Source organism: Pantoea sp. XAF26B01_ASV70, from assembly GCF_054512635.1.
In genome coordinates this window covers 1,196,744-1,253,890 of the sequence record NZ_CM137251.1, presented here as the reverse complement: position 1 = coordinate 1,253,890, position 57,147 = coordinate 1,196,744, and the positions used below count along the sequence as shown (strand labels likewise).

The window sequence follows — 57,147 nt, the reverse complement described above, 5'->3', positions numbered from 1 at the left end:
GCGCCAACAACGATTAATATCAGACGCAAATCCTGCATCATTGTATTCTCTGTTGTTCCAATACCTTGCCACCGCGGCAAACTTTATCCTCTAACTGTATTTGCCCTGCTACACAAGTGCAAGTCTGTGCACTATTTTCTGACAAATAAGATAGGCAACCCACGCTTTTTCGCTGTTTTTTTACCCAAACGGCACCTGGCCTGGAGAAAAAGCCAGGTTATAGTGGGCGCGCCTTAACATCTTCAGGAGAACTGGCTTTATGGCCATTGAGAATTCCGTCTCAAATTTTAACGGCATGCACTACTTTAGCCAGGGCTGGAAACTGGTACGTCTGCCTGGCATTCGCCGCTTTGTAGTGATGCCGTTGCTGATCAATATCGTGATGCTGGGTGGCGCTTTCATCTGGCTGTTCTATCGTCTCGGTGACTGGATCCCGCGGCTGATGGCCCATATTCCGGACTGGCTGCAGTGGCTGAGCTATCTGTTATGGCCGCTGTCGGTGATTGCGATTGTGCTGGTGTTTAGCTACTTCTTTTCGACCCTGGCAAACTTAATTGCCGCTCCGTTTTGCGGCCTGCTGGCCGAGCAGCTGGAAGGCCGCCTGACAGGCAAGCCTCTGCCGGACAGCGGCTGGGCTGGAATGATCAAGGATGTGCCGCGCATTATGAAGCGCGAGATGCAAAAACTGGGTTATTACCTGCCCCGCGCGCTGGGACTGCTGCTGCTCTACTTTATTCCTGGCTTTGGCCAGACCGTTGCGCCGGTGCTGTGGTTCCTGTTCAGCGCCTGGATGTTGTCCATCCAGTATTGCGACTATCCGTTCGATAACCACAAAGTGCCGTTTCAGCAGATGCGCAACGCCCTGCGTCAACACAAAACGGCCAATATGCAGTTTGGCGCGCTAATCAGTCTGTTCACCATGATCCCGGTTCTGAACCTGGTGATCATGCCGGTTGCCGTCTGCGGTGCCACCGCCATGTGGGTCGATCGCTACCGGTCAACGCTGGCACGTCATGAGTTGCGTTAAATTCATCAGCGCGCCTTATGCTCTTTTTAGCAGGGCTTATTGCCGGGCGACATATAGATATACGATTTCTTTCCTTCCGCCACCAGGCAGAAAAGGTATGCTCATAGGGTTCCCAATAATTCATACAGTTAAGGACAGGCTATGAGTAAGATCTATGAAGACAACTCTTTGACAATTGGTCATACGCCATTGGTTCGACTGAACCGCATCGGTAACGGCCGCATCCTTGCGAAAGTTGAATCCCGTAACCCGAGCTTCAGCGTAAAATGCCGTATCGGTGCCAATATGATTTGGGACGCAGAAAAACGCGGTATTCTGAAACCGGGTGTTGAACTGGTTGAACCGACCAGCGGCAACACCGGTATTGCTCTGGCCTATGTCGCCGCAGCGCGCGGTTATAAATTAACGCTGACGATGCCAGAAACCATGTCAGTGGAGCGCCGTAAGTTGCTGAAGGCGCTGGGCGCGACGCTGATACTGACCGAAGGCACCAAAGGCATGAAAGGTGCCATCAGCAAAGCTGAAGAGGTTGTTGCCAGCAATCCGGATAAATATGTGCTGCTGCAGCAGTTCAGCAACCCGGCCAACCCGGAAATCCATGAAAAGACCACCGGCCCGGAAATCTGGGAAGACACCGACGGCGAAGTGGATGTCTTTATTGCCGGTGTCGGCACCGGCGGTACGCTGACCGGCGTGAGCCGCTACATCAAAAACACCAAAGGCAAAAAAGATCTGATTACCGTTGCGGTTGAGCCGACCGATTCCCCGGTGATTGCTCAGGCGCTGGCGGGCGATGAGATCAAGCCCGGCCCACACAAAATTCAGGGTATCGGCGCAGGCTTTATCCCGGGCAACCTTGAGCTGAATCTGGTGGACCGCGTCGTGGCCATCACCAATGAAGAGGCGATCAGTACGGCGCGTCGGCTGATGGAAGAGGAAGGTATTCTGGCCGGTATCTCATCCGGTGCTGCCGTTGCCGCGGCGCTGAAGCTGCAGGAAGATGAAGCCTTCGCCAACAAAAATATTGTGGTGATCCTCCCCTCCTCCGGTGAACGCTATCTGAGTACCGCCTTGTTTGCCGATCTCTTCACTGAAAAAGAGCTTCAGTAGCAGAGGCCGATAGTCCGAAAATGGAGAAAAAAGCACCCAATCGGGTGCTTTTTTGTGGTGCAGATCTCACTTTCATCACCCGGCAGATTGATTTCAGTGACGCCGCTCTGGTATTTAGACTGCCAATTATTTCGATGCCTGAAATTAATCCGCGTTTGAAGTGGATCAAGCTGAATCGATTTACGGATTCAGTGAAACGGCGAATCACGGCATAATTAACCGGTGACGTGTAGAATCGGTTTTGAGACGCAACGGACTGTAGATTTGACGCATGCGCGTCTTTGGTCAGCATGAAGCTATACCCGCGCACCTACACAGGCTAAAGTAAAGGCTCCAGGCTAGACTTTAGATCCATAACACTCATCCTGATAACGTTGGGGAAATAGAATGTTCCAGCAAGAAGTTACCATTACTGCACCAAACGGTCTGCACACTCGCCCAGCTGCGCAATTCGTTAAAGAAGCCAAAGCTTTCCAGTCAGAAATTACCGTGACCTCTAACGGTAAATCAGCGAGCGCGAAGAGCCTGTTCAAGCTGCAGACACTGGGTTTAACCCAGGGAACGGTTGTGACCCTTTCCGCGGAAGGTGAAGACGAGCAGAAAGCAGTTGAGCATCTGGTCAAACTGATGGCTGAACTGGAGTAATCTCCGCTCAGCTCTCCAGCAAATCGACTCCTCTGCGCCATTGAGTGCAAACATCTTGATCGCGGACAACCTGTCCGCGTTATTGCTTTCGTAGAGTACGTGTCCCGCGACAATGGCACCGCACAGAGTCCCATCAGCCATCGTGATTAAAAGGTAGCGTTATGATTTCAGGCATTTTAGCATCACCAGGTATCGCTTTCGGCAAAGCACTGCTGCTGAAAGAAGACGAGATCGTCATCAACCGCAAGAAAATTTCTGATGACCAGGTTGAGCAGGAAGTTCAGCGCTTCCTCGATGGCCGCAGCAAAGCGGCATTACAACTGGAAGCGATTCGCGTCAAAGCGGGTGAAACCCTCGGTGAAGAGAAAGCAGCAATCTTCGAAGGCCACATTATGTTGCTGGAAGATGAAGAGCTGGAGCAGGAAATCATCGACCTGATCAAAAAAGATCACGCTTCTGCCGATGCTGCTGCTTACTCGGTCATCGATGGCCAGGCGAAAGCACTGGAGGAGTTAGATGACGAATATCTGAAAGAGCGTGCGGCTGACGTACGTGACATCGGTAAGCGTCTGCTGCAAAACATCCTCGGTCTGCATATCGTTGACCTGAGCGCTATTCCGGACGAATCCATTCTGGTGGCAAAAGATTTAACGCCGTCAGAAACCGCACAGCTGAACCTGAAGAAGGTGCTGGGCTTTATCACCGATCTGGGTGGCCGTACCTCACATACCTCAATCATGGCGCGCTCGCTGGAGATCCCAGCCATTGTCGGTACCGGCAATGTGACCGTCACGGTTAAAAATGGCGATTTCCTGATTCTGGATGGCGTTAACAATGCGATTCACGTCAATCCTTCAGAAGCGATTCAGGAAGAGCTGAAAGCCGTACAGAACCAGTATCTGTCGGAAAAACATGAATTAGCTAAGCTGAAAGATCTGCCAGCCGTTACGCTGGATGGTCATCAGGTTGAAGTCTGCGCCAACATCGGTACTGTGCGCGATATCGCCGGTGCTGAACGTAACGGCGCTGAAGGCGTGGGTCTCTACCGCACCGAATTCCTGTTTATGGATCGTGACTCACTGCCAAGCGAAGAAGAGCAGTTCCAGGCGTACAAAGCCGTCGCTGAAGCCATGGGTTCACAGGCCGTTATCGTGCGTACCATGGACATCGGCGGCGACAAAGATCTGCCTTACATGAACCTGCCAAAAGAAGAGAACCCGTTCCTCGGCTGGCGCGCTATCCGTATCGCCATGGACCGCAAAGAGATTCTGCATGCGCAGCTGCGTGCCATTCTGCGCGCCTCCTCTTTCGGTAAACTGCGCATCATGTTCCCGATGATTATTTCGGTTGAAGAAGTACGCAGCCTGAAAGCGGAGCTGGAACTGCTGAAAGCGCAGTTGCGTGAAGAAGGTAAAGCCTTTGATGAGAGCATCGAAGTCGGCATCATGGTGGAAACCCCGGCTTCAGCCGTGATTGCTCATCATCTGGCGAAGGAAGTCGACTTCTTCAGTATTGGGACAAACGATCTGACGCAGTATACTCTGGCGGTCGATCGTGGTAATGATTTGATCTCGCACCTGTACAACCCAATGGCGCCGTCTGTGCTTAACTTAATCAAGCAAGTCATTGATGCATCTCACGCTGAAGGTAAATGGACCGGCATGTGTGGTGAGCTGGCAGGTGATGAACGTGCTACACTACTGTTACTGGGAATGGGGCTGGACGAGTTCAGCATGAGTGCCATTTCTATCCCTGGCATCAAGAAAATCATTCGTAATACTAATTTTGAAGATGCGAAGGCATTGGCGGAGCAGGCACTGGCTCAACCGACAGCGGAAGATTTAATGAACCTGGTAAACAAGTTCATTAAGGAAAAAACGCTCTGCTAATCCGCATGATGCTGGCCCCAAATTACTGCTTAGGAGAAGATCATGGGTTTGTTTTCTAAACTTTTTGGCGAAAAAACGGATAGCGCTGGGACAATTGACATCGTAGCGCCTCTGTCAGGCGAAATCGTGAACATTGAAGACGTACCAGATGTGGTGTTTGCAGAAAAAATCGTGGGCGACGGTATTGCGATCAAGCCCAGCGGCAACAAAATGGTTGCTCCTGTTGATGGCACTATCGGTAAGATTTTTGAAACCAATCACGCTTTTTCGATCGAATCAGACAATGGCATTGAGCTGTTCGTCCACTTCGGTATCGATACGGTAGAACTGAAAGGTGAAGGCTTCAAACGCATCGCTGAAGAAGGCCAGAAGGTCAAAAAAGGCGACGTTGTTATCGAGTTTGACCTGCCGTTGCTGGAAGAGAAAGCGAAATCAACCCTGACACCGGTTGTCATCTCCAACATGGATGAAATCAAGGAATTGATTAAGCTGACTGGCCAGGTCACCGTCGGCGAAACGCCGGTGATTCGCATCAGAAAGTAAGCATTCGTTCATAACATAACGGCACCCGCGGGTGCCGTTATCGTTTCTGCTGTATGCCTGTTCAGGGCTGCCAGTGCGGCAGACGCAGCGTAAGTTCCAGTCCACCTTCTGGCCGGTTTCTTGCCTCAACCTCACCATGATGCGCCAGCACCACCTTGCGCACGATAGCCAGTCCCAGACCATAACCTTTGCCCATCAGCGGCGAATTCACCCGCACAAACGGGTCAAAGATGCTGGAGAGTTTATCCTCATCGACACCCGGCCCCTGATCGCGCACCTGAATCACCAGCCACTGCTGTTCTGCGCGCAGATGAACATCAATGCGCTGCCCTGGCTGAGAGAAGCGCAGCGCATTGCGTAATACATTCTCTGCTCCGCGCCGTATCAGCTCTGCATTGCCTCGCACGGTGTAATCAGCGCGATCGTCGACCTGCAACTCTACCTGCACGCCTGGGATCTGCGCTTCATAACGGACATCGGTAATAACCGCCTGCAGCAAGCCGGTCAGATCAAAATATTGCTCATCCGGGATGCTTTCATGCTCAGCCCGCGACAGTGTCAGCAGTTCACCGATCATCTTGTCCAGCCGACGCGCCTCTTCATCAATGCGATCAAGCGAACTGTTCACACTTTCTGGCGTCTGTCTGGCCAGCCCGGTCGCCAGCTGCAGTCGGGCCAGCGGTGAACGGAGCTCATGTGAGATATCATGCAACAGTTCTTCACGGGCGCGCACCAGGGTATCGAGCCGCTCGACCATGGCGTCAAAGGCTTCAGCGACGTTTGAGATCTCGTCGTGCCGCTTACGCATGATCGGAAACAGCCGCACGCTTAAATCGCCCTCAGCCACGCGGGAAAATCCTTCCCGCAGCTGACGCATAGGTCGCGTCAGATTCCAGGCCAGCAGCAGACTGAACAGCAATCCCACCGAGCCGGCGAAGACAAACATCGGCTCAGGAATATTCAGAAATTTTCGCGGCATCATGTTCAGCGTGCTGTCTTTACGCATGCCATCCAGGTCGTAGCGCAGCAGATAGGCTTTGCCATCTGCACCGCGAACCCAGCGCACCACCTCTTCAGGAAAGCGCCCTCTGATATCCAGGTTGCCACTGTTTTCTGATTGTGACGGTTTTGTCTGTTGGGTGACGTGGAAGAACTGCCGGTCGCTGTTATCCCAGTCCGAGAGCATCGCATTCAGCGCATCAGGCCCGCCCCGCTCCAGCACTGACGCGGCGGAGGTCATCTGCAGATCCACAATACGGCGGATAGCCACGAGTTCAGGCGGTTCATGCCGTTTACCGGAGAGCGTAAAGCCGAGCCAGATAAGCTGGCTCATGATGACAAAAACGATCCAGAAGCCGATAAAGATCTTCCAGAACATGCGTCCACGGTAACTCTGCTTCATCGAATACGATAACCGATGCTGCGAACGGTTTCGATGTTGATGCTGTCAGCGGTTAATGCACTGAGCTTCTGACGAATGTTACTGATATGCACATCGACGCTGCGGTCATAGGCTTCACGCGGACGACCGAGTCCCTTTTCGGAGAGCTCATCTTTTGACACCACTCTGTCCGGTGCACGCAGCAGCAGATCCAGCAGATTAAATTCCGACGCCGTCAGATCAAAGGTTTTACCCTGCCATTCGCTGATGCGGGTGGCGGGATTAAGCATCAGCTCTCCCCAGCGCAGCGGCTCTCTGGCGTCTGGCTGCGGCGCCTGCTCTTCGAAACGGCGTAATACGGCGCGCAGCCGCGCCACCAGCTCACGGGGATAGCAGGGCTTGGGCATATAGTCATCCGCGCCCATCTCCAGACCGATCACGCGATCAATATTATCGCCTTTGGCGGTCAGCATAATCACCGGTATCCGGCTGTTCTGGCGCACCTGACGCAACACATCAATGCCGCTCATGTCGGGCAGCATAATGTCCAGGATCATGGCGGTGAACTCTCCTGATAACGCGCCCTGCACGCCGGCGCTGCCGGTCAGAACCAGCTGAGCATCAAACCCTTCCCCGATCAGGTACTGGCTTAACATCGTGCCTAATTCAACATCATCATCAACAAGCAAAATTTTCATGGTTATCTCTCTGGAGAATTGCCGCTATTTTGTCCTGTGCTGAACATTCGCGCAGCCTGATTTACGCGATCCTTACAGATTCAGTCTGTCTGGCACCGAAAATTGGGGTTAAAAAAAAGGCCTGTGGGCAGTTAATGCGCGCACAGGCCTGATTCCGCATCGGCAGAGGTTACTGATGGTAGAGTCCGGTAGAGAGGTAACGATCACCGCGATCGCAGGCGATCGCCACCACCACACAGCCCGGATTGGCCTGCGCAATGCGCAGCGCACCCGCCACCGCGCCACCTGAACTGACGCCACAGAAAATGCCTTCACGGCGTGCCAGCGCGCGCATCGTCTCTTCCGCTTCCTTTTGCGTCATATCCATCACATCATCCACCAGATCGGGACGATAGATCCCCGGCAGATAGGCCAGCGGCCAGCGACGAATACCCGGAATACTGCTGCCTTCGCTGGGCTGCAAACCGATCACCTGCACGCCCGTGTTGAGCTCTTTCAGATATCGTCCTACGCCGGTAATGGTGCCGGTGGTGCCCATGCTGGAGACAAAATGGGTCATGCGCTGGTTCGACTGCTGCCACAATTCCGGGCCGGTGGTCTGATAGTGACCCAGCGGATTATCGGGATTATTAAACTGGTCCAGCACCCGGCCTTCACCGCGCGCCGCCATCGCCTGGGCCAGATCGCGTGCGCCCTCCATGCCCTGTTCACGTGGCACCAGGATTAACTCTGCGCCATAGGCGCGCATCGCGTCCTGCCGCTCCTGACTCATGTTGTCGGGCATCAGCAGGCGAAGTCGGTAGCCTTTCATCGCCGCGATCATCGCCAGCGCAATCCCGGTGTTGCCGCTGGTAGCTTCAATCAGCTGATCGCCAGGTGCAATATCACCACGCAGCTCTGCCTGATTGATCATCGACCAGGCCGCGCGATCTTTTACCGAACCTGCCGGATTATTGCCTTCCAGCTTGAGCCAGACCTCGCTGCCGTTGGCGGGCGTCAGGCGCTGCAACTTAATCAGCGGGGTATTGCCGATGGTATTTTCGAGAGTCGTCACGGTGCGGTTCCTGGCATCTTACAAACCAGATGCGAAAAAAAGGCGGGAGTGTCACTCCCGCCCGGTGTTGAAGAGAAAATATCAGGCGCTTTGTGCAAAGGCAACTGCGCGCAGTGGCGTATCGCCCTTATAGAGACGCGCCTGCTGCAAGCCAACAAACAGACGCTCGCCGCGAATCGGCGCTGTCTGCTCACCTTCAAACACCACCGAAACCGGCTCGCTTTGCCAGCCGGCAGGCTGGACGACCAGCTGCCAGAAGTGTCCACGCGGGCTCACTTCCAGTACCTGTACCGGCAGCGGGGTTTCCAGACTGCTGCGGCGTGATACGTCGATTTCCCACGGACGCAGGAACAGCTCAACCGCACCCTGATGTGCCGAGGTATAGCCCAGCGGCCAATGGTGCGCACCGACGTGGAACTGTGATCCCTGAATCTCGCCATCAAAGCGGTTCACTTCACCCAGGAATTCCAGCACAAAACGGGTCGCCGGATCGCGCCACACATCATCTGGCGTGCCGACCTGTTCAATGTTGCCCTGGCTCATCACCACCACGCGATCCGCCACTTCCATCGCCTCTTCCTGGTCGTGGGTGACAAACACGCTGGTGAATTTCAGCTCTTCATGCAGCTGACGCAGCCAGCGGCGCAGCTCTTTACGCACCTGAGCATCCAGCGCGCCAAAGGGTTCATCCAGCAGCAGAATCTGCGGTTCAACCGCTAACGCACGCGCCAGCGCCACACGCTGTTTCTGGCCGCCCGACAGCTGTGCCGGGAAGCGATTCGCCAGATGAGCCAGCTGCACCATCTCCAGCAGACGGGTAACACGCTGTTTGATCTCCGCCGTTGAAGGACGCTCACGACGTGGCAGCACGGTCAGGCCAAAGGCGATGTTGTCGAATACCGTCATATGACGGAACAGTGCGTAGTGCTGGAAGACAAAACCGACCTGACGATCGCGCGCATGCAGGCGGCTGACATCGTTGCCATGAAAACGGATGTGACCGCTGTTCTGATGCTCCAGCCCGGCAATGATGCGCAGCAGCGTGGTTTTACCCGAGCCTGATGGGCCAAGCAGCGCCACCATTTCACCCGAGGCAATATCCAGAGAGATATCGTTCAGCACCGATGTGCGACCAAAGGATTTGTTGATCTTGTTAATCTCAATGCTCATGATTTCCCTCCTGTTGCAGGCGTTTGTGCTGTTGCTCTAAACGCCACTGCACAATGCTTTTCAGAAACAGCGTCACAATTGCCATCAGGGTTAACAGGGCAGCCGCGGTAAACGCGCCAACGGTGTTGTAGTCCTGATGCAATAATTCAACCTGAAGCGGTAACGTGTAGGTCTCACCGCGAATCGATCCCGATACCACCGAGACCGCACCAAATTCACCAATCGCACGGGCGTTGGTCAGCACGATGCCATACAGCAGCGCCCAGCGAATGTTCGGCAGCGTTACGCGGCGGAACATCTGCCAGCCAGAGGCGCCCAGCAGCACCGCCGCTTCATCTTCGTGACTGCCCTGACTCAGCATCACCGGCACCAGTTCGCGCACCACAAACGGACAGGTCACAAACACCGTCGCCAGCACCATGCCAGGCCAGGCAAACATAATCTGGATGTTATGCGCATCCAGCCAGCCGCCTGCCGGGCCATTAACGCCCCAGAACAGCAGATACATCAGACCGGCCACGACCGGCGACACGGCAAAAGGAATATCGAACAGGGTCAGCAGCAACTGACGCCCCGGAAAGGTAAAGCGCGTCACCAGCCAAGCGAGCAGCGTGCCGAACACCAGGTTAACCGGTACGGTGATCAGCGCCACCATTACGGTCAGCCAGATGGCGTGCAGCATGTCCGGATCCGCCAGATTGCTGAGAGCGACAATGAGCCCCTGATTCAGCGCTTCCCAGAAGATGGAGGCCATCGGCACCACCAGCAGCAGAATCGAGATCAGCGCGCCGATACTAATCAGCAGCCACTTGCCCCAGTTCACTGGCTGACGTGCAGCGTGATTAATCTGTGAAACCTCAGCCATTAGTGACCTCCCAGACGACGGCCAAAGCGGCTCTGTAATGTGTTAATCGCAAATAACAGAATCAGCGATGCCGCCAGGATCACCGAGGCGATGGCGCTGGCCGCCGGATAGTCGAACTCCTGCAGCCGGACAAAAATCATCAGTGAGGTGACTTCCGTTTTCCAGGCGATGTTACCGGCAATAAAGATCACCGCACCAAATTCACCCAGGCTGCGGGTAAAGGAGAGCGCAGTCCCGGCCAGCAGCGCCGGTGCCACTTCCGGCAACACGACGCGGCGGAAGCTCTGCCACGGCGTGGCACCCAGCGTTTCGGCCGCCTCTTCATACTCCGGGCCTAACTCTTCCAGCACCGGCTGTACGGTACGCACCACAAACGGAATGCTGGTAAAGGCCATGGCGATGGCGATACCAATCCAGGTATAGGAAATTTTGATGTCGAACTGAGCGAACCACTGTCCATACCAGCCGTTGACCGAAAAGAGTCCGGCCAGGGTCAGACCCGCCACCGCCGTAGGCAGTGCAAACGGCAGATCCATCAGGCCATCCAGCAGCGTCCGCCCCGGAAAACGGTAACGGGTCAGGATCCATGCCATCAGCATGCCGAACACCGCATTAAACAGTGAGGCGACGCCTGCAGAGAGCAGCGTTACTTTATAGGCGGCAATCAGCTGCGGATTGGTCACCACATCCCAGTACTGTTGCAGCGTCATCTGCGACAGCTGCATGATCACTGCGCTGATAGGCAGCAGCAGAATCAGACAGGTAAAGAGCAGACTGGTGCCGAGGCTGAGACCAAAGCCGGGCAACACGCGTTTCTGGCTGGCTGCAAACATTATCCGCGCCCCGCCGCTAACAACTTATCAAGCTCACCGCCGCTGACGAAGTGCGTCTTCATCACCTTATCCCAGCCGCCAAACGCCTCTTCCACCCGGAACAGGCTGGTCTGCGGGAAGCGATCTTTCTGCTCCGCCATCAGCTGTGCATTGTTCACGCGATAGTAGTAGTGAGTAATAATATTCTGCGCTTCAGGTGTATAGAGATAGTTCAGATAAGCGCTGGCCGCATCAGCGGTTTTATTGGTGGCGACGTTTTTATCCACCCATGCCACCGGAAACTCCGCCAGAATGTTGGTTTTCGGCACCACCACTTCATACTCATCTTTGCCGTACTGGTTGCGGATGTTATTCACTTCGGACTCAAAGCTAATTAATACGTCGCCCAGACCACGCTCAGCAAAGGTCGTGGTCGCACCGCGACCGCCGGTGTCGAATACTTCAACGTTTTTCAGAAATTGCGTCATAAAGGCACGGGTTTTGGCCTGATCGCCCCCGTCCGCTTTCTCCGCTGCGCCCCAGGCGGCCAGATAGGTGTAGCGGCCATTACCTGAGGTTTTCGGATTCGGGAAAATCAGCTTCACATCACTGCGGGTCAAATCTGACCAGTCGTGAATCTGTTTTGGATTCCCTTTGCGCACCAGAAACGCCATGGTGGAGTAGAAAGGCGAGCTGTTATTCGGCAGACGGCTTTTCCAGTCTGCGGCAATCAGGTTGCCTTTATCGTGTAGCACCTGCACATCCGTAACCTGATTGTACGTGACGACATCCGCGCGCAGTCCCTGCAGGATAGCCAGCGCCTGCTTCGATGAACCGGCGTGCGACATCTTAATGGTCAGTGGATCGCTGGGATGACTGGCATCCCACTGTTTAACGAAGGGAGCATTCAGGGCGACAAACAGCTCCCGCGAAACATCGTAAGAGCTATTGAGGAGTTCAGTGGCATTGGCTGCGCCGGCCAGGCTCAGCGACAACGCGATACCGCTCACGATTTTTTTCATCGCTTGTAATGTCATTTGGCACCCTGAAAAAGTTTGATGCGGATCTCACCCGCTGAGGCACCAGTTTATTTATAACTCAGTGAAAACCAGTAACGGTTTTATATATCGTTTGATGATTTCAAAGTCGAAAAAAGCATAAGACGACGGCACTGTTTATGCAGAAATCAGCAAAAGCCGATAGGGAGGAGGAACCCCGTGCCGTGCGCGCCGTCAAAGGTTTCGGGAGGCTCAGCGGCCGCCTGACGGGCGGCGCGCTGAAGACGAGGGATTAACGCTGCCAGACAATCTTGCTGATTTTCCAGCTTTTCAGCGTATCGTCCGAGGGCATTAAGCCCTCCGGTCCATGCCAGTCACCATGATAAACATAGGTCAGATGCTGACTGCCAGGCGCACGGCATGCCACGTCACGCGCATCGGTGCCGCTGGCTAAGGTGCAGTTGTCGAAGGCTTTGCTGAACTTATTACTGAAGAGATCACCCACTTTGCTGCCATCGCTGCTGGCGATTGCGCTGTCCATGACCTCAATACGTTCGACCTGCGACTGCCCGTAAATCACCAGCTTAACGTTGCCATCATCCAGCGCCTGCCAGAAAGAGACCACCTGACCATTCTGGCTGCGCATGCCCTGACGCAGGCTATAGTCACCGTTCAGTCCGGCATTAATCGCGTCCTCTTTCATGGCGGTCGAGGCAGTTAACCCACCCACACCCTGTTCAGTCGCGGTCAGCGAGGAACCGAACCAGTTCCACGGCAGCGCCGAAGACCAGTGATACGTCAGCGGATTCCACCAGCTTGCCTGCTGGCTGCTGTCAGCGCCGGAACCCGAACTGGCACAGCCGCTCAGTACAACGGCGGCGATCAGTAGCGTGGAACGAACAGCTTTCATGAGAACTCCTGTAAATGCGATGCCGGAAAGGCGGAACTGATTGGAGTCGCAAAGCGACAAAAAGTTTAGTGAAGATGATGTTCGGGCAGAAAGCAGTCGCGACAGCGGCGGCTGGATTGCAGCCAGATCAACGCAAGCAGGTCAAACAACGTCAGCAGCAATGGCAGCGGTGAGGTGAGCAGATCGCCCTGCACAAACTGCATTCCCTGCCAGAGCAGATTCACCAGCAGCGACAGCGACAGCACGCTGCGCCAGTGCTGCCAGAGTCGTGGCAGGCGGGTGCGATAGCCGGTCAGCAGCAGGCCTGCCAGCGCCGGTAAACCCAGCGCAAGGCCGATCCAGAACGCCTGACGATCCGGATAGAACAGCGCCAGCAGATCGTTGCCCTGCTGCCGTGACGCCCCGGCCATTACCAGCAGCAGCCAGGTCCGTGCCTGGAGTAACAGGATCAGCCAAAAAAGAAACGGCAGCCGCAGCTGCCCTCTGGCGTCATACTCGTCCGGCAGATAGCCCGGTGACGGCTTAGTATTCACGATCTTCGATCAGACGTTTACCAAACAGCAGCGCATCGACCGGCTCATAATCGAGCTTCTCATAGAACGCCACCACCTGATCATTCTCTTCACGGATCATCAGATGCAGTTTCGGACAGCCGCGAGCGATAAGCTTCTTCTCCAGACGGTTCATCAACGCATTCGCAAAGCCGCGTCCCTGATAGTCGGGATGCACGGCCAGATAGTAAGCCGCGCCGCGATGGCCATCATAGCCGCCCATCAGTGTGCCAACGACTACGCCGCCCACTTCAGCGACCAGAAAGAGATCGGGGTCGTGATTCATTTTGCGTTCGATATCCAGCTCCGGATCGTTCCATGGCCGTAACAAATCGCAACGTTCCCATAAGGTGATCACTTCTTCAAAATCTTCCTGGCGGAAGGCGCGGATTTCCATCTTCTTTACCTGCAAATAAGCACAATTTGCTGATTATCACGCATTCTCTGCCGCACGCAACCCTCCATGACGGGCGACAAATAAAAAAGCGCAAATTTACTGTTCGCGACCTGCAATACAAAGTAATGCCCTGAAATGGTTCTGTGATCGCAGGCAGCAGTCCCTTAGGCTATAACACCGGCAAGATTCCTGTTACCGGACCCGCACATGCACCTGCTTAAACGTTTGATTCATCGCCGTCAGTTACTGCTTTCCGGGCTGGCTCTGGCCATTCTATCGCCGCGCGCGGTTCAGGCTAAAGAGCAGTCAGCCCTTACCGGTGCAAATCGTCACTCGCGCACTGCCCCGCCCGCAAAGAACGGTAAACGTATCGTGATGATCGACCCCGGTCACGGCGGCATCGACTCTGGTGCCGTTGGCGAAGAGGGTTCAGAAGAGAAACACATCGTGCTGGAGATTGCCGGCAACGTGCAGCGTCAGTTACAGAGCCATCCGCGCATAGAAGTGCGTCTGACCCGCGACAGCGACCACTTTATTCCGCTCTATCAGCGGGTGGAGATTGCCCACCAGCACGGCGCCGATCTCTTTATGTCGATTCATGCCGACGGTTTTACCAGTCCCGATGCCAGCGGTGCCTCGGTGTTTGCGCTCTCTAATCGCGGTGCCAGCAGCTCGATGGCGCGCTATCTGTCACAGCGGGAGAACGATGCGGACAAGCTGGGTGGCGTGAAAGCGCAGCAGCAGGATCACTATCTGCAGCAGATTCTGTTCGATCTGGTGCAGACGGACACCATCAAAAACAGCCTGACGCTGGGCAAGCATGTACTGGATCAGATCCGCCCGGTTCATCATCTTCACAGCCAGCACACCGAGCAGGCGGCCTTCGCAGTACTCAAGTCACCGTCGATCCCCTCGGTGCTGGTCGAGACCTCCTTTATTACTAATCCGCGTGAAGAGCAGCTGCTCGGCACCACCGCGTTTCGCCAGAAAATCGCCTCGGCTATTGCCAGCGGCATCGTCAATTACTTTGATGAGTTTGATCGGCGCAACGCCTGATGCGTGTCGCCGGTTCAGGCCGTGCGACTCGCCGCACTCATGCAAGCGGCGCGGTTTTGCGTATAATCGCGTCAGACTTTGACAAACCATAAGCGAAAAAATGGCTGATATTTCCCGCGTAAAAGCGTTCCTGCTCGCATTGCAGGATGAGATTTGTAACCAGCTGGCGGCTGAAGATGGCGGCGCAGCGTTTGCCGAAGATAGCTGGCAGCGTCCTGGCGGCGGCGGCGGTCAGAGCCGCGTCCTGCGCAACGGCGCGGTGTTTGAGCAGGCGGGCGTCAACTTTTCGCACGTGCATGGCGATCAGATGCCGGCATCCGCCACTGCACACCGGCCGGAGCTGGCGGGTCGCAGCTTTGAAGCAATGGGCGTGTCGCTGGTGATCCACCCGAACAACCCTTATGTACCTACCAGCCACGCCAACGTGCGCTTTTTTATCGCGGAAAAACCGGGTGCCGATCCCGTCTGGTGGTTTGGTGGCGGATTTGACCTGACCCCTTTTTATGGCTTCGAAGAAGATGCGCTGCACTGGCACCAGACCGCCGCTGACCTCTGCCAGCCTTTTGGCGAGGATGTCTATCCGCGCTATAAAAAGTGGTGTGATGACTATTTCTATCTGAAGCATCGTGATGAGCAGCGCGGCATTGGCGGCCTGTTTTTTGACGATCTCAATACGCCCGACTTTGAGCAGAGCTTCAGCTTTATGCAGGCGGTTGGCCGCGGCTTTATGGATGCCTATCGGCCGATTGTGGCGCGCCGTAAAGCGCACCCGTGGGGCGATCGTGAGCGCCAGTTCCAGCTCTATCGCCGTGGTCGCTATGTGGAGTTTAATCTGGTGTGGGACCGCGGCACGCTGTTTGGTCTGCAGACCGGCGGTCGCACTGAATCGATCCTGATGTCGATGCCACCGCTGGTCCGCTGGGAATATGATTATCAGCCCGATGCCGACTCACCTGAAGCCGCCCTCTATCGCGATTTCCTGCCGGTGAAGAACTGGCTGAATCTGCCAGTCTGATCGTTTCTGCCGCTGCAGCGCGCGTCTCAACCCGCGCTGCGCTTACCTCTCGCCTGATCGGCCTCTTCTTTTTTACAGGGCACAGATTGCTACAGTGTGGCCTGCGTCATTCCTCCTGACTGCTATGCTTATGGGTGGAATATGGCGCACCCCACGGTTAACACCGCATGACGGCTCCTTCGCACCGCCTCGCAGCGCAACAATCAGAGAAACCGCATGTTCATCAGAAACTCTCTGTTGCAATGTTATGGGTTCGCGTTCCCGGTAGCAGAACATGCCACAGACCGGCTGCGAGGCCTGAGGTGCCCCCTGTTCGCTTTCATTTTTCTTTTCAAGGAGTTTAGAGATGAACCAGCTAGAAGCCCTAAAACAGTTCACCACCGTGGTGGCGGACAGTGGTGATATCGAATCGATTCGTAATTACCATCCGGAAGACGCCACCACCAACCCCTCACTCATTCTGAAAGCGTCCGGTCTCGAAGGGTATAAGCACCTGATGGATGACGCGATTGAGTACGCCAAAAAACAGGGCGGCAGCAAAGAGACGCAGATTATCAACGCCAGCGACAAAGTGGCGATCAACCTTGGTATGGAAATCCTGAAAAGCATACCGGGCCGTGTTTCGACCGAAGTGGATGCGCGCCTCTCCTTCGATCGTGGCATGTGTGTGACCAAAGCAGAAAAACTGATTCGGATGTATGAAGAGCACGGTATCGATCGCTCACGCGTACTGATTAAGCTGGCCTCAACCTGGGAAGGCATCCGCGCAGCGGAAGAGCTGGAGAAAAACGGCATCCAGTGCAACCTGACACTGCTCTTCTCCTTTGCTCAGGCGCGTGCCTGTGCCGAAGCGGGCGTGTTCCTGATCTCCCCGTTCGTTGGCCGCATCTACGACTGGTATAACTCGCGCAAACCCATGGACCCCTACGTGGCAGATGAAGATCCGGGCGTGAAATCCGTGCGTCGCATCTACGATTACTACAAAAAGCACCGTTACAGCACCATCATCATGGGCGCCAGCTTCCGTAAAGTGGAGCAGATTATCGCGCTGGCAGGCTGCGACCGCCTGACCCTGTCACCTAACCTGCTGGAAGAGTTGCAGAACAGTGATGCGCCGCTTGAGCGCAAACTGGAGCCTTCAACTGAAGGTTTCCACCAGCCGTCGCCGCTCTCCGAGGCGGAGTTCCGTTGGGAACATAATCAGGATCCGATGGCAGTTGAAAAACTCTCTGACGGCATCCGCCAGTTCGCGGTTGACCAGCAGAAGCTGGAAGATGTGCTCGCCGCACGCCTGTAGTCTTTATTTTAGTCGGGCGGGACTTTCCCGCCCTGATGCATAACAAGGGAGAACTTTATGTCCTCACGCAGAGAGTTGGCAAACGCGATTCGTGCACTGAGCATGGATGCGGTACAGAAGGCAAATTCAGGCCACCCTGGTGCGCCAATGGGAATGGCCGATATCGCCGAAGTGTTGTGGCGCGACTTCCTCCAGCATAATCCGACCAATCCCGCCTGGCTTGATCGCGACCGCTTTATCCTCTCCAACGGCCACGGCTCGATGCTGCTCTATAGCCTGCTGCACCTGAGCGGTTATGACCTGCCGATTGAAGAATTGAAAAATTTCCGTCAGCTGCACTCTAAAACGCCAGGTCACCCGGAAATCGGCTACACCCCAGGCGTTGAAACTACCACCGGCCCGCTGGGTCAGGGACTGGCTAACGCCGTGGGCTTAGCCATTGCAGAACGCACGCTGGCCGCGCAGTTTAACCGTCCGGATCATGAGATTGTCGATCACCACACCTATGTGTTTATGGGCGATGGCTGTCTGATGGAAGGCATCTCGCACGAAGTCTGTTCACTGGCGGGGACCCTGGGTCTCGGCAAACTGATCGGCTTCTATGACCATAACGGTATCTCGATCGATGGCGAGACCGAAGGCTGGTTTACTGACGACACCCATAAACGCTTTGAGTCCTACAACTGGCATGTGATTGGCGACATCGACGGCCATGACGCTGATGCCATTCGTGAGGCGATCAAAGAGGCGCAGAGCGTCACCGATAAACCTTCACTGATTATCTGCCGCACCATTATCGGTTTCGGTTCGCCGAACAAAGCCGGTAAAGAGGAGTCGCACGGCGCGGCGCTGGGTGAGGCAGAAGTTGCCCTGACCCGCAAACAGCTCGGCTGGAACTATCCGGCGTTTGAGATCCCGGCTGAAATCTACCAGCAGTGGGATGCCAAAGCGGCGGGTGCTGAACGTGAAAAAGCCTGGGATGCAAAATTTGCGGCTTACAAAGAAGCCCATCCAGAGCTGGCGAAAGAGTATGAGCGCCGGATGAATGGCGAAATGCCCGCCAACTGGGAAACCGAAGCGACCCGTTTCATTCAGGAGTTGCAGGCTAACCCGCAGAAAATCGCCAGCCGTAAAGCGTCACAAAACTCGCTGGAAGCCTATGGCAAAATGCTGCCGGAGTTCCTCGGCGGTTCTGCTGACTTGGCACCGAGTAACCTCACCATCTGGTCTGGTTCTAAATCGATCAAAGAGGATCCGGCCGGTAACTATATTCACTACGGCGTGCGTGAATTTGGTATGACGGCGATTGGTAACGGTATCGCGCACCATGGCGGTTTCGTTCCCTACACCGCAACCTTCCTGATGTTTGTCGAATATGCGCGAAACGCCGCGCGTATGGCTGCGCTGATGAAGGCACGACAGATTCTGGTCTACACCCATGACTCCATCGGTCTGGGCGAAGATGGCCCGACGCACCAGCCGGTAGAGCAGATCGCCAGCCTGCGTCTGACACCAAACATGAGCGTATGGCGTCCTTGCGATCAGGTCGAAACCGCTGTAGCGTGGAAAGCCGCCGTCGAACGTCATCACGGCCCGACAGCGCTGATCCTCTCGCGTCAGAATCTGCTGCAGCCGGAACGTACCCCGGAGCAGATCGAAAACATCAAACGCGGCGGCTACGTGCTGAAGGATTGCGACGGCACACCAGAAGTGATTCTGATCGCAACCGGTTCAGAGATTGAGATCACCCTGGGTGCAGCGGATAAGCTCACTTCAGGCGGTCACAAGGTTCGGGTGGTTTCACTACCTTCTACTGACCTGTTTGATGCGCAGGATGCCGCTTACCGCGAATCCGTACTGCCGAGCGGCGTGAAAGCGCGTGTGGCGGTAGAAGCGGGTATTGCTGACTACTGGTTCAAGTATGTCGGTCTTGACGGTGCGATTGTCGGTATGACCACCTTTGGTGAATCGGCCCCGGCCAGTCAGCTGTTCCCGGAGTTTGGCTTCACGGTTGAGAATATCGTCAGCCACGCTGAAGCATTACTCAAGCCAGTTTAATGCTTATGCCCTTCCCGGCTCACCGGGAAGGGCCATTTCCACTTATAGCCTGATACATAAAAAAAACTCCATTCCCCTCTTCCCGCCCTGCGCAAACTCATTACTATAGAGCCGTCATACTTAATGCTGCCTGTGCGCTGGCTGTCCGTCTGTTCCTGCTGTTGTTCTGCCGGGATAACGCGGTTCTGTCCTGATGCATCCCGATGAGTGAAGGCAGATTTCCTCCGATTTTATAGCGAAGCCACTTCCGTTGAACATGCGCACACCCTATTTACTGGCCCTGATGGTTTCACTGCTTCCATTAAAAAGCATGGCGCAGGTCGCGCCCGATCCACTGCTGGCCTCTCAGATTGTTGATCGCTACGCGGAACATATCTTTTACGGCAGCGGTGCAACCGGCATGGCACTGGTGGCGATTGATGGCAATCAGCGGGTGTTCGCCAGCTTTGGTGAAACCCGTCCCGGCAACAATATCCGTCCGCAAAAAGATTCGCTGATTCGCATCGCCTCGCTGAGTAAGCTGATGACCAGTGAAGTGATGGTGAAGCTGGCTGAGCGCGGACAGATTCGCCTCGACGATCCCCTGAGTAAATATGCGCCGCCGGGTTCACGCGTGCCCACCTACAATGGTCAGCCCATTCGCCTGATCAATCTCTCGACCCACACCAGCGGACTGCCTCGCGAACAGCCAGGCGGCAAAGCGCAGCGTCCGGTATTTGTCTGGCCGACCCGTGGTGAACGCTGGGCGTGGCTGTCGCGCGCTAACCTCAAAGCGGCGCCAGGCAGCAGTGCCGCCTACTCTAACCTGGGCTACGATCTGCTGGGTGATGCACTGTCGCGCGCCACCGGCAAACCCTATCCGGCGCTGTTTCAGCAGCTGATTACCCGCCCGCTCGGCATGAAGGACACGACGTTTACGCCGTCGCCTGAGCAGTGCGGACGCCTGATGGTGGCGGAAAAAGGGGCCAGTCCGTGCAATAACACCCTGGCGGCGATTGGCAGCGGCGGCGTTTACTCCACGCCGGATGATATGGGCCGCTGGATGCAGCAGTTCCTTAACTCTTCGGTTAACCACCGCACGCCGCAGATCGATCGACTGCAGACGCTGATCTATCGTCGCGATCAGCTGAGCAAGGTAGAAGGCATGGATGTGCCGGGCAAAGCGGATGCGCTGGGGATGGGCTGGGTCTTTATGGGGCCGAAAAATGGTCGCCCTGGCATTATTCAGAAAACCGGCGGCGGCGGCGGTTTCATCACCTATATGGCGATGGTGCCGCAGCATAACGTAGGGGTATTTGTGGTGGTGACACGCTCGCCGCTGACCCGCTTTACGCCAATGAGCGACGGCGTGAATAATATGCTGGCCGAACTGGTCGGTAATCAGCTTGGCTCACCGATGATGGTGCAGGCGATTCGTTAACGCTGCTGTACGCCACCGTCAGACTGGCTGACCCACAGGGTTGGCCAGTCATCACTGCTGTGCCAGGCGTCACAGGTCGACTCCTCCGCATACTCCGCTAACACAAAACGCGCGCCATCAAACTGCCAGCGTGTGGCACTGCCACAGTCACCCAATCCACGTCCTTTACCAAAAGTGTAGAGCTGGCCGCTGGCCGCATCATATTCGGCGTTAATCAGCTCAAGCTGTCGATCACTGGCACCTGGTGGGGTAAACGGCAGAGTTAAGGTGATGCCGCGCGCGACATACGGCTGGCTGCGCGTCACTTCAAATGCCAGATCGATCACGTTATAAGCCCCCATTTCACAACTCACCAGCAGCAGCGCGCGCTGATCGGTGAGTGGCGCCACGCTGACTTCACGGCGCAGTGGATCGAGTGAGCAGGAGTCGGTATTGACCCGCCAGGTGCCGTAATCAATTAATCCGCTGGTCTCGTCGCGCGTCAATGCCGCGGGTGGCTCGACAGCAGGCGGCAATGGCGGCAGCGCAGGCGGCGGCGGAACATCCCAGCTGGCGCGATCGCCACGCTTAACCCATGCGCTCATGCTGTTGACCCGCCCCTGGGTGTCATCCATCAGCAACAGCGCGGCCTTCATACCGCGCAGGGAGATCAGCGCATTGGGATCGAAAGTGAGCTGAAGGGTTTTCGCCTCCATCACCAGATCAAGAAACTCATCAATTGCGATGGCATTGCTGGTGGCGAGATGGTGCGGTTCAACCGTCCAGTGTTTGAGGTCGGGTTTCAGACGGCGCTGATCCAGTAGCAGGTTATCCTGAAGCGAACCGCCAGGCAGCGCGCCACTGTAGGCACTGCCGTAGTCGATTCGCAGCAAGGGGCGATCGTTGACGCCCGCATGCCGCGAAATCGTCATCACTAACCCTTTGTCGCCCGGAATATTGCGCGCCACACAAAAGGCTTCATTGTTGCAGGTGATTTGCCAGTCGTTGAATGACTTTTGCAACGGTTCCGCCTGAACACAGGCAACCCACAGAGACGGCAACAGCCACAGCGATTTCATCCAATACGACATTAAGAAAATCGATCCCCGAATACCCAGAGTGGAGAGGATAGCGCATCAACGGGCCTGCCAGGGTTCCCATTCTGTGAACCTGTGCAAAAAGCGCAGTTAACTGCTTAAAAAGCGTGCATGAAAAGTGGATTATGCTTCACTTTCCACGCTCAACGCTGTCACGCTGCAACAGGCTAACTGCATGATTTTTTATGGTATCAGCCAGCCAGCAATCTGCGCATGCTGCAACAGCATGACGGTTTTGCCGTCGCGAATGCGGCCATCAGCGACCATTGCCAGTGCATCAGGGAAAGGCAGTTCCAGCACGTCGATCGACTCATCTTCAACACCGCCGCCCGCATTGTCGCGCAGCGATTCATTATATTCCGCTGCGAAAAAGTGGATCAATTCAGTGACGCCGCCCGGCGACATATAGCAGGCATAAAGTTTCTCCACCTCGCCCACCGCATAACCGGTCTCTTCAATCGCCTCTTTGCGAATGCAATCTTCCGGAGAGTCGTCGTCCAGCAAGCCGGCACAGGCTTCAATTAACATGCCGCCCTCGTTACCGTTGACGTAAGTGGCGATACGGAACTGGCGCGTCAGGACCACGCTGTTCTTTTCGCGGTTATAGAGCAGGATGGTCGCCCCGTTTCCACGATCGTAGACTTCGCGTTTATGGCGGATAACCTCGCCACGACCATCGGTGATCTCATAGGTGTAGTTACGCAGCACAAACCAGTTTTCGGACAGGAGCTTATCTTTGATGATGTTGATCTTAAACGACATGAGGACTCCGCTACCGCATAAAGGGAGCCTTTCATCATAGGGGCAAGCTTGCGGGAAAACTATCTTAATTCTCGCGGTGAATGAGGCAGTTTACGCCAAAAAAAAGCCAGCCCGAAGGCTGGCCTGATTGCTGCAGCGCTTATCAGCGTGAGGTGTCGTCAGCCAGTCGGGTCGGCTGAGGCTCCTCTTCGTGATGATCCTGTTCGGTCTCAGCTATGGCGTGAACACGCTTACGCACGCCAAACCATCCCAGCACCAGCAATACCGCGATCAGCGGAATGGAGGCGATGGTGTAAGTCCCGTTCGGGTAGTCAAACGCCATCAGCACCAGCACGCTGAACAGGAACAGCAGCGTCAGCCATGAGGTAAACGGCGCGCCTGGCAGCTTGAAGCTGACATCATCCGCCTTGCCCTCTTTAATCGCTTTGCGCAGACGCAGCTGACAAACCACGATAAAGGCCCAGGAGGAGATAATCCCCAGCGAGGCGACGTTCAGGACGATCTCAAACACCTGAGAAGGCACATAGTAGTTAAGCACCACACCAATCACATAGACGGCGATGGTCACCAGAATACCGGCATAAGGCACCTGCTGACCGTTCATCTTAGACATGAATTTCGGTGCAGAGCCACCCATCGACATGGAGCGCAGAATACGCCCGGTTGAGTAGAGGCCCGAGTTCAGGCTGGAGAGCGCCGCACTCAGCACCACGATATTCATGATGCTGCCAACGTAAGGCACGCCCAGCTTCGAGAAGAAGGTAACAAACGGACTCTGACCCGCCTGATAGGCGTTCCACGGCAGCAGCAGCACCAGCAGGACCACGGAGCCAACGTAGAACAGGCCGATACGCCAGATCACGCTGTTGATCGCTTTCGGCAGCATGGTTTTCGGGTCTTTACATTCGCCGGCCGCCGTACCTACCAGTTCGATAGAGGCAAAGGCGAACACCACACCCTGAATCAGCACCAGCGCAGGCAGTAAGCCGTGCGGGAACATGCCACCGTTATCGGTGATCAGATGGAAGCCGGTGCTGTTGCCATCCAGCGGTTTGCCGGTGCCAAGGAACACCACGCCCACCACCAGGAAGATCACAATTGCCAGCACTTTCACCAGCGCGAACCAGAACTCCATCTCGGCAAACCACTTTACGCCGATCATGTTCATGGTGCCGACAATCGCCAGCGCGCCCAGGGCGAACACCCACTGTGGCACATCACCAAATGCGCCCCAGTAGTGCATGTAGAGCGCGACGGCGGTGATATCGACGATGCCGGTCATTGCCCAGTTGACGAAGTACATCCAGCCCGCCACGTAGGAGGCTTTCTCACCCAGGAATTCACGGGCGTAGGAGACGAAGCTGCCGCTGCTGGGACGGTGTAACACCAGTTCGCCCAGCGCACGCAGAATAAAGAAGGAGAAGATGCCACACACCAGATAGATGATGGCTAAGGCGGGGCCAGCAGCCTGCAAACGGCCACCTGCGCCCAGGAACAAACCGGTACCGATGGCACCGCCGATCGCAATCATCTGTACGTGACGGTTACCCATCGCCTTCTGGTAGCCGGCGTCATGAGAGTTGAGCCAGCGTCGTTTCGCAGCGCGCATCTCGCCTGGGGTTTTGTTTTTAGATTTCATAGCATTCCTGTTTGTCCTGACTATCAGTCGTCGCCCCCATTTCAGGCGTAATGCCCTGTGAAATGGGGTATTTTCCTCTGTGCGTTTGCCTGTGAGTGAGTGCCAGGCAGCGCGGGAATTTACGGCGATGAATCCTACCCGTTCTGCAAGAACGAAGCAAAATATACCGGGCAGATGCACAGGCTGATTTGTAAGAATCCATCCTGATGCACAAAAACAAAAAAACCGGCCATTTTCAGGCCGGTAAAAGCTACAGGGATGGAAACAGGAGGGTTGGGTTAGCGATAAATCTCTGCGGTGCCGCTCCACAGGCTGGAGTCGCCTGGGTTATCGACACCGATAACGCGGTAATGGCTGGCGCCCATCTCTTCCGCTTTTTGCGACAGCTGGCGATTCGCATCGTCCAGCGAGCCGCGAACACCGGAAACCGAAACGCTACCGATGCTCTGCATACTCTGCGCCTGCGACTGATCGACCGGCGCGGCGGCGAAAGTGGCAAATGAGGCGGTAGCCAGTAATGCGCCCGCCAGGACAGCATTCAGCTTTTTCATTGGATGCTCCTTAATCTGTGATCGGGGTTGAGTTGATGACTGGATGAATTATTAGCGCTGCAATGAAAAGCAACATCGGGACGATGTAAACCTGTTCCTTTTTTAAGCGTTGAACAGCAGCACGTCCTGGGAACTGTCAGTTGCGGTCATTTTATGTGCGATGTGTAACGTCCTGTGCGATAAACAGGGAATGGATCATTTGCGTTACGTTAATGCGCTCTTATAATTCCCGCACTCTCAACAGGGCCATTCATGTGATTGTTAAACGTTCCGTAACTCAAAGCATCGCTCAGGCGCTCAGCGCCATTGTCCTGCTGTCGCTGCTCACCACCGGTCTGGCATTAGTCACGCTCCTGAGCAGCCAGCGCGACGCGGAGGCGATCAATCTGGCGGGTTCACTGCGCATGCAGAGCTATCGCATGGCCTGGGATGCCAGCCGTCAGCCGCAAAATCTGGCTCATCATCTGGCGCGCTATCAGCAAACGCTGGATGCCCCGGTGCTGCAGAAACTTGATCGGCCCTGGGTACCCCGTGAAGTAAGTGTTCGCTATCAACGGCTGCGTGCCGCCTGGCCCTCGCTGCAGCAGCAGTTGCAACAGGGCGATACCGTGGCTTATCAGCAGCAGGTGCCGATCTACGTCGGTGAAATCGATCGCTTTGTGCTGGGTCTGCAACGCTATACCGAGTTGAAAATGCATCTGGTGGCCGCCAGCAGCCTTGTGGGGGTCATTGCGATTGTGGCGCTGGCACTGATGACGATTCGCTTTACCCGACTGCAGGTGGTGCGCCCGCTTAATGCGCTGGTCACCGCCAGTCGCTACGTAGAGAGCGGCAACTTTGCTTTTCCGCCGCTGCACGTTGAGCAGCAGAATGAACTGCGGGTGCTGTCGCATGCCTTCAGCGGCATGGCGGCACGGCTGCATTCGCACTACCAGCTGCTGGAAAGCACGGTGCGCGCCAAAACAGAAGATTTAACCCAGGCGAATCGCACGCTGTCGCTACTCTATGACAGCTCACAAATGCTGACCGCCAGCCCGCTGCATCCGGCACTGTTTGAAGCCGTGTTAACCAATGTACTGACGCGCGAGAAACTGACGGCGATCCGGCTCGACAGCGACCAGTTTCAGTTTCGCGCCGGTGATGATCAGGCAGCCGGTCAGTGGCAACGTCTGCCGTTACAGCAGGACGAGCAGCAGATTGGCGAGCTGCGCTGGCAGACAGCTGGTGCCTCGCCTCCGGATGAACTGATGCGCAGCCTGGCGGCGATGCTGAGACGGGCTATCTGGATCTGGCAGGCACAGCAGCAGTATCAGCAGATGCTGCTGATTGAAGAGCGCACGACCATTGCCCGGGAATTACATGACTCGCTGGCGCAGTCGCTCTCGTTTTTACGCATTCAGCTGACCCTGCTGCGCCGCGCCGTTGATAAAGACGATAGCGCCGCCCATACCATTATCGCGGACTTCGATCAGGCGCTGGCCGAGGCCTATCGTCAGCTGCGTGAGCTGCTGACCACCTTCCGTCTGACCATTGAGCAGGCGGATCTGGTGGCGGCCATGCAGGCGATGATCGCCTCGCTGCAGGAGAAGAGCAGCGCAGAGATACACTTTAACTATCAGACCGGCCTGCAGAGTCTGGAAGCACAACAGCAGGTGCACGTGTTGCAGATCGTCCGTGAGGCGCTGCTGAATGCGATTCGTCACGCCAGTGCGCAGGTTATCCGGGTGGATTATCAGCACAGTGAAAAAGGTGAGCACTTACTGACGATTACGGATGATGGCGTGGGGATGAACAGCACTGAGGAACCGCCGGGCCATTACGGCCTGACTATTATGGCGGAGCGCGCTCAGCGCCTGAGCGGCCATCTGACCCTCCACGCACAGCCACGGGGTACCAGGGTGGAGTTGCGCTTTCCACCGCAACCGGCGCGCCCGCTGGAATAGCAGGCCAGACCTAATCTTAATTCATTAAAATAATCTATCGGTTTGCGACCGCGGGCTATTCGATACAGAACAGGGTGTTGTCCCTGAACAATACCGTCTGATCTGCCGCAGTCTGAAACCTATGAAACGGAGAAAATATGCAACAGCCCGCATTAACATTGATGATTGTGGATGACCACCCGCTGATGCGCCGCGGTGTCCGTCAGCTGCTGGCGCTGGATCCCCGGCTGGAGGTGATCGCCGAAGCCAGCAACGGCACTGAAGCGCTGGCGGAGGCCCGCCATCAGGAACCGGACATCATTCTGCTCGACCTGAATATGAAAGGCATGTCCGGACTGGATACGCTGAAGGCGCTGCGCCATGAAGGGATCAGTTCGCGCATTCTGGTGCTGACCGTTTCTGACGCCCGCAGCGATATTTTTGCCATGGTGGATGCCGGTGCTGACGGCTATCTGCTCAAGGACAGCGAGCCGGAGGTCCTGCTGGCGCATATCCTGCAGGCATCGCGGGGCGAAAAGGTCTTCAGCGAGGGCGTCACCCGCTATCTGGCTAATCGCCAGCACAGTGCCGATCCTCTGCGTCAGCTCACAGAGCGCGAACGGGATGTGCTGCAGGAAGTGGCGCGTGGCCTGTCGAATAAAGAGGTTGCCGCTATTCTGCATATCTCTGAAGAGACGGTAAAAGTGCACATTCGTAACCTGCTGCGGAAACTGGATGTCCGCTCACGCGTCGCCGCCACGGTGATGTGGCTTGAAAGCCGCAAATAGCCAACGAATTTACATTTTCTCCTCAATTTCTCCACGATTTCCCCCGCTGCCGCACGTAGAGTAAACGGCGGCGGAGAATCATGGCAAAGACCCGCCGAGTTTCCTGCCAGAGCGCCCGTTGCTGGTGGGCCTGACCAACGATAAAAGTAGTGAGGAGTGTCGATTTAATGTCGAATTTCTTTATCGACCGCCCTATCTTTGCCTGGGTTCTGGCGATTCTGCTGTGCCTGTGTGGCACGCTTTCGATTATTTCGCTGCCTATTGAACAGTACCCCGATCTGGCACCGCCCAACGTGCGCATCACCGCTAACTATCCGGGCGCATCCGCCCAGACGCTGGAAAACACCGTTACCCAGGTGATCGAGCAGAACATGACCGGCATCGATAATCTGATGTACATGTCCTCTAACAGCAGCAACACCGGCCAGGCACAGATCACCCTCACCTTTACCGCCGGGACCAATCCCGATGAAGCCCGTCAGCAGGTACAGAACCAGCTGCAATCCGCACTGCGCAAATTGCCACAGGCGGTGCAGTCGCAGGGTGTGACCGTCAATAAAACCGGTGACAGTAATATTCTGATGGTGGCATTCGTTTCAACCGACGGCAGCATGGATAAGCAGGATATTTCAGACTATGTCGCCAGTAATATTCAGGATCCGCTAAGCCGTATTGATGGCGTCGGCCAGGTTGACGCTTACGGCTCGCAATATGCGATGCGTATCTGGCTCGATCCCAATAAACTGATCGCCTATTCGCTGACCACGGAAGATGTGGTCAGTGCGATCCAGTCGCAGAACACCCAGGTTGCCGTGGGTCAGGTGGGTGGCCTGCCGTCGGTAGAGAAACAGGCGCTTAACGCCACGGTCAACGCCCAGTCGATGCTGCAGACCCCTGAGCAGTTCCGGGCGATTACCCTGAAGAACAATCCCGATGGTTCGGTGGTGACGCTGGGCGATGTCGCCAGCGTGGCGCTGGGCGCTGAGAAGTATGATTATCTGAGTCGTTACAATGGCCAGCCCGCGTCAGGCCTGGGGGTGAAGCTGGCATCCGGTGCCAACGAGATGAACACCGATAAGCTGGTGCGGGCGCGCATTGAGGAGCTGTCCCACTACTTTCCGCACGGTCTGGAAGCAAAAATTGCCTATGAAACCTCCCCTTTCGTTAAAGCGTCAATCACCGATGTGGTGAAGACGCTGCTGGAGGCGATTGTGCTGGTATTTGGCGTGATGTACCTGTTTATGCAGAACTTCCGCGCCACCTTAATTCCTACTATTGCAGTGCCGGTGGTACTGTTCGGCACCTTCAGCGTGCTCTATGCCTGCGGGTTCAGCATCAATACCCTGACCATGTTTGCCATGGTACTGGCGATCGGGCTGCTGGTGGATGATGCCATCGTGGTGGTGGAAAACGTTGAACGTATCATGCATGAAGAGGGACTCTCGCCGCGTGCCGCCACCCGAAAATCGATGGGCCAGATTCAGGGCGCGCTGGTGGGTATCGCGCTGGTGCTCTCTGCGGTGTTTGTGCCGATGGCGTTTTTCGGCGGCACCGTCGGCGCCATCTACCGTCAGTTCTCAATTACCATTGTGTCGGCGATGGTGCTGTCGGTGCTGGTGGCGATGATCCTGACACCGGCGCTCTGTGCCACGCTGCTCAAACCCGTTTCGCAGGGCGAGCAGCCTGAGCGTCGCGGCTTCTTCGGCTGGTTCAATCGTCACTTTAATCGCAATGCTGACCGCTACGAGCGCGGGGTCGCGGGTATCCTGCGCAAGGGCGGTCGCTGGCTGCTGCTCTATCTCGGCATCATCGGCCTGATGGCCTTTCTGTTTCTGCGTCTGCCGACGTCGTTTCTGCCGCTGGAAGATCGCGGCGTATTCCTGACGCAGGTTCAGCTTCCGGCAGGCGCGACGCTTGAGCAAACTGCCAGCGTCGTCGCCAAAGTTGAAAACTATTATCTCACCGAGGAGAAGGCCAATGTGCTGTCGGTCTTCTCCACCATCGGCGCAGGTCCGGGCGGCAATGGACAAAACGTGGCGCGTCTGTTTGTGCGGCTGAAAGACTGGGAAGCGCGGCCCGGTGCCGATCGCACCTCGTTCGCGATTATCGAGCGCGCGACGAAGGCATTCCAGAAGATCAAAGAGGGTCGGGTGATTGCCAGCAGCCCGCCAGCCATCACCGGCATGGGCAGCAGCTCCGGCTTTGACCTGCAACTGCAGGATCACGCGGGCGTCGGTCATACCCAACTGATGGCGATGCGTGACAAACTGCTGGAGATGGCGGGCAATGACAACGCGCTGTCGCGGGTACGGCACAATGGACTGGATGACAGCCCGCAGCTGCAGATCGATGTTGATGCACGTAAAGCGCAGGCGCTGGGCGTGTCGCTGGATACCATCAACGACACCCTGACCACCGCGTGGGGTTCCAGCTACGTGAATGACTTCCTGGATCGTGGCCGGGTGAAGAAGGTCTATGTGCAGGCTGCCGCTGAATTCCGCATGCTGCCAGACGACATCAACAAATGGTACGTGCGAAATAGCAGCGGCAAAATGGTGCCCTTCTCCGCGTTTGCCACCAGCCGCTGGGAGACCGGTTCCCCGCGTCTTGAACGCTACAACGGCTATTCATCGCTGGAGATTGTCGGCGAAGCGGCCAGTGGCGTCAGCAGCGGCACGGCGATGGATGAGATGGAAAAACTGGTTAATGCCCTGCCCCTGGGCGTCGGGTTCCAGTGGACCGGTGCCTCTTATCAGGAGCGGCTCTCCGGTTCGCAGGCGCCGGCACTTTATGCGATTTCGCTGCTGGTGGTCTTTCTCTGCCTGGCCGCGCTGTATGAAAGCTGGTCGATCCCGTTCTCGGTGATGCTGGTGGTGCCGCTGGGCGTGGTCGGCGCGCTAATCGCCACCTGGATGCGTGGGCTGGAAAATGACGTCTATTTCCAGGTTGGCCTGCTGACGGTAGTGGGGTTATCCGCCAAAAACGCCATCCTGATTGTAGAATTTGCTAATGAGATCAACAGCCGGGGACGCGAGCTGGTGGAATCTACGCTGGAGGCATCGCGTCAGCGCCTGCGGCCGATTCTGATGACCTCGCTGGCCTTTATCTTTGGTGTACTGCCCATGGCGATCAGCAGCGGAGCGGGCTCCGGCAGCCAGCATGCCGTGGGAACCGGTGTGATGGGCGGAATGATCTCTGCCACACTGCTGGCGATCTTTTTTGTGCCACTGTTCTTTGTACTGGTACGCCGCCGCTTCCCGCTCAAAGAGAAGCCGCTCGACTAAGTAGAGGCGCAAATAAAAAGCGGTCACTGATATCAGTGGCCGCCTTATTTCTGTGTGTGGTAAGAATTCCAGCAAGCGGGATTAACCTGCTTTTTTCTTCGCGCGTTACTTGTTGCGTAACATCGCTTCGATAAATTCTTTCCAGGTTCCCATTTCGGTGTCAATCATAATGCCCTCTCTTATTGTGCTGGCAATGTTACGCTCTTTTTTTATACAGGTGAATACGTTTACACCTGTTATATCTATCGGCATACGCCATAAAAACATGAATGTTGCTGGTTTTGCAAGCTGACGCACACTTCAGCAACTCCTTAACCCCGTTGAAAATAATTTATTTTAAACCCAGCGGTAGACTATTTTATCAACATGGCGAAATTCCTAAGCTCTTATTGATAAGCAGAGTAATGGTTAGCTGCGAAATTGATAGCGTTTACCCGATGCCAGACGATGACCTTGCTGCCGTAGTCTGTGGCCCGATTCCCGCGCCTGTGCAGATGCCGCAACGGATCACACTATGGTAAACTCGCACTTTGGCTGCTTTTTTCAGCTTTCACTTCTCACAGGACAATAAGGATCGGGCAATGAGCACGCAGTGGGTGATGTTCGGGATTAAAAATTGCGACACCATAAAAAAAGCCCGGCGCTTTTTAACAGACGCAGGCGTTGACTATCACTTCCACGACTACCGTGCGGATGGCCTGAACGATGTCCTGCTGCAGGAGTTTATCGATGCACTGGGTTATCAGGCTCTGCTTAACACCCGGGGCACCACCTGGCGTAAATTGCCTGAGAGTGATCGCGACGCGGTTACCGATGCCAGCAGCGCCAAAGCGCTGATGCTGGCGCATCCCGCCATGATTAAGCGTCCGCTGTTGCGCGCCCCGGATGGCTCCCTGCTCGCCGGTTTCAGCGAAGCCACCTATCAGAATGCTATCCAGGAGAAGTCATAATATGTTTTGCCCGGTCATTGAGCTGACGCAGCAGCTTATTCGTCGCCCCTCTCTCAGCCCCGATGATGCCGGATGTCAGGCTCTGCTGATCGCCCGTCTTGAAGCCATTGGCTTTAAGATTGAAACGATGAACATCGACGACACCCTGAATTTCTGGGCCACCCGTGGCGAAGGTGAAACGCTGGCGTTTGCCGGTCACACCGATGTGGTGCCGCCTGGCGATGCCAGCCGCTGGATTAATCCGCCATTTGAACCCACCATCCGCGACGGCATGCTGTTTGGCCGCGGCGCGGCCGACATGAAAGGATCGCTGGCGGCAATGGTGGTGGCTGCCGAACGTTTTGTTGCGGTGCGTCCCAATCACCGAGGGCGACTCGCCTTTATGATTACCTCTGATGAAGAGGCCAGCGGGGCCAACGGCACGGTTAAAGTGGTTGAGCGGCTGATGGCGCGCCGCGAACGGCTCGACTATTGCCTGGTCGGCGAGCCCTCCAGCACAGAAGTGGTGGGTGATGTGGTGAAAAATGGCCGTCGCGGCTCAATCACCGCTAACCTGATGGTGCATGGCGTTCAGGGCCACGTCGCCTATCCGCATCTGGCGGATAACCCGGTTCACCGGGCGATGCCCGCGCTGAACGAGCTGGTCGCGACCGAGTGGGATCAGGGGAATGAGTTCTTTCCGGCGACCAGCATGCAGATTGCCAACGTCCAGGCGGGCACCGGCAGTAACAATGTGATCCCCGGCGAGCTGTTTGTGCAGTTTAACTTCCGCTTCAGCACCGAACTCACCGATGAGATGATTCGTCAGCGGGTCGCAGAGCTGCTGGATCGTCACCAGTTGCGTTACACCATTGAGTGGAAACTCTCTGGCCAGCCCTTCCTGACCACGCGCGGTAAGCTGGTTGATGCCGTCGTGAAAGCTGTAGCGCACTATAATGAAATTAAGCCGCAGCTGCTGACCACGGGCGGAACCTCCGATGGCCGCTTTATTGCCCGGATGGGTGCACAGGTGGTGGAACTGGGGCCAGTGAATGCCACCATTCATAAAATCAATGAGTGTGTGAAAGCCTCCGACCTGCAGATGCTGAGCCGGATGTACCAACGCATCATGGAACAACTGATCGCCTGACGGCGGTTTTAAGGAGCAGCAAATGGAATTTATTAAAGATTACTGGTGGATCCTGGTGATCCTGCTGATGGTTGGCGTGCTGATGAACGTTTATAAAGATCTGAAACGCATCGATCATAAAAAATTTATGGATAACAAACCTGACCTGCCGCCGCATCGTGATTTCAACGATAAATGGGATGACGACGACAACTGGCCGAAGAAGAAGTAAACGAAAAAGCCCCTGCTATGCAGGGGCTTTTTTATGGTTCTTCACAAAGTCAGCTCTCATCAGCGTTAAGATCGAGCTTGCGCAGGGGCTTTTTACATCATCACGATAACATCATCGTCACCCGGTTTTGCGCCGCTTAACGCCTCATCAAAGTAGCGTTTTGGCACCGTATAACGCAGATGATTCAGCGCCAGCTCCATGCTGCGGTGATCGATGGCGTGCTCCAGATCGTCAACGATATCCAGGGTAACGTCGCCACCGCAGGCGGTCAGCCGATGCTCCGCCTGCTGCGCATGGTGCAGCGGGACCTGCTCATCATAATCACCGTGGATCAGGTGGATGGTGGTGCGGGTACTGGCCTTCTCCGGCAGGGTAATAAACCGGCCATTAAATACCACCGCGCGGCCCGCCAGATCCGGATGCGCCTTAACCCCTTCCAGCACCATACTGCCGCCCTGCGAAAAGCCAATTAAGGCTGTCGCTTCCGGCCGCACGCTGCTCTTTTTTTGCCAGTGACGCACAGACCCAACAAACTGCGGCATGGCCGCATCAACCCGCTGCTGGACGGTCTGATCGTGCAGGTCGGTTTCGCCGAACCACTGACGACTCGCACCAGGCGAGCCGACGGACACCACCAGCGCGTCGGGAAACGTTCGGGCAAACCAGTTGCCAATCTCGCCCATTGAATCCGGGTTATCGCCAACGCCATGGTAGAGCAGAAACAGCTGTGCTGTGGTGGCAGGCTGTTGAACGATTACATATTTCAGTGTCATGTTGACCTCCTGTGTTCACTCTACTCCGCCTGGCATAAAATCATATGAGGATAATTTGAACCAGCTGGTCGAATTATTTCAACGGCAGGTGCAGCAAGGCTGCATCAACGCCCAGTGTCTGGAGGGCCGCTGCCGCCTGCTGACGCAGCGCTGCGACTAGCGCTTTGCGCCCACTTACTCCCGCCTGCTGGGCCAGTTCGCCCAGGGCTGTGGGTGTGGCCACCGCCGCGGCCAGCAGCGGTACAGAGGCTGAACTGGCCTGCACCAGACGCTGCAACACCGGCAGGCTCGCTTCCAGTGGCCGCTGCGCCCAGGCAAAACCCGCCGCCAGACGAATATCCTGCGCGGTCAATCCGTCGTCAGTAACCTGATCAAACTGCAGTTCTAGTGCGATATGCTGGCGCAACAGCGGCCAGTCTCGCGCCAGCTGTTCTGCCGCGCGGTGCTGCAATGCCTCACCCGCAGCAGAACAGGGCAACATGGCCATCGCCGCGTAGCAGCCGCTGCTGGCTTCGCGTTGACTGCCAATCCGCACCAGGCTAAAGCCACAGGCGCGCCAGAACGCCCAGAGAGATTCAGTGTAGCCGAAGCTGACGGAGAGGTAGTCATATCCGACGGCCGCACTGGCCGCTGCCGCAACCAGCTGCTGTCCGGTTCCCAGACGACGCAGCTCCGCCGCCACGGCAATACGGCTGATGCGCAGCGAGCGCAATGTCGCCGCCTCTGCCAGACCAGCGTGGGCTGCCAGCGACTGTGCCACCAGATTCCCGCGAGGTCGCCGGGTGCCCGCCCAGACCGCCTGTGCCAGTGCAGGTTCAAGACCGCCCTCTTCCACCAGCCAGAGCGCGCCCTGTAACGCCGACGCGTCGCCTGCCCGCCACAGCTGCATGCCCGGAGCATCCAGCAGGCGGCGCAGATCAAGCGGTGAGGTACGATAATGCGCACTGGTCAGCAGACGATACGCGGCCTCCAGCGCGCTGAAATCGTGGCGCTCAACACGATGAGGCGTTACAGGAGAATCGGGTGCGGTCGCGTCGGCATCGTCAAACAGCAGCGCCTGGTTCAGCCACTGCTCCAGCGGATCGAAACGCGACCAGCGCAGCGGCTCATCGAGCGTAAAATAGTGTGCATCAGGAAGCCCGGCGCAGAACTTAAGGATAAACCCGCGCCCGCTTCCTTCGTAGCCCTGTACGGTGGTGGTGAGCAATACGCGAGGATATCGACTGACCAGCGCCTGAAGCAGCGGTGCCGGGATCGCCGCCGCTTCATCCACAATCAGCCATTCCGCCTGCGGTGGCGTCTCCAGCGCCAGCAGCGCATCGGGTGCCATAAAGTGAAAAGCATCAGCGGCGAAGGTGCTCAGCACCTCCGTTGAGGCTTTGGCCGGAGCCGTCACCAGACAATGCCCGTTCAATCGCGCCAGCATACCCGCCAGCGCCGATTTACCGCGTCCGCGGGGCGCGGTCAGCACGGCAACCCCCGATGGCAGCCTCATCAGCTGATCGAGTATCGCCTGCTGCTGCTGCGGTGCCTGACAGTGCCACTGCGGCCAGTCCGGCTGCGCCGGAAACCGGCATGGCTGATGCTGCCGCTCCAGCAGCACCTGGTCATCCGCTAATATCAGCTGTTGCAGGTGGTGAACAAAATAAGGGGTGGCGATGGGTTCAGCGACATCGGCCCAGCGCAGGCTGTCGCTGTCAGGCTGCTGCGCCCACTGTTCCCAGGGCGGCACCAGCAGTAACAGCCAGCTACCGGCGGTGAGCGTGCCAGCCAGCGCAGCGAAAGCGTCGGCATGAAAGCCCTGACGGGCGTCAAACAGAGCATGACGAAATTCACGGCCAAGCAGCGTGCGCACCGCAGCAGGCTGTTTGTGCAGGACCGGCGTTTTATACTGACCCGGCCCTTTATCCGAAGCAGAGAACAGCGGTTCCGGGCTCAACGCCAGCCAGTCGCCGGTCAGCGTTTCACGCCACGCCGCAGCCCGTAGTAAACACCAGGCCGGGTCGCCGCTGATCACCGCCAGACGACGCACACCGGCCTGCTGCATAAGCTGCGTAAGAGGCTGCAGACTCATTAGTTGCTGGCGAAGGTGTTGCACTGTCCTGGATTGCCACCATCAAACCCGCGCTTGAACCAGGTATAGCGCTGCTCAGACGTGCCGTGGGTGAAGCTGTCCGGCACTACGCGGCCCTGACCTTTCTGCTGCAGGCGGTCATCGCCAATTGCCTCGGCGGCATTCAGCGCTTCCTGCAGATCGCCCGCTTCCAGGATGTTTTCCTGCTGCATATAGTGTCCCCAGACACCGGCAAAACAGTCCGCCTGCAGTTCCATTTTGACGGAGAGCTGATTGACCTGCGTCTGGCTGGCACCCTGCTGCATCTCACGCACTTTCGGTTCAATACCCAGTAGTTTCTGGACATGGTGGCCAACTTCATGCGCGACGACGTAGCCCTGGGCGAAGTCACCGTCCGCGCCAAGTTTGGTTTTCATCTCGTCATAAAAAGAGAGGTCGATGTAGACGGTCTGATCGGCAGGACAGTAGAACGGCCCCATGACTGACTGTCCGGTACCACAGCCGGTGCGGGTTGCGCCGCGATACATCACCAGCTTCGGTGCCACATACTGTTTGTTCATCTGCTGGAACAGTTTGCCCCAGGTGTCTTCCGTGGTGGCCAGGATCACCTTCGTAAATTTCGCAGCCTCATCATCATTGGCGCTGACGCTGCGCTGTTGCTGCTGGCTGGTCGGTGCAACTTCGCCGCCTGTCAGCAGTGCGGTCAGGTCGTAACCGTAATAACCCGCGATGGCCACGACAATCAGCAGCACAATACCGCCTTTACCGCGCGGCAGACGAATCTGGCGGCCTCCGCCGCCTAAACCGGACGATTGATCGCGACGGTCTTCTACATTGTCGCTTTCGCGACGCCCTTGCCAGCGCATGCTGTATTCCCTCAGTCATTTTTTCAGATGGCATGATTTTAGTTGTGTGAGGCAGCAATCACCAGCTTTACCCTGAAATGAAAAAAGGAGAGCCGGGGCTCTCCTTTTTCTTTCTGCGCGGCAGGCAAACTCAGTCGAGCTTCACGCCCAGCCGCTGTGCAACCGCTTCATAGGCTTCCACCACGCCGCCGAGGCTCTGGCGGAAACGGTCTTTATCCATTTTATCCAGCGTCTCTTTGTCCCACAGGCGCGCACCGTCTGGCGAAAACTCATCGCCCAGCGTCACTTCGCCGTTAAACAGACCAAACTCCAGTTTGAAGTCGACCAGAATCAGACCCGCATCGTCGAACAGTTTGCTCAGCACCTCGTTGGCTTTAAAGGTCAGCTCCTGCATCCGCGCCAGGTTCTGTTTGCTGACCCAGCCAAAGGTTTCGCAGTAGGATTCATTGACCATCGGGTCATGCTTTGCATCATCTTTCAGGAAAAGATCAAACAGCGGCGGATTGAGCACAATGCCCTCTTCCACGCCCAGACGTTTTACCAGCGAGCCTGCGGCGCGGTTACGTACCACGCACTCTACCGGCACCATCTCCAGCTTCTTCACCAGCGCTTCAGTATCTGACAGCAGCGCTTCCATCTGGGTCGGGATACCCGCTTCCTGCAATTTAGTCATGATAAAATGGTTAAACTTGTTGTTAACCATTCCCTTGCGATCAAATTGCTCGATTCGGGCGCCATCACCTGCTGACGTATCGTTGCGGAATTCGAGTATCAGCAGATCCGGGTTATCGGTGCTGTATACGGTTTTCGCTTTACCGCGATACAACTCAGCTCGCTTTTGCATCTTGTTCACTCCAGACTTGAAATAACGGGTGTTCAGCGGCCAGTGCCGCTGCGGCGATTGCCTTGACGCAATCGTTTACTTCGCCGCGCGCTATTATGCCAAAAACAAAATAAAAAGGCCGGAGAATCTCCGGCCTTGGGCAACTTTATTTGTTCAGCGCCGCCTGGAACACGGCCACCAGCGCATCGTTCTGCGACTGGGTCAGCACATGCCCTTTCGGGTCGATGAATTGCAGACTGGTGCGGTTGTCGAGATCGCCGACCTGCACTTTGTAATCACCGTTTGGTAATTCCGGATCTTTCGCACCGACTGAATCCCAGTCGCTGCTGCTCAGTGACTTGTAGGTCACCTTCATGCTGCCAGTTGAGCGGGTCGTGTCGGTCACTTCCATCCCGACGCGTTTCATTGCATCAGGCAGACGCTGCCATGCCACGTTGTATGGCGTACGCAGGATCAGCAGTGGCAGGCCGGTATCATCTGCACCGCTCTGCACATCAATGGCCCCATTCACCCGACCAGAGGCCGCGTTTTCACTCGCCGTATCAATCTTGTCCATACCGGTGCTGATGTCATTCAGCATCTGCGCGGTGTAACGCTGGATCTGCACAGGTGAGGTAATGGTTTTACCATCCTGCTGCAGCTCCAGCAGACGAACGGTTAACTGCTGCTGATAGCTCTGCGACTGCACGCTGATCTGGTAGCGGCCACGATACTGCTGATCTTCATCAGCACGGTTCCACTGCACCCAGTCCGTCGTCAGCTGCTGCCCTGCGTCATTACGTGAGGCAATCGGGAATTTGTAAGACTGCACCACGTTGACGACCTGCGACCAGACTGAGCCGCGGCTGTTATCAATCATCAGCGCGCCGGTATTGTTGCTGAACTGTGCGCGGGTGCCGTTCATCAGCGCCAGCGGCTGGGCTGGCGGACGGATGTCGAGCTGCTTGCCGGTGGGTGCCTGACTGGTCGTGCGCGGCACGTCGAAATCACCACGCTGCACCGGCAGGATCATTCCGGCAGGCGCTTTCAGTTCATTTAACTGACTGGCTTCAAGATAAGATTCGTCACCGCTGACCTGGCGCTTATAACGCTGATCGCTTGAACAGGCCGACAACAGCATCAGGGTAGAAAGCCCCACCACTGTGGCTACTGTTGACCGCTTTACTGAGTAATTCATTCAAACTCCCTAAATTATCGCAAACCCGCTTTCACCAGCGCCTGCTCCACTTTCGGCTGGCCGGCTGCAGTCAGTGGCGTCATTGGCAGACGCAGCGTGTCGTTAGCGATTAATCCTAGCTGTTTCGCAGCCCATTTCACCGGGATAGGATTGGGTTCACAGAAAAGCGTCTGGTGCAGATGCATCAGACGCTGATTCAGGCGGCGTGCCTCGACGAAATTGCCCTGCTGTGCGAGTTGACACAGTTCGACCATTTCGCGCGCAGCCACGTTGGCCGTCACCGAAATAACGCCTTTGCCGCCCAGTTGCATAAAGTCCAGCGCAGTCGCGTCATCGCCACTCACCAGAATGAAATCTTCATTAACCAGCTCTTGGATCTGACTAACCCGCGATAAGTTCCCGGTTGCCTCTTTGATTCCGATAATATTTTTGATTTCGGCCAGGCGGGCAACGGTTTCCGGCAGCATGTCACAACCGGTACGCGAGGGAACGTTATACAGCATCTGTGGCAGGCTGGTGCTATTCGCAATCGCTTTAAAGTGCTGGAACAGCCCTTCCTGCGTCGGACGGTTGTAATACGGGGTCACGGTCAGGCAACCCACAACGCCGGAATTTTCAAAACGCTTAGTCAGAGAGATGCCTTCAGCGGTGGCGTTTGCCCCGGTTCCGGCAATCACCGGAATACGGCCATCGGCCAGCTCCAGGGTCAGCATCACCACATCACCATGTTCTTCATGGCTCAGGGTAGCAGATTCGCCTGTGGTGCCGACGGATACGATCGCCGCGGTGCCGCTGGCGACGTGATAATCAATCAGTTTTTTCAGACTCGACCGGCAGACATTACCGCTGTCATCCATTGGCGTAACGAGTGCAACAATACTTCCCGTAAACATTGGCGATCCCCTCGACAAACAAGTGCTTCATGGTACGTTTTACACTTAGGGAAAAGCAAGCCAGCCACGCCATTCCCGCGCTTGTCAGCAGTTTTTTTTATGTTTACCTTATGGTTATTAGCGAAAGCAGAGGAAAAGCCATTTTGCCGCAATCTCAGCCCCATCATCTGGTGATCACCGCGCTCGGTGTTGACCGTCCGGGTATCGTCAACACCATTACCCGACACGTCAGCAGCTGCGGTTGCAATATTGAAGATAGCCGTCTTGCCATGCTTGGGGATGAGTTCACCTTTATCATGCTGCTGTCGGGCAGCTGGAACGCGATCACGCTGATTGAATCGACCCTGCCACTGAAAGGGGCAGAGCTGGAACTGCTGATCGTCATGAAGCGCACCAATGCCCGGCTCCGTCCGCCGATGCCCGACACCGCGTTCATTCAGGTTGAGGTGGCTGATTCGCCGCATATTATTGAACGCTTTACCGATCTTATCGATAAGCATCAGATGAATGTGGCCGAACTGGTGTCGCGCATTACGCCAGCGCAACACAATTTGCCCCCTACGCTCTATATTCAAATGACCGCTCACAGTCCGACGCGAACCAGTGGCACCCCGTTTGAGCAGGCGTTTAATACCCTGTGTCAGGAGCTGAATGCTCAGGGAACGCTGCGCCTTTACAGTGTGTCAGATGCCGACAGCAGCGAATCTGTCAGCGCGGTACGCTAAGCTTTGGTCAATTAACCGGAGTTATTTCTCCACATTACTGCCACTGAAAGGTGACCGGCTATGTGGTGAAATACCCCCTGATGGTAATTTTCCCTCTGGCCGTTTCTGACCGGATGGTGTATTACCCACAGCCTGAATAAGAAAATGGAGAGATGTAATGAATCCACTGAAAGCCGGAGATACTGCACCCGCATTTAGCCTGCCCGATCAGGACGGCGAACACGTGAATCTGACCGACTTCCAGGGACAGCGCGTTCTGGTGTACTTTTACCCGAAAGCGATGACACCAGGCTGCACCGTGCAGGCGTGCGGTCTGCGTGACAACATGGATGAGTTGAAAAAAGCGGGCGTGGAAGTGCTGGGCATCAGCACCGACAAACCGGAAAAACTGTCAAAGTTTGTCGAAAAAGAGCTGCTGAACTTTACCCTGCTCTCCGATGAAAACCATGAAGTCTGCCAGGCGTTTGGCGTCTGGGGCGAAAAAACGTTTATGGGGAAAACCTATGACGGCATTCATCGCATCAGCTTCCTGATAGATGCTGAGGGCAGGATCGAAAAAGTGTTTGATAACTTCAAGACCTCGAATCACCACGACATGGTGCTGGATTACGTCAAGTCAGCCTGATGTTGAGGGGCGCGGTAGCCTTAACGCCGCGCCCTGCTTAACTTCCCCTTCCCCACCCATTTTTATCCTGCCGTTGCGAAACACTGTGAGTTAACGCGATTACGCGGCGGCCACGATAACGCAGTTGCGCCCGGCATTTTTCGCCTCATAGAGTGCCGCATCCGCCTGTTTTAAACTGCCTTCCAGCCCGACATCCTGCGAACCATTCCAGGCCGCGACGCCGATAGACAAGGTAATGCGTCCCACGTCGGTGAGCCAGGCTTCTGCAATACCCAGTCGCACGCGCTCGGCGATAATCTGCGCCTCATCCAGCGCCGTTCCCGGCAGCAGCATCAGAAACTCCTCTCCGCCGTTGCGGCACACCACATCAGACTGACGGGCGCTGGCACGCAGCGTGCTAGCGACCTGCTGAATCACCCGGTCACCCACATCGTGGCCCCAGCTATCGTTGACGTTTTTAAAGTGATCGATATCCAGCGCCAGCACCGAGAAAGGCTGGCGTAGCGTGCGGTAGTACTCCAGTACCGCATTAAGACCACGGCGATTCAGCAACTGAGTCAGGGGGTCGGTCTGGGCTTCCGAACTCAGACGACCGATTTTGTCCTGCACCAGTCCGATGCCGGTGAGTAGCGCGCGCTTGACCTGCGCCGCCTCAAAATACCAGGCACTGATGCCGCCAATCTCTTTTGATACGCCCTGCGCATCCATCCGGCTGGCTTTGCGGGCCAGCTGGAACAGTGGTCGGGCAATCAGCCGTGCCAGCCCTAACGCAACCAGCAGGGTCAGCAGCGCGAACGGCACCGAGTTTTTCAGGACTTTCATTAACAGGCCTGAAAGCGGGTTCAGCGTGACGTTAATCGGCTTCAGCGCCACCACCGTCCAGCCGGTAGTCGGGACGACGGCATAGCCCGCCAGCTGCGTGGACTCACCTGCACCCGCAAGCATCAGCGAGCCATTGGTCTGCTCGTCACGCGGACTGACGATGGCGGGCAGAACTTTACCAATCAGCTGACGATTCTGGTGATACAACACCTCATTATTACTGTCGAGCACATAGACCGTGGTGCCATCACGGTAGAATTGTTCACCCAGTAGCGCATTCAGAATGCTTTTTTTCTTCAGATAGATCGTGCCGCCGATGTAGCCCAGATAGTCGCCATCGGGACTCCAGATTGGCCAGGAGACAAACACCAGCAGATTATTGGCTGCAGAAAGGGTCGGTTTACTGATGATCGGCTGCCGCAACGTCAGCGCTTCGCGGGAGGCGTCGCTGGTGACACGCATCCCTTTCAGCGTCAGGGATTCGGGCGAGATCGCTTTGATGGCGCCCTGCTCATCCACCACAGCAACCGAGTTGAAACTGGTAGTCTGCTCACGCAGACGATTGACTTCGCTATTCAGCAGTCCTTCATTATTAAAGTCACGGCTTAGCTGATTGGCGCTGTAGTGCAACTGTGACTGCGCCAGCTGAAAAAAGATTTCACTGGTTGAGGCCAGCTTGGCGGCATAGGCCCGGTTAGCCTCAAGCGTGGTGTCAATCAGCACCTGGCGCTGCACCCGCCAGGTGGCGTAGAGCGTATTCGCGAGCGTGATAACAATGCTGACAATCACCAGCAGGGCGATCAGATTGCGCAAGTCGGCCTTGGGCCGAAAGAGCTTTAACATGGCGTCGCCGCCCCGGAGAAGAGTGTCATGTCGTGAATGCCTGATTATTTTTTTAATGTGTGCCAGAAGCCCTGATAGCCGGGCTTAAGTCTACACTGTGTCGGCATTTTTGAGCAGCATTAAGACAAATATCACCCCGCTTAATACAGATTTAGCTGGCACTAATCGATTAACCCCTGACTATCGTAAAATGGCCAGGGTCCCGAAAAGTGGCCAATCGCGCACTGATGCGTGACCATTCCCTGCACTGGCTGCCAGCAATGGAGCAAAAAGCCGGGCGGCTCCAGAATAAAGTGAGCCGGCCCCTCCGGGTGCAGATCCAGAGCCACCTGATGCGACACGCCGGGTGCAACACAGGCCAGGGTTCCGGCAAAGCGGGTCTGCAGGCTGCGATGCAGATGACCACAAAGCACCCGCTCAACCTGCGGATGGCGGGCAATGATCGCCTCAAGTGCCTCAGGATGGCGTAACCGTTGCCGATCCATATGCGCAATGCCACAGGCAAAAGGGGGATGATGCAGCATCACCAGCGTGGGCTGATCCGCGGCCTCGCGCAGTGCCTGATCCAGCCATTGCAACTGCTGCTCATCTACCTCCCCCCACGGCTGTTGCGGTACGCTGGAGTCCAGGGCCAGCAGCCTGACGCCGCCCACGCTAAGCTGCCAGTTCAGGGTCGGCCCCGCTTGCAGGTAGGTGTGATCCGGGAAGGCAGCACGCAGTGCCTCGCGATCGTCGTGATTGCCCGCCATCAGATAAAAGGGCAACTGGAGGCGCTGCAGGGCTTCGCGCAGCGTCTGATACTCTTCCGGCCTGCCAAAATCGACCAGGTCGCCGGTAATCACCACCACATCGGGGCGCGGCTGCAGCGCGTTAAGGGTATCGATAACCTGCAGTAAAGCGGCATGGGTATCGACCTGTTTATAAGAGAGACGACCAAAAGCCTTGATATGCAGATCGCTGATTTGCGCGATGACCGTGGGTTGAACAGACACAAGACTCCTTAGCAACTAAATTCCAGCGCGGCCTGGCGGGTCAGCGACCAGCTGATGCGCTGTCCCGCCTGCCAGATTTCGCGGGCATGACGCTCGACCTGAATGGGGTTATCCAGCCCGATATCGATCAGTAAGCGCTGCGAGGCGCCAAGAAACGTACTGCCTACCACCACACCGCGCTGGGCATAGCGGGTGTCGTCGGCCAGCAGCACATCTTCCGGGCGGCAAAAACGCAGGGGATGACCGTCGGGATCGTGCGCAATGCAGTTTATGGCGCCCACAAAATCCGCTACAAAGCGGGAGGCCGGGCGCTGATAAATTCCCTGCGGAGTATCGAGCTGCACCAGACGGCCCTGCTCCATCACCGCGATGCGATCGCCCAGCGCCATCGCCTCCTGCTGATCGTGGGTGACGTAAACCGCGGTGATCGCCAGCCGCTTGAGCAGCGCGCCGATCTCCAGCCGCAGTCGATCGCGCAGCCTGGCGTCAAGCGCCGCCAGCGGCTCATCGAACAACAGAACTTTAGGCCGGGCGGCCAGCGCACGTGCCAGCGCCACCCGCTGCTTCTGCCCGCCGGACAATTTATCAATCGCCCGGTGGGACAGATGTGTCAGGTCAACCAGTGCCAGCATCTCCGCGACCCGCGCATCACGCTCGGCACGTGGCACGCCCTGCACCTTCAGACCATAGGCGACGTTCTGCGCCACGTTGAGCGTCGGGAACAGCGCGTAGTTCTGAAACACCATGCCAACATTGCGTTTCTCAATCGGCAGCGCGGTGACGTTACGCTTGTCAAACCAGATCTCTCCCGGGGGATCGCTGCTATCCAGACCGCTGATAATACGCAGCAGCGTGGTTTTGCCACAGCCTGACGGCCCCAGCAATACCAGTGTTTCACCGGCGTGAACCTGCAGGTCGAGCGGATGCAGCGCGACCTGCTGATTAAAGCGACGCGAGCAGTGGCGCAGCGTCACGTTGACGGCCTCATTCATACGGTTTCCTCTCTCTGCTGCCGCGAAGATTGCCGTTCCAGCCAGTGATTACAGGCGTTGAGCAACAGCAGCAGCGGTAAAATCATCATAATAAAGATCAGGGTATAGGCGGACCCGACTTCCAGTCGCATCGAGGTGTAGCTGTCGGCCAGACCGACCGGCAGGGTTTTGGTCAGTGGCGTGTGCAGCATCCAGGTAATGTTGAACTCCCCCACCGACAGGGTGATCACCATAAATGCGCCCGCCAGAATGCCGTTGCGGCAGTTCGGGACGACCACGGTAAAGAAGCGGCGCCAGAAGCCTGCCCCCAGGCTGGCGGCAGCTTCTTCAAGGCGCGGCAGATCAATCGCCTGCATCACCGACAGCACCGGTCGGATCATAAAGGGCAAGGTAAAGAGCACATGGCCGATAAGGATGAAGAGCCAGCTGTCGCGCAACGCGCTGAACTGACCATAAAGCAGAATGATGCCCAGTGCGGTGGCCAGGCCCGGCAATGCGACTGGCAGCATCAGGCACTCCTCAATGCGGCTGGCCCAGCGTGACGGTGATTTCAGTAAGCCCCAGGCGGCCGGCACGCCAGCGATAACCGTCACCGCCAGACAACTCAGAGCGATCAGCAGCGACAGCCAGAAGGTGTCGGCATACATCTGCCACACCTGTTCCACCCACTTCAGCGTCAGGCCGCTGCGCAGGCCAGTGAAATAGTTCTGCATGACGCCCGCCAGCATCGAGAGCACAACCGGCACAATCATAAACAGCGCGGTGAGGCTGGTGATCACCACCTGCAGCCAGAACAGCCCCCGGCGTTTCATGCCTTCTCCTTACGGCGGGCAGCCAGTCCGTTCGCCAGCATCAGCGCCAGCCAGGCCACCGCCCCCATCACCACCGAAAGCGCCGCTGCGGTGGCAAAGTTGGCGTAATTAGTGAACTCACCATAAATGGTCAGCGGCAGCACCGCGAGCTCTGTGCCAAGGGTAAATGCGGTGCCAAAGGCACCCATGCTGGTGGCGAAGCAGAGCGCGCCGCAGGAGAGCAGCGCCGGTTTCAGCCCAGGAATGATGACGTCAATGATGATGCGCCACTGGCTGGCACCCAGCGATCGGGCGGCCTCTTCCAGCGAACGGTCCAGCTTTTCACTGGCCGCCACCAGCGTCACGATGGCGCGCGGCAGCGAAAAATAGAGATAGCCAATAAATAAGCCGCTGAGCGAATAGGCAAGGACCCAGCGCTCATGAAACAGGCTGAGACTGAGTTGCGCCAGAACACCCTGACGCCCCGCCAGCATGACCATCAGAAATCCCACCACCACGCCCGGAAAGGCCAGCGGAAAGGTCAGCAGCGCCAGCAGCGTGCCTCGCCCGGTAAAGCGCTGCCGTGCCAGAAAGCAGCCCACCACCGCAGCAATCAGCAGCGTCACCAGCGTGACCGCTGCCGAGAGCAGCACGGTATTCAGCAGGCTTTGCAGATATTGCGGCTGGCTGATTACCGTCCAGTAGCCACTGTGGTGAGTCGTGCGATCCTCCGTCATACCGATCTGCAACAGACGAGCAAACGGCAACAGCCAGAAGGCAGCAAAAAACAGCAGCGCAGGCAGCAGCATCCACGGCCAGTTTGCCCCCAGCGGCCGAAGGCGGTGGCGAACTGAGTCGCCAGCAGCAAACGGATTGATCTCTGAGAGTGACATCAGCGGATCTCGCTCAGGTAACGGGCGGAGAAGCTCTTCTGCGCATCGGCCATCTGCTGATAATCCACCGTGTGAGCGCGCGCATAGTCGCTGTCAGGCAGAAAATATTTCTTCGCTTCGGGTGACATCGCGCCCGCCCGGACCGGACGCAGCCAGGCATTAGCCCAGATCGCCTGACCGGCATCTGACAGCACGAAATCGATCACTTTCTTACCGTTGGCCGGATGCGGCGCATTTTTCACCAGGCTGATGACGTAAGGCACCGTGACCGTCCCCTCGCTGGGGATCACAAATTCCACATTGGCGTGATCTTTGTAGCGGGCGCGATAGGCGTTGAAGTCGTAGTCGATCAGAATCGGGATTTCGCCTGAAATCAGCCGGGCATAGGCGGTCTGCTTAGGCACAATCGGCTGGTTGCGTTGCAGCGCTTTGAACCAGTTGATGGCCGGGGTGAAGTCATGAAGACTGCCGCCTTTCGCCTGATTCACCGCGACGGCTGCAACGTAGCCCACAAAGGCGCTGGCCGGATCAAGATAACCCACCATGCCTTTATATTCCGGCTTCAGCAGATCATCCCAGGAACGCGGCACCGGCGCGCCACCCAGCGCATCAACATTGACCATAAAGCCCATGGTACCGGAGTGCAGCGCCACCCACTTGCCAGCAGGATCTTTCATGCCTGCCGGGATCTGATCCCAGTTTGCCGGTTTGTAAGCGCTGACCACGTCTGCGCTGACTGCCTGAATGCCGAAGCTGACGCCGTAATAGACCACGTCGGCGACCGGATTGCTTTTCTCGGCAACCAGCTGCGCCAGCGCCTGACCCGAATTTTTATTATCCTGCGGCACATGAATACCCGTCGTTTTTTCGATCGCCTGGAGCTGTGTCGCCCAGTCGGCCCACTCTGGCGGGCAGTTGTAGCAGATAGCATTTTCAGCCGCCTGCGCCCACGATGAGGCAAGCGTGCATCCGGCCAGCAGCGCAGCGCTGGCGATAGGTTTGAAATTAACGGTGAGTGACATGATGTTCCCCTGAAAAAGAGCCATGAAATGCCGGGGCGACACTCTCCCCGAAACGTAAATGATGAGCCAGCAGATGGGTTTTACCGCCGACGGGATTCAGAAGCAGGTCAATAGCGCGCGCGCCCATTAGCGCAATCGGCTGCACCACGCTGGCCAGTGAAGGTGAAAGCTGTTCGCCCAGCTCAATGCCATCGAAGCCGACCACGGAGAGCTGATTCGGAACGCTGACGCCGGCACGCGCAGCGGCGCCCAGCAGGCTGATAGCCAGCAGATCGTTACTGCAAATCACCGCCGTCAGCGGCAAAGGTGCATTAATCAGCGGCAGCAACAGATGGAAATCGGACTGGATATGGCTGGGCATCTCAATCATCGCCTGCGGCGTCAGACCGGCCTGCTGCATGGCATCGCAGTAGCCAAGGTAGCGCAGACGGGCGCGGTCAGATTGCTGCATAGGACCCGCAGCCATCACGATGTGGCGGTGGCCCAGTGACACCAGATGGGCGGTCGCTTCGGCAATGGCTTTGCGGTTATCTACGCACAGCGCGGGCCATTCGTGCTGTTGCGGTACGTTGTGGGTCAGCACGAAGGGCATCTTCGCCGCCGCCAGTGTCGGCAGCAGCGCACTGCTGTCGGCATCTGCCACCGTCAGTACCAGACCGGCGACACGCTGGTGCAGCATATGTTCGACAATGGCCGCTTCCCGCTCAGCCTGATAGTCACTGGTTGCTACCAGCAGCCCATATCCCGCCAGACGAGCCTGCTGCTCCATCGCCTGTAACTGCATGGCAAAAACCGGATTGAGCAGTGAAGGCAACAGGACGCCAAGCGTGGTGGAGTGCTGGGTGCGGAGCTGACGGGCAATATGATTTGGACGGAAACCGATCTGTTCCGAGGCGGCAAGCACCTTTTGCAGCGTGCCCGGTTTTAGCAGATGAGGGTCAGAAAAGGCGCGTGCGGCGGTTGCGCGGGAGACCCCTGCCAGTCTGGCTACGCTGATTAAATCGGTCATGACTGCCTCGTGTATTGTCGATGAGATCGATCTCATTGCGACAACACTAGCGGCGTTCTATGACAGGGGCATCACAGGAATTTGACGGGCAGGTGACAGCGGCAGTGACGCCGCTGTGAGGGAATTAAAGCATCAGGAAGGCGTAACCGCTGTTTTCCAGGGTCGCAACGGTGGTGCCGCTGGAGATGGTGTGAGTGACCATCGGGTCGATCCAGTTGCGCTCAAGCTGATGAAACGCCACTGACTGATCGCAGATAGTGACCTGAACGCCCGCTTTTTTCAGTTCGCTGATCAGCTTCAGGTTCGGGTTATCGACGCCGTAGGCTTTGCTGAACTGGTCATTATTCAGCGCTGATGAAACCGCGTCGCCGTTAATTGATACCACAAATTTCAGCTGGTCGAGTGGCACACCTGCCGCATAATAGAGGTTGGTGACGCGCGCTACGCGCTCCAGACCGAGATTCGGCTTACGAATATCCCCTTCACTGCGGTTGATCTGAAATACTATTTTATTACTCAGGCCCGCTGTCGTGCCGGGTTTAAATGCAGGCGTATCGACATAATGTATTTTGCCGTAGCCTTCAATCGCTGGCGTACTCCAGAAATCAGCAGGTTCGGATTTATTATCCGCCATTTTTCCGCTGACCTTATCGAATAATTCCGGCAACTGTAAAACATTGCCTCCGATAAATCCCGCTACGGCTGCCATCACCACTAAAGCTGCTGGACGCATTAACTCTTCTCCCGATCGTTTAAAACATCAATTACATTGCCAGCCACGCGTATCCCTGGTTTTGCAGGGTTGATACGGTGGTCGGACTGGAAAGCGCATGGACTACAGATTTATCAATCCAGTTATTGGGATAGTGATGGAATGCCACGGACTGATCGCAGACCGAGACTTTCACTCCCGCCTGATTCAGCTCATTAATCAGCTTCAGGTTTGGATTTTCGATGCCATAAAACTTTTTAAAATGGGCATTATCCAGCATGGCAGGGGTCGCGTCGCCGGTGACCGAAACGACAAACTTCAGCTGATCGGCCGGAATGCCGGAGGCGATATATAAATTCACCACGCGCGCCACACGCTCCAGTCCCAGATTGGGCGCGGTCATCGCGCCATCGCTTCGGGTAATCTGGAAAACAATTTTATTGCTCAGGCCCGCCACCGGTTTAAACGCGGCGTCGGGCTCATAATGAATTTTGCCGTAACCTTCAATCGCTGGTGTGCTCCAGAATCCCGGGGCTTCCTGTGGCTCGGTTGCAAAATGGCGTGTCACTTTGTCATAAATCTCGCCACTCTGTGTGACAGCCGCGCCAACGACTCCGCCAATAATGGCGATTAACGCGTATGAAACAACTGAACGCATAACACTTCTCTCCGGCAAATAATGTCTGGCAGATTCAGGACTGAATCAGGTCGGCTATCTATATCACAGCGCAGGCATAATTCTCGCCTGCGTAAATTCAGGTCAGCGCGCGGCTGATAACTGCTGAAATTATTCACCTTCCGTATTAATCGAAAAGTTTCATTATGAGGAAAAAAAGGTCTTAATCAGAATGGACCTGAATTTTTGTGCTTTTTTCCATTTCTGTGACATTAACAGCAATAAATAACAGCCAGTTGTAGCTGGAATAAGCAGGATAACGGCGGAAGCTACGATTTAATTTATCAATGGCGAAGAGGAGATTGACGGCTCAGAGAGGGCTATTTTTTCAGAGTAGACCTGGAAAAACTCATGCCATAGTCAGTTTTTTTGAGTGAATTTACATAACTTTAAAAAAATCCGATCACAGGCTAAATCTGCGCGGCAGCAGATTCTGCTTTATTCTGCCGAAGCGCATTGGGAATAAATGAATAAGGCGTTACTTAACCGCTCACAAACCCGGCGATACTCCGCCGGGTTTTATTCGTTTAACCGCGGTTTAAGTTGGCAGGATGTTCAGTTTTTTTCGTCAAAATGGGCGATCTTGCACAAATTACGTTGGTCGTTTGCCAGAAAACGACATTTCATTCTTTTGATGCTCTGGTTAAGATAGTCACGAACCGTCGTTATCTGCGAAAAATGGAACATTCCCGCTGCGCACCTGTCCATTTTCAGGGCCTCTCTACAGGATTAAGGCATGTTGAACCGGTTAAAGAAAACGCTGATCGCCGCGCTCCTTCCGACGCTCATTTTCACTACTCTGTCACCTGCTTATGCCGATGTCAGTGATTCACTTCCCGATATTGGCACTACGGCCGGTTCGACGCTGTCGATTAATCAGGAACTGCAGATGGGCGACTTTTATGTGCGCCAGCTGCGTGCCAGTGCGCCGCTGATCAACGATCCGCTGCTTAATCAGTATATTAATCAGCTGGGTCAGCGACTGGTGTCGCATGCCGACTCAGTGAAAACCCCGTTCCACTTCTTTCTGATTCAGAACGATGAGCTCAACGCCTTTGCCTTTTTTGGTGGCAACGTGGTGCTGCACTCAGCGCTGTTCCGCTATACCGAAAATGAAAGCCAGCTGGCGTCAGTAATGGCGCATGAGATCTCACACGTTACCCAGCGCCATCTGGCGCGCGCAATGGAAGATCAGAAGCGCAATGCGCCACTGACATGGGTCGGTGCGCTGGGCTCTATTCTGCTGGCGATGGCCAATCCGCAGGCAGGCATGGCAGCACTGACCGGCACCCTGGCGGGAACTCAGCAGGGAATTATCAGTTTTACCCAGGGTAATGAGCAGGAAGCCGACCGCATCGGAATTCAGGTACTGCAGCGCGCCGGGTTTGATCCTCAGGCGATGCCGAACTTTTTACAGAAGCTGGCCGATCAGAGCCGTTTCTCCTCGAAGCCTCCTGAAATTCTGCTGACGCATCCCCTGCCCGACAGCCGTCTGGCGGATGCCCGCAACCGCGCTAACCAGATGCGGCCGGTGGTGGTGCAATCTACAGAAGATTTCTATCTGGCAAAAGTGCGTTCACTGGGCATGTACTCCACCGGGCGTAATCAGCTCACCGACGAACTGCTGAGCCAGTATGCCAGCGGCAATTCTCGTGAGCAGCTGGCGTCACAATATGGCAAAGCCATACAGTTTTTGCAGGCGAAAAGCTTTGCCGATGCGAAGCGGATTATGACGCCGCTGCTGGCGAAACAGCCTAATAACGTCTGGTTCCTGGATCTTATGTCAGATATCGATATCGGCCTGAATCAGCCACAACAGGCGATCGCCCTGCTCAGCGCCGCCACCAGTGCAAAAAACAGCCCGGTGGTGCAGCTCAACCTGGCCAACGCCTACGTTGAAGCGAAACAGTATGCCAATGCCAGCCGCATTCTGAATCGCTACACCTGGGCTAATAAAGATGATCCCAACGGCTGGGATTTGCTGGCCCAGGCGTCTGCACAGCAGGGACTGAATGATGAAGAGTTATCGGCGCGGGCAGAGAGTCTGGCGCTGAATGGCCAGCTCGATCAGGCGATCACCGCGCTTGGCAGCGCCAGCGCACAGGTGCCGCTCGGCAGCCTGAAACAGGCGCGCTACGATGCCCGTATCGATCAGCTGCGCCAGTTACAACAGCGCTTTAAGCAATATCAGAAAGGTTGAGCATTCACGCTGCGAATAAAGGAGAGTCTGAGATGGTGACGATTTACCACAACCCGCGCTGCAGCAAGAGCCGCGAGACGCTGGCACTGCTGAACGCCCGCGGGATAGAGCCGGACGTGGTGCTCTATCTGCAAACGCCGCCCGATCGCGAGACGCTGCAAATCCTGTTACAGAAACTGGGAATGCAGAGCGCACAGCAGTTGATGCGGACTAAAGAGGCGATCTATAGCGAACTGGCACTCAGCGACAAAAGCGAAAGTGCACTGCTGGATGCGCTGGTGGAACATCCGGTGCTGATTGAAAGGCCGATAGTGCTCAATGCCGACAAGGCGCGGATCGGACGTCCGCCCGAAGCGGTGCTCGACCTGTTTTAAAGGCCGAGTGTCTCTTTCACAAACGGAATGGTGAGTTTACGCTGGGCGCTGATCGAGGCGCGATCAAGCCGATCCAGCGTATCAAACAGGGTGCGCATCTCACGATCCAGTCGCTTCAGCAGGAAGCGCCCCACATCTTCCGGCAGCTCAAATCCGCGTAACCCGGCGCGCAGTTGCAGCGCCTGTAATTTGTCTTCGTCGGAGAGAGGCTGCAGGCGATAGATCTGCCCCCAGTCCAGCCGCGAGGCGAGATCGGGCAGTTGCAGATTAAGCTGGCGTGGCGGACGATCGCCGGTAATAAACAGGCGCGTATTGCCGGTTTCCAGAATACGGTTATAGAGATCGAAGATCGCCATTTCCCATTCAGGCTCGCCTGCAATGCACTCGATGTTATCGATGCAGACCAGTGACAGCTGCTCCATCCCTTCCAGTACTTCCGGTACAAACCAGGTGCGTTTATCCAGCGGAACGTAACCGACCGCTTCGCTGCGCGCTGACATCTCGGCGCACGCGGCGTGCAGCAAATGGCTCCGCCCTCCGCCTTCGCGTGACCAGAAGTAGAGATAGCTGCCATGTTGTTGGTTGAGAGCGCCTTTCAGCGCGGCAATCAGCGACGGGTTTTCCCCCGGCCAGAAGCTGGAGAAGGTTTCATCGTCAGGTAAATAGAGTGGCAATGACAATTGTGCCGGCGTGTTCAGAAGCACCTCAGCAAGAGAACAAGCAAAAAATCGGGGGAAGTCTAACACAGTTTTCAGAAAGAGATGAATGGGGCGTCCCTGCCCCGATCCTGTCAGGCTTGCTGCGATCACGGCTCGCGCGATTCTTCAGCCTCCAGCACCACTTCTTCCGGACGCAACAGCGAGATCACACGGAAGATCAGCGCTAATCCAACCCCTACGATTGTCGCCAGCGCCATGCCTTTCAGCTCCGCAGCACCGATATGTACCTTCGCACCGCTGACGCCGATGATCAGGATCACCGAGGTCAGGATCAGATTTTGCGCTTTGTTGTAATCGACTTTGGACTCGATCAACACCCGGATACCGGATGCGCCGATCACGCCATACAGCAGCAGCGACACGCCGCCCATTACCGGTACCGGGATCGCCTGGATCACCGCCGCCAGTTTGCCGACACAGGAGAGCAGGATCGCCAGAATCGCCGCGCCGCCAATCACCCAGGTACTGTAGACGCGGGTAATTGCCATCACACCGATGTTTTCGCCGTAGGTGGTGTTAGGCGTTGAACCAAAGAAGCCGGAGATGACCGTTGATAAGCCGTTGGCGAACATCGAACGATGCAGGCCAGGGTCGCGAATCAGATCTTTCTTTACGATGTTGGCGGTGACCACCAGATGACCGATATGCTCGGCAATCACCACCAGCGCCGCAGGCAGGATCGTCAGCATCGCCACCCACTCAAAGCGCGGGGTATAGAAGGTTGGCAGCGCAAACCAGGGGGCTTTGACCACGCCGCTCCAGTCAACGATGCCCATAAATGCAGAGAGCAGATAACCCGCCACCACCCCGACCAGAATCGGGATGATCGCCAGGAAGCCACGAAACAGCACGGAACCGAATACCGTCACTGCCAGCGTGACCAGCGAAATCAGCACGGTTGTACTGTCGGGCGCACTGCCTTCCGCGGGCAGCAAACCCGCCATATTGGCGGCTACCCCTGCCAGTTCCAGACCGATGACGGCGACAATCGCGCCCATCGCCGCCGGGGGAAACATCACATCGAGCCAGCCGGTGCCCGCGCGTTTGACAATCAGCGCCACCAGACAGAACAGCACGCCGCACAGGATAAATCCGCCCAGCGCGACCTCATAACCCAGCGGCAGCAATAGCAGTACCGGCGAGATAAAGGCAAAACTGGAACCGAGGTAAGCGGGAATTTTGCCTTTACAGATAAAGAGGTAGATCAGCGTGCCTACGCCGTTAAATAACAGCACCGTCGCCGGGTTGATGTGGAACAGAATCGGTACCAGTACCGTGGCACCAAACATGGCGAACAGGTGTTGCAGGCTGAGTGGAATGGTTTGCAGTAACGGCGGTCGTTCACTGACGCCAATGGCGCGACGAGTCATCATTTATCCCCTTGTGTTATTTATCCCCCAGGGCGCGCGCCTCTGGCACAGCAGCAGGCACGCCGGTGAGCCTCGCAGCCACACCGAACCCGTTCGGGGATCTTTTTTTTGCCAAAAAAAAGCCGACTCTCTGGTCGGCTGTGCGATTTATTTGGTTCCGAAAATCTTGTCCCCGGCATCGCCGAGCCCGGGAATGATGTAACCCTTCTCATTCAGTCCCTGATCCACTGACGCGGTGTAAAGCTCAACGTCAGGATGCGCTTTCTCCAGCGCGGCAATCCCTTCTGGTGCGGCAACCAGTACCAGCACTTTAATGCTGGTGCAGCCCGCTTTCTTCAGCAGGTCGATGGTGGCAATCATGGAACCGCCAGTCGCCAGCATAGGATCGACGACCAGCGCCAGGCGCTCTTCGATGTTAGAGACCAGCTTCTGGAAATAGGGAACCGGCTCCAGTGTCTCTTCATCACGGTAAACACCCACCACGCTGATACGGGCGCTGGGAACGTGCTCCAGCACCCCTTCCATCATGCCAAGACCGGCACGCAGAATCGGCACCACCGTGATTTTTTTGCCTTTGATCTGATCGATCTCTACCGGGCCATTCCAGCCCTCAATGGTTACGCGCTCTGTTTCCAGATCGGCGGTCGCTTCGTAGGTCAGCAGGCTGCCCACTTCAGACGCCAGCTCGCGAAAACGCTTTGTACTGATATCATGCTCACGCATCAAGCCCAGTTTATGTTTGACCAGCGGGTGTCTGACTTCCACGATCTTCATTGGTGTTCTCCCGGAATGAGTTGAGCTAAAAAAAAATCGCGGGATTATACCGCCTTTTACGCTCCGCGCCACCTGCTCTTGCGCAAAGCCGCGGGTTTTACCGGGACAAATAGAGGATTAATGAAAATCGCCCGATGCGCAATCCCGGACTCGCAAACGTTTGCCTGCACTGATAGAATTGCCGCGCTTTATTTTAAACCACCAACCGCAACTCGCGTGGGGACCTCGCAGTGACCGACAAAACCTCTCTCAGTTACAAAGACGCCGGTGTTGATATTGATGCTGGTAACGCTCTGGTTGACCGTATTAAAGGCGTAGTGAAAAAGACGCGTCGCCCGGAAGTGATGGGTGGACTGGGCGGTTTTGGTGCGCTTTGCGCGCTGCCGCAAAAATACCGTGAACCGGTGCTGGTCTCCGGCACCGATGGCGTTGGCACCAAGCTGCGTCTGGCGATGGATCTCAAACGTCACGATGCCATTGGTGTTGACCTGGTGGCGATGTGCGTCAACGACCTGGTGGTACAGGGCGCCGAGCCCCTCTTCTTCCTCGACTACTACGCTACCGGCAAACTGGATGTGGATACCGCCTCTGCGGTGATCACCGGCATCGCCGAAGGTTGTCTGCAGTCGGGTTGTGCGCTGGTGGGCGGTGAAACCGCTGAGATGCCAGGCATGTATCACGGTGAAGATTACGATGTGGCCGGTTTCTGTGTTGGCGTGGTGGAAAAGTCAGAGATCATTGATGGCAGCAAGGTGCAGGATGGCGACGTACTTATCGCCTTGGGCTCCAGTGGCCCGCACTCCAACGGCTATTCGCTGGTGCGTAAGATTCTGGAAGTCAGCAACACCGATCCGCTGGCTGAACAGCTGGAAGGCAAACCGCTGGCCGATCATCTGCTGGAACCGACCCGCATCTACGTGAAAAATATCCTGAGCCTGATTGAGCAGGTCGATGTTCACGCTATCGCACACCTGACCGGCGGCGGATTCTGGGAGAATATTCCGCGCGTGCTGCCCGACAACACTCAGGCGGTGATCGACGAGAAGAGCTGGCAGTGGCCGGCCGTCTTCAGCTGGTTACAGCAGGCAGGCAACGTCAGCCGTTTCGAGATGTACCGCACCTTTAACTGCGGCGTCGGCATGATCATCGCCCTGAGTCCGGCAGACGCGGACAACGCGATTGCGCTGATGCAGGCTGCGGGCGAGAAAGCCTGGAAGCTCGGCGTAATTAAAGCGTCTGATGCCGAAGAGCGTGTGGTCATCAACGGATGAAAAAGCTGGTTGTACTGATTTCCGGCAACGGAAGTAACCTTCAGTCCATCCTTGACGCCTGTGCAAGCGGGCGGATTCACGGCAGCGTGGCTGCCGTGTTCAGCAACCGCGCCGCCGCTTATGGCCTTACGCGGGCGCAGGAGGCGGGGATTCCCGCCCACTCGCTTGCCGCCAGCGACTTCACTGACCGCGAAGCCTTCGATCGCCAGCTCATCGCTGAAATCGAAGCCTACACTCCAGACCTGATTGTGCTGGCAGGATATATGCGCATTCTCAGCAGCGCGTTCGTGGCCCATTTTCACGATCGCCTGCTGAATATCCACCCTTCCCTGTTGCCGAAATATCCGGGTCTGCATACGCATCGTCAGGCGCTGGAAAATGGCGATAGCGAACATGGCACCTCCGTACATTTCGTCACTGACGAGCTGGATGGAGGTCCGGTGATCCTGCAGGCCAAAGTCCCGGTTTTTCCCGGCGACAGCGAAGCGGAGATTACGGAGCG

General features: G+C 56.3%; 56 protein-coding genes (2 of these 56 only partly in view). 22 read left to right on the top strand and 34 right to left on the bottom strand.

Annotated features, from left to right (window positions below; translation table 11 throughout):
• A protein-coding gene (zipA, locus tag ACX8ZY_RS06035; RefSeq protein WP_421665274.1) for a cell division protein ZipA crosses the window boundary here: on the bottom strand, positions 1 to 41 show its start. 958 nt of this gene lie to the left of the window's left edge; only the first 41 of its 999 coding nucleotides appear in the window; its start codon is at positions 39 to 41; its stop codon lies off the left edge, out of view.
• Positions 42 to 259: 218 nt separating this feature from the next.
• On the opposite strand from zipA, the gene cysZ reads away from it, so the two are divergent.
• From cysZ to crr, 5 genes are all read left to right on the top strand, one after another.
• Positions 260 to 1,027, top strand: coding sequence for a sulfate transporter CysZ (gene cysZ, locus ACX8ZY_RS06030; protein ID WP_060680702.1), 768 nt, complete (start codon positions 260 to 262; stop codon positions 1,025 to 1,027).
• A gap of 141 nt (positions 1,028 to 1,168) precedes the next feature.
• Entirely contained in the window at positions 1,169 to 2,137 is a 969-nt protein-coding gene (cysK, locus tag ACX8ZY_RS06025; RefSeq protein WP_010671366.1) for a cysteine synthase A, read from the top strand.
• Between the two features lie 387 nt (positions 2,138 to 2,524).
• Positions 2,525 to 2,782: a phosphocarrier protein Hpr gene (gene ptsH, locus ACX8ZY_RS06020; RefSeq protein ID WP_003848868.1), complete on the top strand. Its 258-nt coding sequence runs from the start codon at positions 2,525 to 2,527 to the stop codon at positions 2,780 to 2,782.
• A gap of 161 nt (positions 2,783 to 2,943) precedes the next feature.
• The gene (gene ptsI / locus ACX8ZY_RS06015) at positions 2,944 to 4,671 is read left to right on the top strand and encodes a phosphoenolpyruvate-protein phosphotransferase PtsI (protein WP_010259908.1); all 1,728 of its coding nucleotides are present in this window, start codon (positions 2,944 to 2,946) and stop codon (positions 4,669 to 4,671) included.
• Between the two features lie 42 nt (positions 4,672 to 4,713).
• Entirely contained in the window at positions 4,714 to 5,214 is a 501-nt protein-coding gene (gene crr / locus ACX8ZY_RS06010; protein WP_010259911.1) for a PTS glucose transporter subunit IIA, read from the top strand.
• Between the two features lie 61 nt (positions 5,215 to 5,275).
• Here crr and ACX8ZY_RS06005 read toward each other — a convergent pair whose 3' ends face one another.
• From ACX8ZY_RS06005 to ACX8ZY_RS05960, 10 genes are all read right to left on the bottom strand, one after another.
• Entirely contained in the window at positions 5,276 to 6,616 is a 1,341-nt protein-coding gene (locus tag ACX8ZY_RS06005) for an ATP-binding protein (RefSeq protein WP_010671365.1), read from the bottom strand.
• Positions 6,613 to 7,293 (bottom strand): response regulator transcription factor, encoded by a 681-nt coding sequence (locus ACX8ZY_RS06000; protein WP_010671364.1) that lies wholly within the window; start codon positions 7,291 to 7,293, stop codon positions 6,613 to 6,615. Before ACX8ZY_RS06000 ends, ACX8ZY_RS06005 begins: the two co-directional genes overlap by 4 nt.
• A 169-nt stretch (positions 7,294 to 7,462) precedes the next feature.
• A complete protein-coding gene (cysM, locus tag ACX8ZY_RS05995; RefSeq protein WP_320503615.1) occupies positions 7,463 to 8,347 on the bottom strand; it encodes a cysteine synthase CysM in 885 nt (294 codons plus the stop codon).
• 81 nt (positions 8,348 to 8,428) lie between these two features.
• Positions 8,429 to 9,517, bottom strand: a complete 1,089-nt coding sequence (gene cysA / locus ACX8ZY_RS05990; RefSeq protein ID WP_010259925.1) for a sulfate/thiosulfate ABC transporter ATP-binding protein CysA — start codon at positions 9,515 to 9,517, stop codon at positions 8,429 to 8,431.
• Positions 9,507 to 10,382 carry a sulfate/thiosulfate ABC transporter permease CysW gene (cysW, locus tag ACX8ZY_RS05985; protein WP_010259929.1) on the bottom strand — a complete coding sequence of 292 codons (876 nt, stop codon included), beginning with the start codon at positions 10,380 to 10,382 and terminating at the stop codon, positions 9,507 to 9,509. Before cysW ends, cysA begins: the two co-directional genes overlap by 11 nt.
• A complete protein-coding gene (cysT, locus tag ACX8ZY_RS05980; RefSeq protein ID WP_010259932.1) occupies positions 10,382 to 11,215 on the bottom strand; it encodes a sulfate/thiosulfate ABC transporter permease CysT in 834 nt (277 codons plus the stop codon). The genes cysW and cysT overlap by 1 nt, the downstream gene beginning before the upstream one ends.
• Positions 11,215 to 12,231, bottom strand: a complete 1,017-nt coding sequence (locus ACX8ZY_RS05975) for a sulfate ABC transporter substrate-binding protein (protein WP_010259935.1) — start codon at positions 12,229 to 12,231, stop codon at positions 11,215 to 11,217. Before ACX8ZY_RS05975 ends, cysT begins: the two co-directional genes overlap by 1 nt.
• A 253-nt stretch (positions 12,232 to 12,484) precedes the next feature.
• The gene (locus ACX8ZY_RS05970) at positions 12,485 to 13,102 is read right to left on the bottom strand and encodes an RpoE-regulated lipoprotein (protein WP_010259938.1); all 618 of its coding nucleotides are present in this window, start codon (positions 13,100 to 13,102) and stop codon (positions 12,485 to 12,487) included.
• 65 nt (positions 13,103 to 13,167) lie between these two features.
• Entirely contained in the window at positions 13,168 to 13,635 is a 468-nt protein-coding gene (locus ACX8ZY_RS05965; protein ID WP_045139770.1) for a DUF2919 family protein, read from the bottom strand.
• On the bottom strand, positions 13,625 to 14,050 hold the full coding sequence (locus ACX8ZY_RS05960; RefSeq protein WP_003848834.1) for a GNAT family acetyltransferase: 426 nt from the start codon (positions 14,048 to 14,050) through the stop codon (positions 13,625 to 13,627). The genes ACX8ZY_RS05965 and ACX8ZY_RS05960 overlap by 11 nt, the downstream gene beginning before the upstream one ends.
• Before the next feature lie 207 nt (positions 14,051 to 14,257).
• Here ACX8ZY_RS05960 and amiA point away from each other — a divergent pair, with 207 nt between their 5' ends.
• From amiA to ampH, 5 genes are all read left to right on the top strand, one after another.
• The gene (gene amiA / locus ACX8ZY_RS05955) at positions 14,258 to 15,106 is read left to right on the top strand and encodes an N-acetylmuramoyl-L-alanine amidase AmiA (protein WP_158131462.1); all 849 of its coding nucleotides are present in this window, start codon (positions 14,258 to 14,260) and stop codon (positions 15,104 to 15,106) included.
• Positions 15,107 to 15,206: 100 nt separating this feature from the next.
• On the top strand, positions 15,207 to 16,121 hold the full coding sequence (hemF, locus tag ACX8ZY_RS05950) for an oxygen-dependent coproporphyrinogen oxidase (RefSeq protein WP_010259951.1): 915 nt from the start codon (positions 15,207 to 15,209) through the stop codon (positions 16,119 to 16,121).
• A gap of 346 nt (positions 16,122 to 16,467) precedes the next feature.
• The gene (gene tal / locus ACX8ZY_RS05945) at positions 16,468 to 17,418 is read left to right on the top strand and encodes a transaldolase (protein ID WP_010259954.1); all 951 of its coding nucleotides are present in this window, start codon (positions 16,468 to 16,470) and stop codon (positions 17,416 to 17,418) included.
• A gap of 57 nt (positions 17,419 to 17,475) precedes the next feature.
• Positions 17,476 to 19,476 carry a transketolase gene (tkt, locus tag ACX8ZY_RS05940; RefSeq protein WP_010259958.1) on the top strand — a complete coding sequence of 667 codons (2,001 nt, stop codon included), beginning with the start codon at positions 17,476 to 17,478 and terminating at the stop codon, positions 19,474 to 19,476.
• A gap of 256 nt (positions 19,477 to 19,732) precedes the next feature.
• Entirely contained in the window at positions 19,733 to 20,896 is a 1,164-nt protein-coding gene (ampH, locus tag ACX8ZY_RS05935; RefSeq protein ID WP_033772869.1) for a D-alanyl-D-alanine-carboxypeptidase/endopeptidase AmpH, read from the top strand.
• Here the strand turns inward: ampH and ACX8ZY_RS05930 are convergent.
• The 4 genes from ACX8ZY_RS05930 to ACX8ZY_RS05915 form a co-directional block, all read right to left on the bottom strand.
• A complete protein-coding gene (locus ACX8ZY_RS05930; RefSeq protein WP_033772384.1) occupies positions 20,893 to 21,966 on the bottom strand; it encodes a DUF1176 domain-containing protein in 1,074 nt (357 codons plus the stop codon). The two genes, ampH and ACX8ZY_RS05930, sit on opposite strands and share 4 nt — an antisense overlap.
• A gap of 189 nt (positions 21,967 to 22,155) precedes the next feature.
• Positions 22,156 to 22,734, bottom strand: coding sequence for a GDP-mannose pyrophosphatase NudK (nudK, locus tag ACX8ZY_RS05925; protein WP_031592577.1), 579 nt, complete (start codon positions 22,732 to 22,734; stop codon positions 22,156 to 22,158).
• A gap of 142 nt (positions 22,735 to 22,876) precedes the next feature.
• Complete coding sequence (gene ansP / locus ACX8ZY_RS05920; protein WP_010259970.1) at positions 22,877 to 24,373, bottom strand: L-asparagine permease; 1,497 nt, start codon at positions 24,371 to 24,373, stop codon at positions 22,877 to 22,879.
• Positions 24,374 to 24,651: 278 nt separating this feature from the next.
• Positions 24,652 to 24,924 carry a YdgH/BhsA/McbA family protein gene (locus tag ACX8ZY_RS05915; protein WP_010671356.1) on the bottom strand — a complete coding sequence of 91 codons (273 nt, stop codon included), beginning with the start codon at positions 24,922 to 24,924 and terminating at the stop codon, positions 24,652 to 24,654.
• A 254-nt stretch (positions 24,925 to 25,178) separates the two neighbouring features.
• Here ACX8ZY_RS05915 and narQ point away from each other — a divergent pair, with 254 nt between their 5' ends.
• The 3 genes from narQ to acrD all read left to right on the top strand — a co-directional run bounded on the left by narQ (position 25,179) and on the right by acrD (position 30,918).
• Positions 25,179 to 26,867: a nitrate/nitrite two-component system sensor histidine kinase NarQ gene (narQ, locus tag ACX8ZY_RS05910; protein WP_459260739.1), complete on the top strand. Its 1,689-nt coding sequence runs from the start codon at positions 25,179 to 25,181 to the stop codon at positions 26,865 to 26,867.
• A gap of 137 nt (positions 26,868 to 27,004) precedes the next feature.
• Positions 27,005 to 27,634 carry a two-component system response regulator NarL gene (gene narL / locus ACX8ZY_RS05905; RefSeq protein ID WP_010259976.1) on the top strand — a complete coding sequence of 210 codons (630 nt, stop codon included), beginning with the start codon at positions 27,005 to 27,007 and terminating at the stop codon, positions 27,632 to 27,634.
• 167 nt (positions 27,635 to 27,801) lie between these two features.
• The gene (gene acrD, locus ACX8ZY_RS05900) at positions 27,802 to 30,918 is read left to right on the top strand and encodes a multidrug efflux RND transporter permease AcrD (RefSeq protein WP_033758593.1); all 3,117 of its coding nucleotides are present in this window, start codon (positions 27,802 to 27,804) and stop codon (positions 30,916 to 30,918) included.
• A gap of 105 nt (positions 30,919 to 31,023) precedes the next feature.
• Here the strand turns inward: acrD and ACX8ZY_RS05895 are convergent, their stop codons facing one another.
• The gene (locus tag ACX8ZY_RS05895; protein WP_010259981.1) at positions 31,024 to 31,215 is read right to left on the bottom strand and encodes a hypothetical protein; all 192 of its coding nucleotides are present in this window, start codon (positions 31,213 to 31,215) and stop codon (positions 31,024 to 31,026) included.
• Between the two features lie 284 nt (positions 31,216 to 31,499).
• On the opposite strand from ACX8ZY_RS05895, the gene ACX8ZY_RS05890 reads away from it, so the two are divergent.
• From ACX8ZY_RS05890 to ACX8ZY_RS05880, 3 genes are read left to right on the top strand one after another with little or no spacing between them, the layout of a single operon-like run.
• Entirely contained in the window at positions 31,500 to 31,868 is a 369-nt protein-coding gene (locus tag ACX8ZY_RS05890; protein WP_052271800.1) for an ArsC family reductase, read from the top strand.
• 1 nt (position 31,869) lies between these two features.
• Positions 31,870 to 32,997 (top strand): succinyl-diaminopimelate desuccinylase, encoded by a 1,128-nt coding sequence (gene dapE, locus ACX8ZY_RS05885; protein WP_010671351.1) that lies wholly within the window; start codon positions 31,870 to 31,872, stop codon positions 32,995 to 32,997.
• A gap of 22 nt (positions 32,998 to 33,019) precedes the next feature.
• Positions 33,020 to 33,208 carry a YpfN family protein gene (locus ACX8ZY_RS05880; protein WP_003848800.1) on the top strand — a complete coding sequence of 63 codons (189 nt, stop codon included), beginning with the start codon at positions 33,020 to 33,022 and terminating at the stop codon, positions 33,206 to 33,208.
• 92 nt (positions 33,209 to 33,300) lie between these two features.
• Here ACX8ZY_RS05880 and ypfH read toward each other — a convergent pair whose 3' ends face one another.
• The 6 genes from ypfH to dapA form a co-directional block, all read right to left on the bottom strand.
• Positions 33,301 to 33,981 carry an esterase gene (gene ypfH / locus ACX8ZY_RS05875; RefSeq protein WP_010259992.1) on the bottom strand — a complete coding sequence of 227 codons (681 nt, stop codon included), beginning with the start codon at positions 33,979 to 33,981 and terminating at the stop codon, positions 33,301 to 33,303.
• A gap of 73 nt (positions 33,982 to 34,054) precedes the next feature.
• Positions 34,055 to 36,055, bottom strand: coding sequence for a tRNA(Met) cytidine acetyltransferase TmcA (locus ACX8ZY_RS05870; protein WP_421665271.1), 2,001 nt, complete (start codon positions 36,053 to 36,055; stop codon positions 34,055 to 34,057).
• Positions 36,055 to 36,921 carry a KPN_02809 family neutral zinc metallopeptidase gene (gene ypfJ / locus ACX8ZY_RS05865; RefSeq protein ID WP_010259999.1) on the bottom strand — a complete coding sequence of 289 codons (867 nt, stop codon included), beginning with the start codon at positions 36,919 to 36,921 and terminating at the stop codon, positions 36,055 to 36,057. The genes ACX8ZY_RS05870 and ypfJ overlap by 1 nt, the downstream gene beginning before the upstream one ends.
• A gap of 130 nt (positions 36,922 to 37,051) precedes the next feature.
• Positions 37,052 to 37,765 carry a phosphoribosylaminoimidazolesuccinocarboxamide synthase gene (gene purC / locus ACX8ZY_RS05860; protein WP_010260002.1) on the bottom strand — a complete coding sequence of 238 codons (714 nt, stop codon included), beginning with the start codon at positions 37,763 to 37,765 and terminating at the stop codon, positions 37,052 to 37,054.
• A 145-nt stretch (positions 37,766 to 37,910) separates the two neighbouring features.
• Complete coding sequence (gene bamC, locus ACX8ZY_RS05855) at positions 37,911 to 38,942, bottom strand: outer membrane protein assembly factor BamC (protein ID WP_010260005.1); 1,032 nt, start codon at positions 38,940 to 38,942, stop codon at positions 37,911 to 37,913.
• A gap of 14 nt (positions 38,943 to 38,956) precedes the next feature.
• Positions 38,957 to 39,835, bottom strand: a complete 879-nt coding sequence (gene dapA, locus ACX8ZY_RS05850; RefSeq protein WP_010260008.1) for a 4-hydroxy-tetrahydrodipicolinate synthase — start codon at positions 39,833 to 39,835, stop codon at positions 38,957 to 38,959.
• Positions 39,836 to 39,978: 143 nt separating this feature from the next.
• On the opposite strand from dapA, the gene ACX8ZY_RS05845 reads away from it, so the two are divergent.
• The gene (locus ACX8ZY_RS05845; RefSeq protein WP_010260011.1) at positions 39,979 to 40,560 is read left to right on the top strand and encodes a glycine cleavage system transcriptional repressor; all 582 of its coding nucleotides are present in this window, start codon (positions 39,979 to 39,981) and stop codon (positions 40,558 to 40,560) included.
• 157 nt (positions 40,561 to 40,717) lie between these two features.
• Positions 40,718 to 41,185, top strand: a complete 468-nt coding sequence (gene bcp / locus ACX8ZY_RS05840) for a thioredoxin-dependent thiol peroxidase (RefSeq protein WP_010260016.1) — start codon at positions 40,718 to 40,720, stop codon at positions 41,183 to 41,185.
• Between the two features lie 99 nt (positions 41,186 to 41,284).
• Here the strand turns inward: bcp and ACX8ZY_RS05835 are convergent, their stop codons facing one another.
• The 9 genes from ACX8ZY_RS05835 to ACX8ZY_RS05795 form a co-directional block, all read right to left on the bottom strand.
• Positions 41,285 to 42,850, bottom strand: coding sequence for a sensor domain-containing diguanylate cyclase (locus tag ACX8ZY_RS05835; RefSeq protein WP_010260020.1), 1,566 nt, complete (start codon positions 42,848 to 42,850; stop codon positions 41,285 to 41,287).
• Positions 42,851 to 43,011: 161 nt separating this feature from the next.
• Positions 43,012 to 43,842, bottom strand: a complete 831-nt coding sequence (locus ACX8ZY_RS05830; RefSeq protein ID WP_172608136.1) for a phosphodiesterase — start codon at positions 43,840 to 43,842, stop codon at positions 43,012 to 43,014.
• A gap of 8 nt (positions 43,843 to 43,850) precedes the next feature.
• Positions 43,851 to 44,834, bottom strand: a complete 984-nt coding sequence (locus ACX8ZY_RS05825) for an ABC transporter ATP-binding protein (RefSeq protein ID WP_010260026.1) — start codon at positions 44,832 to 44,834, stop codon at positions 43,851 to 43,853.
• Positions 44,831 to 45,646 (bottom strand): ABC transporter permease, encoded by an 816-nt coding sequence (locus ACX8ZY_RS05820; protein WP_061901207.1) that lies wholly within the window; start codon positions 45,644 to 45,646, stop codon positions 44,831 to 44,833. The genes ACX8ZY_RS05825 and ACX8ZY_RS05820 overlap by 4 nt, the downstream gene beginning before the upstream one ends.
• Positions 45,643 to 46,518 carry an ABC transporter permease gene (locus ACX8ZY_RS05815; protein WP_050482729.1) on the bottom strand — a complete coding sequence of 292 codons (876 nt, stop codon included), beginning with the start codon at positions 46,516 to 46,518 and terminating at the stop codon, positions 45,643 to 45,645. The genes ACX8ZY_RS05820 and ACX8ZY_RS05815 overlap by 4 nt, the downstream gene beginning before the upstream one ends.
• On the bottom strand, positions 46,518 to 47,540 hold the full coding sequence (locus tag ACX8ZY_RS05810) for an ABC transporter substrate-binding protein (protein ID WP_033769710.1): 1,023 nt from the start codon (positions 47,538 to 47,540) through the stop codon (positions 46,518 to 46,520). The genes ACX8ZY_RS05815 and ACX8ZY_RS05810 overlap by 1 nt, the downstream gene beginning before the upstream one ends.
• Positions 47,524 to 48,549, bottom strand: coding sequence for a LacI family DNA-binding transcriptional regulator (locus tag ACX8ZY_RS05805; protein ID WP_277972574.1), 1,026 nt, complete (start codon positions 48,547 to 48,549; stop codon positions 47,524 to 47,526). The genes ACX8ZY_RS05810 and ACX8ZY_RS05805 overlap by 17 nt, the downstream gene beginning before the upstream one ends.
• Before the next feature lie 124 nt (positions 48,550 to 48,673).
• On the bottom strand, positions 48,674 to 49,282 hold the full coding sequence (locus ACX8ZY_RS05800; protein WP_010671341.1) for a DsrE family protein: 609 nt from the start codon (positions 49,280 to 49,282) through the stop codon (positions 48,674 to 48,676).
• A gap of 31 nt (positions 49,283 to 49,313) precedes the next feature.
• Positions 49,314 to 49,919: a DsrE family protein gene (locus ACX8ZY_RS05795; RefSeq protein WP_010671340.1), complete on the bottom strand. Its 606-nt coding sequence runs from the start codon at positions 49,917 to 49,919 to the stop codon at positions 49,314 to 49,316.
• Between the two features lie 754 nt (positions 49,920 to 50,673).
• Between ACX8ZY_RS05795 and bepA the strand changes: the two genes are divergently transcribed.
• Both bepA and arsC read left to right on the top strand, forming a co-directional pair.
• Positions 50,674 to 52,137, top strand: coding sequence for a beta-barrel assembly-enhancing protease (bepA, locus tag ACX8ZY_RS05790; RefSeq protein WP_010260049.1), 1,464 nt, complete (start codon positions 50,674 to 50,676; stop codon positions 52,135 to 52,137).
• 32 nt (positions 52,138 to 52,169) lie between these two features.
• Entirely contained in the window at positions 52,170 to 52,511 is a 342-nt protein-coding gene (arsC, locus tag ACX8ZY_RS05785; RefSeq protein ID WP_459260728.1) for an arsenate reductase (glutaredoxin), read from the top strand.
• Here the strand turns inward: arsC and hda are convergent.
• The 3 genes from hda to upp all read right to left on the bottom strand — a co-directional run bounded on the left by hda (position 52,508) and on the right by upp (position 55,374).
• Complete coding sequence (hda, locus tag ACX8ZY_RS05780; RefSeq protein ID WP_195719715.1) at positions 52,508 to 53,209, bottom strand: DnaA inactivator Hda; 702 nt, start codon at positions 53,207 to 53,209, stop codon at positions 52,508 to 52,510. The two genes, arsC and hda, sit on opposite strands and share 4 nt — an antisense overlap.
• A 107-nt stretch (positions 53,210 to 53,316) precedes the next feature.
• A complete protein-coding gene (uraA, locus tag ACX8ZY_RS05775) occupies positions 53,317 to 54,600 on the bottom strand; it encodes a uracil permease (protein WP_010671338.1) in 1,284 nt (427 codons plus the stop codon).
• 147 nt (positions 54,601 to 54,747) lie between these two features.
• Positions 54,748 to 55,374, bottom strand: coding sequence for a uracil phosphoribosyltransferase (gene upp, locus ACX8ZY_RS05770; RefSeq protein WP_009088774.1), 627 nt, complete (start codon positions 55,372 to 55,374; stop codon positions 54,748 to 54,750).
• A gap of 230 nt (positions 55,375 to 55,604) precedes the next feature.
• Here upp and purM point away from each other — a divergent pair, with 230 nt between their 5' ends.
• Both purM and purN read left to right on the top strand, forming a co-directional pair.
• Complete coding sequence (purM, locus tag ACX8ZY_RS05765) at positions 55,605 to 56,645, top strand: phosphoribosylformylglycinamidine cyclo-ligase (RefSeq protein WP_010671337.1); 1,041 nt, start codon at positions 55,605 to 55,607, stop codon at positions 56,643 to 56,645.
• Positions 56,642 to 57,147: the 5' portion of a phosphoribosylglycinamide formyltransferase gene (gene purN, locus ACX8ZY_RS05760; RefSeq protein WP_010260066.1), read on the top strand. The gene runs 133 nt beyond the window's last position; only the first 506 of its 639 coding nucleotides appear in the window; it begins with the start codon at positions 56,642 to 56,644; the stop codon falls past the right edge of the window. The genes purM and purN overlap by 4 nt, the downstream gene beginning before the upstream one ends.

Coding starts and splice junctions, on each gene's coding strand:
- uraA (WP_010671338.1), bottom strand. CDS start 54,600: ATGACTCGTCGCGCCATTGGCGTCAGTGAACGACCGCCGTTACTGCAA.
- bcp (WP_010260016.1), top strand. CDS start 40,718: ATGAATCCACTGAAAGCCGGAGATACTGCACCCGCATTTAGCCTGCCC.
- ypfJ (WP_010259999.1), bottom strand. CDS start 36,921: ATGCGCTGGCAAGGGCGTCGCGAAAGCGACAATGTAGAAGACCGTCGC.
- ACX8ZY_RS05835 (WP_010260020.1), bottom strand. CDS start 42,850: ATGTTAAAGCTCTTTCGGCCCAAGGCCGACTTGCGCAATCTGATCGCC.
- narL (WP_010259976.1), top strand. CDS start 27,005: ATGCAACAGCCCGCATTAACATTGATGATTGTGGATGACCACCCGCTG.
- dapA (WP_010260008.1), bottom strand. CDS start 39,835: ATGTTTACGGGAAGTATTGTTGCACTCGTTACGCCAATGGATGACAGC.
- dapE (WP_010671351.1), top strand. CDS start 31,870: ATGTTTTGCCCGGTCATTGAGCTGACGCAGCAGCTTATTCGTCGCCCC.
- ACX8ZY_RS05820 (WP_061901207.1), bottom strand. CDS start 45,646: ATGAAACGCCGGGGGCTGTTCTGGCTGCAGGTGGTGATCACCAGCCTC.
- bamC (WP_010260005.1), bottom strand. CDS start 38,942: ATGAATTACTCAGTAAAGCGGTCAACAGTAGCCACAGTGGTGGGGCTT.
- ansP (WP_010259970.1), bottom strand. CDS start 24,373: ATGAAATCTAAAAACAAAACCCCAGGCGAGATGCGCGCTGCGAAACGA.
- hemF (WP_010259951.1), top strand. CDS start 15,207: ATGGCTGATATTTCCCGCGTAAAAGCGTTCCTGCTCGCATTGCAGGAT.
- bepA (WP_010260049.1), top strand. CDS start 50,674: ATGTTGAACCGGTTAAAGAAAACGCTGATCGCCGCGCTCCTTCCGACG.
- ampH (WP_033772869.1), top strand. CDS start 19,733: ATGCGCACACCCTATTTACTGGCCCTGATGGTTTCACTGCTTCCATTA.
- nudK (WP_031592577.1), bottom strand. CDS start 22,734: ATGTCGTTTAAGATCAACATCATCAAAGATAAGCTCCTGTCCGAAAAC.
- ACX8ZY_RS05975 (WP_010259935.1), bottom strand. CDS start 12,231: ATGACATTACAAGCGATGAAAAAAATCGTGAGCGGTATCGCGTTGTCG.
- ACX8ZY_RS05800 (WP_010671341.1), bottom strand. CDS start 49,282: ATGCGTCCAGCAGCTTTAGTGGTGATGGCAGCCGTAGCGGGATTTATC.
- ACX8ZY_RS05870 (WP_421665271.1), bottom strand. CDS start 36,055: ATGAGTCTGCAGCCTCTTACGCAGCTTATGCAGCAGGCCGGTGTGCGT.
- amiA (WP_158131462.1), top strand. CDS start 14,258: ATGCACCTGCTTAAACGTTTGATTCATCGCCGTCAGTTACTGCTTTCC.
- cysW (WP_010259929.1), bottom strand. CDS start 10,382: ATGGCTGAGGTTTCACAGATTAATCACGCTGCACGTCAGCCAGTGAAC.
- ACX8ZY_RS05825 (WP_010260026.1), bottom strand. CDS start 44,834: ATGAATGAGGCCGTCAACGTGACGCTGCGCCACTGCTCGCGTCGCTTT.
- ypfH (WP_010259992.1), bottom strand. CDS start 33,981: ATGACACTGAAATATGTAATCGTTCAACAGCCTGCCACCACAGCACAG.
- ACX8ZY_RS05890 (WP_052271800.1), top strand. CDS start 31,500: ATGAGCACGCAGTGGGTGATGTTCGGGATTAAAAATTGCGACACCATA.
- ACX8ZY_RS05815 (WP_050482729.1), bottom strand. CDS start 46,518: ATGTCACTCTCAGAGATCAATCCGTTTGCTGCTGGCGACTCAGTTCGC.
- ACX8ZY_RS05970 (WP_010259938.1), bottom strand. CDS start 13,102: ATGAAAGCTGTTCGTTCCACGCTACTGATCGCCGCCGTTGTACTGAGC.
- ACX8ZY_RS05960 (WP_003848834.1), bottom strand. CDS start 14,050: ATGGAAATCCGCGCCTTCCGCCAGGAAGATTTTGAAGAAGTGATCACC.
- ACX8ZY_RS05810 (WP_033769710.1), bottom strand. CDS start 47,540: ATGTCACTCACCGTTAATTTCAAACCTATCGCCAGCGCTGCGCTGCTG.
- acrD (WP_033758593.1), top strand. CDS start 27,802: ATGTCGAATTTCTTTATCGACCGCCCTATCTTTGCCTGGGTTCTGGCG.
- purC (WP_010260002.1), bottom strand. CDS start 37,765: ATGCAAAAGCGAGCTGAGTTGTATCGCGGTAAAGCGAAAACCGTATAC.
- ACX8ZY_RS05915 (WP_010671356.1), bottom strand. CDS start 24,924: ATGAAAAAGCTGAATGCTGTCCTGGCGGGCGCATTACTGGCTACCGCC.
- arsC (WP_459260728.1), top strand. CDS start 52,170: ATGGTGACGATTTACCACAACCCGCGCTGCAGCAAGAGCCGCGAGACG.
- cysZ (WP_060680702.1), top strand. CDS start 260: ATGGCCATTGAGAATTCCGTCTCAAATTTTAACGGCATGCACTACTTT.
- ACX8ZY_RS06000 (WP_010671364.1), bottom strand. CDS start 7,293: ATGAAAATTTTGCTTGTTGATGATGATGTTGAATTAGGCACGATGTTA.
- cysK (WP_010671366.1), top strand. CDS start 1,169: ATGAGTAAGATCTATGAAGACAACTCTTTGACAATTGGTCATACGCCA.
- ACX8ZY_RS05930 (WP_033772384.1), bottom strand. CDS start 21,966: ATGTCGTATTGGATGAAATCGCTGTGGCTGTTGCCGTCTCTGTGGGTT.
- upp (WP_009088774.1), bottom strand. CDS start 55,374: ATGAAGATCGTGGAAGTCAGACACCCGCTGGTCAAACATAAACTGGGC.
- crr (WP_010259911.1), top strand. CDS start 4,714: ATGGGTTTGTTTTCTAAACTTTTTGGCGAAAAAACGGATAGCGCTGGG.
- ACX8ZY_RS05880 (WP_003848800.1), top strand. CDS start 33,020: ATGGAATTTATTAAAGATTACTGGTGGATCCTGGTGATCCTGCTGATG.
- cysA (WP_010259925.1), bottom strand. CDS start 9,517: ATGAGCATTGAGATTAACAAGATCAACAAATCCTTTGGTCGCACATCG.
- tal (WP_010259954.1), top strand. CDS start 16,468: ATGAACCAGCTAGAAGCCCTAAAACAGTTCACCACCGTGGTGGCGGAC.
- cysT (WP_010259932.1), bottom strand. CDS start 11,215: ATGTTTGCAGCCAGCCAGAAACGCGTGTTGCCCGGCTTTGGTCTCAGC.
- ACX8ZY_RS05805 (WP_277972574.1), bottom strand. CDS start 48,549: ATGACCGATTTAATCAGCGTAGCCAGACTGGCAGGGGTCTCCCGCGCA.
- ptsH (WP_003848868.1), top strand. CDS start 2,525: ATGTTCCAGCAAGAAGTTACCATTACTGCACCAAACGGTCTGCACACT.
- ACX8ZY_RS05795 (WP_010671340.1), bottom strand. CDS start 49,919: ATGCGTTCAGTTGTTTCATACGCGTTAATCGCCATTATTGGCGGAGTC.
- ptsI (WP_010259908.1), top strand. CDS start 2,944: ATGATTTCAGGCATTTTAGCATCACCAGGTATCGCTTTCGGCAAAGCA.
- tkt (WP_010259958.1), top strand. CDS start 17,476: ATGTCCTCACGCAGAGAGTTGGCAAACGCGATTCGTGCACTGAGCATG.
- ACX8ZY_RS06005 (WP_010671365.1), bottom strand. CDS start 6,616: ATGAAGCAGAGTTACCGTGGACGCATGTTCTGGAAGATCTTTATCGGC.